Source organism: Mycobacterium europaeum, assembly GCF_002102155.1.
Lineage (GTDB): Bacteria > Actinomycetota > Actinomycetes > Mycobacteriales > Mycobacteriaceae > Mycobacterium > Mycobacterium europaeum.
Genome location: NZ_LQOU01000026.1, coordinates 1 through 56,450, shown reverse-complemented (window position 1 = coordinate 56,450; position 56,450 = coordinate 1). Strand labels below are relative to the sequence as shown.

Genomic DNA, 56,450 nt, shown 5'->3' with positions numbered 1-56,450 from the left:
GGGGAGACCTTGATCACGACGGGCGTGTGCGAAGACGAAGCGGTAGCCACCCGACCATCATTTCACCCGTCAGGAGGGCCGGATCTCGGCGCGGGCCGAGGCGGCGGATTTGACTGCTGAGCTGTGCGAAGGCTACCGTCGGACGTTATGGATACCGCCGGACAGCCCGGGATGCTCGTAGTAATTGGTCGGCGCGTTGGTGCCTGACTAGCCTCTCGGCATTTGAAGCTATCCAGACCAACGCGCAACCCTCGTGCAGCAGATGAGCTGTCGGGGGTTTTTTGTTGCCCCCAGCGAGATTCCCAGAGTGAATAAGGAACAAGGACAGTGAGCGCACCCACCAGGCAGCACGGCACACAGCCACAGAGTGCCGCCGACGTCGCCTCCGACGCGACCAAGCCCGCCGGGAAGTCCTCCGCGGCCAAGCCGAAACGTGTTGGGCCCGAGAAACTTACCGGCGCCCAATCGGTGATCCGGTCGCTGGAGGAACTCGACGTCGAGGTGATCTTCGGCATCCCCGGCGGAGCCGTGTTGCCGGTCTACGACCCGCTGTTCGACTCGAAAAAGCTTCGCCACGTGCTGGTCCGCCACGAGCAGGGTGCCGGCCACGCCGCCAGCGGCTACGCCCACGCGACCGGCAAGGTCGGGGTGTGCATGGCGACGTCGGGGCCCGGCGCCACCAATCTGGTCACGCCGTTGGCCGACGCCCAGATGGACTCGGTTCCCGTCGTCGCGATCACCGGACAGGTCGGTCGCACGCTGATCGGCACCGACGCCTTCCAGGAGGCTGACATCTCCGGCATCACGATGCCGATCACCAAGCACAACTTCCTGGTTCGCTCGGGCGACGAGATTCCGCAGGTGCTCGCCGAGGCCTTCCACATCGCCGCCTCGGGGCGTCCCGGTGCGGTGCTCGTCGACATCCCCAAAGACGTGCTGCAGGGCCAGTGCACGTTCAACTGGCCGCCGCGCATGCACCTGCCCGGCTACAAGCCCACCACCAAACCGCACAACCGGCAGATCCGCGAGGCCGCCAGGCTGATCGCGGACGCGCGCAAACCGGTGCTCTACGTCGGCGGCGGCGTCATCCGCGGCGACGCGACCGAGTTACTGCACGAGCTGGCCGAGCTGACCGGCATCCCGGTGGTGACCACCCTGATGGCGCGCGGCGCGTTCCCCGACAGCCACCGCCAGCACCTGGGCATGCCCGGCATGCACGGCACCGTCGCCGCGGTGGCGGCGCTGCAGCGCAGCGACCTGCTGATCGCGCTGGGAACCCGCTTCGACGACCGGGTGACCGGGAAACTGGACACCTTCGCACCGGAGGCCAAGGTCATTCACGCCGACATCGACCCGGCCGAGATCGGCAAGAACCGCCACGCCGACGTGCCGATCGTCGGCGACGTCAAAGCCGTCATCACCGACCTGATCGCGATGCTGCGCCACTACGACGTTCCCGGCAATGTCGATATGACCGAATGGTGGAGCTACCTCGACGAGGTCCAGTCCACCTATCCGCTGAGCTATGACCCGCAGAGCGACGGCAGCCTGGGTCCCGAATACGTCATCGAGAAGTTGGGTCAGATCGCCGGCCCGGACGCGGTGTACGTCGCCGGCGTGGGTCAGCACCAGATGTGGGCGGCGCAGTTCGTCTCATACGAGAACCCGCGCACCTGGATCAACTCCGGCGGGCTGGGCACCATGGGATTCGCCATCCCGGCGGCCATGGGGGCCAAGATGGCTCGCCCGGAGGCGGAGGTGTGGGCCATCGACGGCGACGGCTGCTTCCAGATGACCAACCAGGAGCTGGCCACCTGCGCGATCGAAGGCGTGCCGATCAAGGTGGCGCTGATCAACAACGGCAACCTGGGCATGGTGCGCCAGTGGCAGACGCTGTTCTACGAGGAGCGGTACTCGCAGACGGACCTCGCCACGCATTCGCATCGCATCCCGGACTTCGTGAAGCTGGCGGAGGCGCTGGGGTGTGTCGGATTGCGTTGTGAGCGTGAGGAAGACGTCGAGGACGTGATCAAACAGGCGCGGGCGATCACCGACCGCCCGGTGGTGATCGACTTCATCGTCGGCGCGGACGCGCAGGTATGGCCGATGGTGGCCGCCGGCACCAGCAACGACGAGATTCAGGCCGCCCGCGGCATTCGCCCGCTGTTCGACGACGAGAGCGAAGGGCACGCCTGATGAACACCCACACGCTGTCGGTGCTGGTGGAGGACAAACCGGGTGTGCTCGCCCGCGTGGCGGCGCTGTTCTCCCGGCGCGGGTTCAACATCGAGTCGCTGGCCGTCGGTGCCACCGAGCAGAAGGACATGTCGCGGATGACCATCGTGGTCAGCGCCGAGGAGACCCCGCTCGAGCAGATCACCAAGCAGCTCAACAAGCTGATCAACGTCATCAAGATCGTCGAGCTGGACGACGGGGCCGCGGTGTCCCGGGAGTTGGCGCTGATCAAGGTGCGCGCAGACGCCGGTAGCCGCAGCCAGGTCATCGAAGCGGTGAACCTGTTCCGCGCCAAGGTGATTGACGTTTCACCCGAGGCGCTCACGATCGAGGCGACGGGTGACCGCGGCAAGATCGAGGCGCTGCTGCGGGTGCTGGAGCCCTTCGGCATCCGCGAGATCGTCCAGTCCGGCGTGGTGTCGTTGTCCCGCGGTCCGCGCGGCATCACCACGGCCAAGTAACACACAAGGAGAGATTCAACAGTGGCACTAGAAATGTTCTACGACGACGACGCAGACCTGACGATCATCCAGGGCCGCAAGGTCGGCGTGATCGGTTACGGCAGCCAGGGTCACGCGCACTCGCTGAGCCTGCGCGACTCGGGTGTGCAGGTGCGCGTCGGTCTGAAGGAGGGTTCGAAGTCCCGGGCCAAGGTCGAAGAGCAGGGTCTGGAGGTCGACACCCCCGCCGAGGTGGCCAAGTGGGCCGACGTGATCATGTTGCTGGCGCCCGACACCGCGCAGGCGGACATCTTCGCCAGCGACATCGAGCCCAACCTCAAGCCCGGCGACGCACTGTTCTTCGGGCACGGGCTCAACATCCATTTCGGCCTGATCAAGCCGCCGGCCGATGTCACCGTCGCGATGGTCGCCCCGAAGGGGCCCGGCCACCTGGTGCGCCGCCAGTTCGTCGACGGCAAGGGTGTGCCCTGCCTGATCGCTGTGGACCAGGACCCGACCGGCAAGGGTGAGGCGCTGGCGCTGTCCTACGCCAAGGCCATCGGAGGCACCCGCGCCGGCGTCATCAAGACCACCTTCAAGGACGAGACCGAGACCGACCTGTTCGGTGAGCAGGCCGTGTTGTGCGGCGGCACAGAGGAATTGGTGAAGGCCGGTTTCGACGTGATGGTGGAGGCCGGCTACCCGCCGGAGATGGCGTACTTCGAGGTGCTGCACGAACTCAAGCTGATCGTCGACCTGATGTACGAGGGCGGCATCGCCCGGATGAACTACTCGGTGTCCGACACCGCGGAGTTCGGCGGGTATCTGTCGGGACCGCGCGTGATCGACGCCGGCACCAAAGAGCGGATGCGGGAGATCCTGCGCGACATCCAGAACGGCGAATTCGTCAAGAAGCTGGTCGCCAACGTCGAGGGCGGCAACAAGCAGCTGGAGCAACTGCGCAAGGAGAACGCCGAGCACCCCATCGAGGTGACCGGCAAGAAGCTGCGTGACCTGATGAGCTGGGTCGACCGGCCGATCACCGAGACGGCGTAAGTTTCTGGCGCCGAACGTGCACTGAGGGCGAATTTTTCGCGATTTTGTCGCCGTGAGTGCACGTTCGGCGGTTAGGGTCCTGCGAGGCGGCCGGCCGTGACGACCACCCGCCGGGCCAGGTGATCCAGGGCTTTGCCGGTCGCCTCGTCGAACTTGTGGATGTTGTCGTGGGTGGAGACCAGGCTCACCCCGTACGGATTGCCGTCGACGAACTTGCACGGGTCGGTGTATCCCGGCGGCACGATGATGCCGCCGAAATGCATCAGCGTGATGTAGAGCGACAGCAGCGTGGTCTCCTGGCCGCCGTGCAGGGTGTTGGACGACGTGAACGCCGCGTACACCTTGTCCGCGAGCTTGCCCTCGGCCCACAGCCCGCCCAGCGAGTCGAGGAAGGCGCGCAGTTGCGCGGCGGGGGAGCCGAAGCGAGTCGGTGAACCGAAGATCACCGCGTCGGCCCAGACGATGTCCTCACCCGAGGCCGCCGGAAGGTCCTTGGTCGCTTCGTAATTCGCCGTCCACGCCGGGTTCTGGGCGAACGATTCCGGGTCGCGGGTTTCGGCGACGTGCCGCAGGCGGACCTGCGCGCCCGCGGACTCGGCCGCGGCGGCGACGCGTCGCGCCATCGCGGTGCCATGGCCGGTGGCCGAGTAGTAGATGATCGCGAGTTTGGTCACGAGCGCATCGTAGGGCCGCGACGGACCCCGCCCCAAGCACGCGTCGGCGCAGGTTACGGCAGTGGCGAGCCCGTCAATGCCCGCCAAAGCCAGCCGATAGGCTGGCCGGGTGAATCTGCCTGTTGTATTGATCGCCGACAAACTCGCCCAATCGACCGTCGCCGCCCTGGGAGACCAGGTCGAGGTGCGCTGGGTAGACGGGCCCGACCGGGAGAAGCTGCTGGCCGCGGTGCCGGAAGCCGACGCGCTGCTGGTCCGCTCGGCCACCACGGTCGACGCCGAGGTGCTGGCGGCCGCCCCCAAGCTGAAGATCGTCGCCCGTGCCGGGGTCGGGCTGGACAACGTCGACGTGGCGGCCGCGACCGAGCGCGGCGTCCTGGTGGTCAACGCCCCGACCTCCAACATTCACAGCGCCGCCGAGCACGCGCTGGCGCTGCTCCTGGCCGCCGCCCGGCAGATCCCGGCCGCCGATGCCTCGCTGCGCGAGCACACCTGGAAGCGGTCGTCGTTCAATGGCACCGAGGTTTTCGGCAAGACGGTCGGCGTGGTGGGGCTGGGCCGGATCGGGCAGTTGGTCGCGCAGCGGCTGACGGCCTTCGGCACCCATCTCGTCGCCTACGACCCCTACGTCTCGCCGGCCCGGGCCGCGCAGCTGGGCATCGAACTGCTGTCCCTCGACGACCTGCTCGCCCGCGCCGACTTCATCTCGGTGCACCTGCCGAAGACGCCTGAGACGGCGGGCCTGATCGGCAAAGAGGCGCTGGCGAAGACCAAACCGGGTGTCATCATCGTCAATGCCGCCCGCGGCGGCCTGATCGACGAGGCCGCGTTGGCCGAAGCGGTCAGCAGCGGACACGTCCGCGCGGCCGGCATCGACGTCTTCGCGAAGGAGCCGTGCACCGACAGCCCCCTGTTCGAGCTGCCGCAGGTGGTGGCCACACCGCATCTGGGTGCTTCCACCGCCGAGGCGCAGGACCGGGCAGGCACCGACGTCGCGGAGAGCGTGAAACTCGCTCTGGCGGGCGAATTCGTTCCCGACGCGGTCAACGTCGGCGGCGGTGTGGTCAACGAAGAGGTGGCGCCCTGGCTGGACCTGGTGCGCAAGCTCGGGGTGCTGGCCGCGTCGCTATCCGACGGTCCGCCGGTCTCGGTGTCGGTGCAGGTGCGCGGCGAGCTGGCCTCCGAAGACGTTGAGGTGCTGAAGCTTTCGGCCCTGCGCGGGCTGTTCTCGGCGGTGGTCGAGGGCCCGGTCACTTTCGTCAACGCGCCCGCGCTGGCCGAAGAGCGCGGCGTCACCGCCGAGCTCACCACGGCCTCGGAGAGCCCGAACCACCGCAGCGTCGTCGACGTGCGCGCCGTCACCTCCGACGGCGCCGCCGTCAACGTGGCCGGCACGCTGTCCGGCCCGCAGCTGGCGGAGAAGATCGTGCAGATCAACGGCCGCAACTTCGATCTGCGGGCCCAGGGCACCAACCTGGTGATCAACTACGTCGATGCCCCCGGGGCGCTGGGCAAGATCGGCACCCTGCTCGGTTCGGCGGGCGTGAACATCCATGCCGCCCAGCTCTCCGAGGACGCCGAGGGTCCCGGAGCGACCATCCTGCTGCGGCTGGATCAGGACGTGCCGCGTGAGGTCCGCTCGGCGATCGGTGCCGCGGTGGGCGCCAACAAGCTCGAGGTGGTCGATCTGTCGTGAAACTGGCGGTTATCGGCGGCGACGGTATCGGGCCGGAAGTGACGGCCGAGGCGCTCAAGGTCCTCGATGCGGTGCTGCCCGGCGTGGAGAAGACGGATTACGACCTGGGCGCGCGGCGTTTTCACGCCAGCGGTGAGCTGCTGCCGGAATCGGTGCTCGTCGAACTGCGCCAGCACGACGCCATCCTGCTCGGGGCGATCGGCGACCCGTCGGTGCCCAGCGGCGTGCTCGAGCGGGGTCTGTTGCTGCGCCTGCGTTTTGAGCTGGATCATCACGTCAACCTGCGGCCGGGCCGGCTGTATCCCGGCGTGAGCAGCCCGTTGGCGGGCAACCCGCACATCGATTTCGTGGTGGTCCGCGAGGGCACCGAAGGCCCGTACACCGGTACCGGCGGCGCGATCCGCACCGGGACGTCTCACGAGGTGGCGACCGAGGTGAGCCTGAACACCGCCTTCGGCGTGCGCCGCGTGGTGGCCGACGCCTTCGAGCGCGCCCAGCGCCGGCGCAAACACCTGACGCTGGTGCACAAGACCAACGTGCTGACCTTCGCCGGGAAGTTGTGGTCGCGGATCGTGGCCGAGGTCGGGGCGGACTACCCCGATGTCGAGGTGGCGTACCAACACGTCGACGCCGCCACCATCTTCATGGTCACCGACCCCGGACGCTTCGACGTGATCGTCACCGACAACCTGTTCGGCGACATCATCACCGACTTGGCGGCGGCGGTGTGCGGCGGAATTGGCTTGGCCGCCAGCGGAAACATCGATGCCACGCGGACCAACCCGTCGATGTTCGAGCCGGTGCACGGCAGCGCGCCCGACATCGCCGGTCAGGGCATCGCCGATCCGACCGCGGCGATCATGTCGGTGGCGCTGCTGCTCGCCCATCTCGGCGAGGACGACGCCGCTAGTCGGGTGGACCGGGCCGTCGAGGCCTATCTGGCGACTCGTGGGAACGAACGGCTCGCCACCAGCGCAGTCGGCGAAAGGATTGCCGCCGGGCTGTAGTTGCTGCCCTGGTTTCTAAGCCCGGCGGCAGCAGCCGCGCCGGCACCAGCGGTACCGCGACCGCCGGGAACAGCCCACACAGTATCCACGCGTTCGGATATTTCGCGGCGGTGATCAAGGCACCGAACACCGGCGGCGCGGCGGCCGCCAACGCCCGCTGGGTGGTGTTCTGAATGCCCAGCGCCCGCCCGCTCCAGAAGGGGCCGGCGTATTCGGTGATGGCCGTGGCCTCCAAACCGTTGTCGAGCACGGCGATCACCGAGATCGCGACCATCAGGGGCGCCTGGTAACTCGAATTCAGAAAGTCGGCCCAGGCCAGGAGGAAAAGGGTGAGGGCGGCCGCCGCCGCGATGATCCGGACCGGTCGCATTCGAGAGCCGACGCGGTCGGACCAGCGGCCCACCAGGACCCGGCCGATCGCGCCGAGCAACTGTGACAGGGTGACCAGGCTACCGGCCGCCGCCACCGACCAGTGCAGGTTCCTGATCAGCCACACCAGCATGAAGGTGACGGTCACCGTCTGCGGAACCATCAACAGCCCGGCCACCGTGTGAATTCGCCACAGTGCCAACGACCCTCGGTAGGGGCTGGCGAGTTCGGTGTCGCTGGCCGTCTCCCGCGGCTTGCGGGGCGGGTCGATGACGCCGACCGCACTCGCCACCGCTCCCAACGCGCACGCCATGGCCGCGAATTTCAGCCCCGCGCTCGGCCCGTGTTCGGCCAGCTCGGGAATCACCAGCGCTCCCAGGGCTATTCCGAGGGGCTGCGCGGTTTGGCGGACACCCATGGCCAGGCCACGTTGCTGCGGGGGGAACCACGCCGACACCAGCCGCCCACCGGCGGTGTTGCAGCTGGCCGCGGCCATGCCCCCGAGAAACAAATAGACGGCCATCAGCATCATCGAATGCGTCGATGCCGCGGCGTATGCCGCCACCGCGGTGAGCGCCAAACCCGCTGCCATGACTTCCCGCTCGCCCACCCGGTCCAGCACGTACCCCCACGCCACCAGCGTGACCACCATGCCCCAGCTGGGCATCGAGGACAACAGACCGGCTTCCGCGAGCGGGATCCCGCGCGCCGCCTGGAGCGAGGGGATCAGGAACGCGACGCCGTTGATGAACAGGAAGGAACTGGCCGTGGCGACCAGCGATACCACCACGATGGACCAGCGCGCGCCCGCACCCAGCTCACGCGCGGTGGCCGGCCCCGTGTGCATTCCTCATGCTCGCACACGCACCGGAAACCGCTGGTAATCCTCGCGCCGCCCTTCCCGTTGCGATGACCGGCCACGGGGGCAGGGCGCCCATCACAAGGTTCGTCGTGACGGCCCGCCGCGCCCGGCCAACGCCGCGATCGCGACCCTCACTAGGCTCAACGAAATGCGCCTTGGTCGAATCGCCAGCCCGGACGGTGTCGCCTTCGTCAGCATCGAGGGCGAACTCGCCGATCCCGCCGCGATGGTCGCCCGCGAGATCGCCGAGCATCCCTTCGGCACGCCGAACTTCACCGGCCGGTCGTGGCCGCTGGCCGATGTGCGGCTGCTGGCTCCGATACTGGCGAGCAAGGTGGTCTGCGTCGGCAAGAACTACACCGATCACATCGCGGAAATGGCCGAACTCACCGGCCCGGCGGCGCCGGATCCGATCATCTTCCTCAAGCCCAACACGGCCATCGTCGGCCCGAACGTGCCGATTCGGCTGCCCGCCAACGCATCACCGGTGCATTTCGAGGGGGAGCTGGCCGCGGTCATCGGGCGGCCCTGCAAGGACGTCACCGCCGCGGAGGCCGCCGGCAGCATCCTCGGTTACACCATCGGCAACGACGTGTCCGCCCGCGACCAACAGAAGTCCGACGGTCAATGGACCCGCGCCAAAGGGCACGACACCTTCTGCCCGGTGGGGCCGTGGATCGTCACCGACGTCGACCCGGCGGATCTCGAGATACGAACCGAGGTCAACGGCGAAGTGAAGCAACACAGCCGGACCTCGCTGATGATCCACGACGTCGGCGCCATCGTCGAATGGATCTCGGCCGTGATGACCCTGCTCCCCGGCGACCTCATCCTCACCGGAACGCCCGCAGGAGTCGGCCCGATCGAGCATGGCGACACCGTCTCCATCACCATCGAAGGGATCGGAACCCTCACCAATCCCGTGGTCCGTAAGGGAAAGCCGTGACCGCCGCCACGAAGGTCCGGGTCAGGTTCTGCCCGTCTCCCACGGGCACCCCGCACGTCGGCATGGTCCGCACCGCGCTGTTCAACTGGGCCTACGCCCGGCACACCGGCGGCACCTTCGTCTTCCGCATCGAGGACACCGACGCCGAACGCGACAGCGAGGAAAGCTATCTGGCCCTGCTCGACGCGCTGCGCTGGCTCGGCCTCGACTGGGACGAAGGCCCCGAAGTGGGCGGACCCTACGGCCCCTACCGGCAATCGCAGCGCAAGGAGATCTACCGCGACGTGGTGGCCAAGCTGCTCGAAGCGGGCGAGGCCTACTATGCGTTCTCGACCCCGGAAGAGGTTGAGGCGCGCCACATCGCGGCGGGCCGCAATCCCAAACTGGGGTACGACAACTTCGACCGGCATTTGACCGATGCCCAGCGCGCCGCGTTCCTGGCCGAGGGGCGCAAGCCGGTGGTGCGGCTGCGGATGCCCGACGAGGACCTCGCCTGGGACGACCTGGTGCGCGGAACCACGACCTTCGCCGCGGGCAGCGTGCCGGACTTCGCGCTGACCCGCGCCAACGGAGATCCGTTGTACACCTTGGTCAACCCGTGCGACGACGCGCTGATGAAGATCACCCACGTGCTGCGCGGCGAGGACCTGCTGCCCTCGACGCCGCGCCAGCTCGCGCTGTACCGGTCGCTGATCCGGATCGGCATCGCCGAGCGCGTCCCGGAGTTCGCCCATCTGCCAACGGTATTGGGGGAGGGCACCAAGAAGCTCTCCAAGCGCGACCCGCAGTCGAATCTGTTCGCCCACCGCGACCGGGGGTTCATCCCCGAAGGGTTGCTCAATTATCTGGCGCTGCTGGGTTGGGCCATCGCCGACGACCACGATCTGTTCAGCCTCGACGAGATGGTGGCCGCCTTCGACGTCGTCGACGTCAACTCCAACCCGGCGCGGTTCGACCAGAAGAAGGCCGACGCGCTCAACGCCGAGCACATCCGAATGTTGGAGCCGGCGGACTTCGCGGGCCGGCTGCGCGACTACTTCGACGCCCACGGCCGTCGGCTCGGGTTGGATGACGCCGCGTTCGCCACCGCCGCCGACCTGGTGCAGACCCGCATCGTCGTGCTCGCCGACGCGTGGGACCTGCTGAAGTTCCTCAACGACGACGAATACGCCATCGACCCCAAGGCCGCCGCCAAGGAACTCGGCGCGGACGCGGCCGCGGTACTCGACGCCGCGCTGGCCGCGCTCGAGGGCGCGACGGACTGGACCACGGCCCAGATCGAGTCCGCGCTCAAGGCGGCGCTCATCGAAAAGTTGGGCCTCAAACCACGCAAGGCGTTCGGTCCGATCAGGGTTGCCGCCACGGGAACGACAATCAGCCCGCCGTTGTTCGAATCACTGGAGTTGCTGGGCCGTGACCGCAGCCTGCTGCGGTTGCGCGCCGCGCGGGAATCGGTCGGCGGATAGGCGAGGACCTCGCGTGCGGATTGTGTGCCGAGTCTTTGGTAGTCTGCACTGCGGCTCACAAAGCCGACAACGGCTGGCAGCGGCGGTCTTCCGGGCAGCGTGATATGGCTCCGGATGAGCGTTGACCAGCGGTTTTAGGCAGCCGATGGGGTATGGTGTAATTGGCAACACAGCTGATTCTGGTTCAGCCATTCTAGGTTCGAGTCCTGGTACCCCAGCAAAACCGCACCACCTCAAGCGATTAGGTGGGCTTTCGAGTGTGAGCTATGCTGGCACTCCGGATCGTGTCTGGCCCCGTCGTCTAGCGGCCTAGGACGCCGCCCTCTCACGGCGGTAGCGTGGGTTCGAATCCCATCGGGGCTACAAACAACTACTGACCGGTCCCCAGCACGGCTGGTGCCGTCGACCCGCCCACCGGCATGGCCGGCAATCCGAGTTTGCGATGGTCCCACGAGCGGGCGCGCCGGGCGACGATGCGCACGCAGACGCGCTTGTTCATCATCTGCTCGACGAAGGGCTTCATCTCGTCGCTGTACGGGCCGGTGTAGCGCTCGAACACGCTGACGCCCACCCGGTGCGAGACGTCGGGATCGTCGATGATCTCCGCGACGCCTTCGAACGACACTCCGCGCAACGTGTCGTAGGTGTCGCCGTCCTCGATCAGGAAGCTCACCCGCGGGTCACGTTTGAGGTTGACCGCCTTCTGCGACTTCGCCTTGGTCTCCAGCCAGATCTCGCCGTCCACGACGGCGTACCACATCGCGGTCAGATGCGGCTGGCCGTCGGGGCCGACGGTGGCCAGCGTGCCGGTCCGGCTCTTCACGACGAAGTCGGCGATCTCGTCCTCGGACATGACGATGCTCGCGCGCTGATTGGTTCCCATGGCGGTCAGTCTGTCAGGCCGCGTCAGGTCGGCTGTGCACCGGTGGCGTTCAGTGTGCGCCGATGGCTTCGAGTGTGCGTGTGCGGCGGGGTTTTGGCGATGTCACCGCCGTAGTTGCACTCGCGACGCCATCGATGCACACTCGGCGGCCCTAGAGCCGGCGGGTGAGCGCTTCGGCCGCGGAAATGAGATCCGCGGCCCAGCGCGCGCCCGGACGCCTGCCGATCCGGTCGACGGGTCCCGACACCGAGATCGCGGCGACGACGGCACCGCGGCCGTCGCGCACGGGAACCGACACGCTCGCCACCCCGGGCTCTCGCTCGGCCACGCTTTGCGCCCAGCCGCGGCGCCGCACTTCCGCCAGGGTGCGCTCGGTGAACTTCGCCGACGGCAGCACCGCCTTTTGCGTGGCAGCGTCACTGTGAGCCAGCAGCACCTTGGCGCCCGAGCCCGCAGTCATCGGCAGGCGCGCCCCGACCGGGACCGTATCGCGAAGGCCGGCAGCGGGTTCCAGGGCCGCCACACAAACCCGTGTGGTGCCCTCGCGGCGGTACAGCTGCACGCTCTCCCCAGTGGTCTCGCGAAGCAGGGGGAGTACCCCCGCGCTGGCGGCCAGCAGCGGGTCGTTGACGTGGGCCGCGAGCTCGGTCACGGCCGGACCGAGTCGCCAGCGCCCCTCGTCGTCACGAGCCACCAGGCGATGTACTTCGAGCGCGGCGGCCAACCGATACGCGGTGGCCCTGGGCAATCCGGTCCGTTCGCACAGTTCGGCCAACCCGCAGGGGGATTGGGCGATCGTGTGCAGGATGCCCACGGCTTTGTCGAGAACGCCGATGCCGCTATGCTGTCTCACAAAGAGATACTAGCGTCTCGCATTCTGAGATCACAGCCCATGGTCGATCGGCGAGCCGCGCGTGAGGCGAATCGAGGCGAATTTCAGATGGGATCCGGCAAGCCGCGCACCCTGGCCGAAAAGGTGTGGGACGACCACGTTGTGGACAGCGGGGGCGGTGACGCTCCCGACCTGATCTATATCGACCTGCATCTGGTGCACGAGGTCACCAGCCCGCAGGCTTTCGACGGACTGCGCCTGGCCGGCCGACCGGTGCGACGGCCCGATCTGACGCTGGCCACCGAGGACCACAACGTGCCCACCATCGACATCGACAAGCCGATCGCCGACCCGGTGTCGCGCACCCAGGTCGAGACGTTGCGCCGGAACTGTGCCGAATTCGGTGTTCGGCTCTACCCGATGGGCGACATCGAGCAGGGCATCGTGCATGTCGTCGGGCCGCAATTGGGCCTCACCCAACCGGGAATGACGATCGTCTGTGGTGATAGTCACACGTCGACGCACGGCGCGTTCGGCGCACTGGCGATGGGCATCGGCACCTCGGAGGTCGAGCATGTGCTGGCCACCCAGACGTTGCCGCTGCGGCCATTCCAGACGATGGCCGTCAATGTCGACGGGGACCTGCCCGCCGGCGTGACGGCCAAGGACGTCATTCTCGCGTTGATCGCCAAGATCGGCACCGGCGGCGGGCAGGGGCACGTCATCGAATACCGCGGCAGCGCCATCGAATCGCTGTCGATGGAAGGCCGGATGACGATCTGCAACATGAGCATCGAGGCCGGCGCCCGGGCGGGCATGGTGGCCCCGGACGCGACCACGTACGAATTCCTGCGCGACAAGCCGCACGCGCCGCAGGGTGCGCTGTGGGACGCGGCCATGCGCTATTGGGAACAGCTGCACACCGACCCCGGCGCCGTCTTCGATACCGAGGTCCACCTCGACGCCGCATCGTTGAGCCCGTTCGTGACGTGGGGAACCAATCCCGGGCAGGGCGTGCCGCTGGCCGCGGCCGTACCCGACCCGGAGCTGATGACCGGCGACGCCGAGCGACAGGCCGCCGAGAAAGCGTTGGCTTACATGGACCTTCGGCCGGGCACTCCGATGCGCGACATCGCGGTCGACACCGTGTTCGTGGGCTCGTGTACCAACGGTCGTATCGAAGACCTGCGGGTGGTCGCCGACGTGCTGCGCGGCCGCAAGCTGGCCCCCGGCCTGCGGATGCTCGTGGTGCCGGGGTCCATGCGGGTGCGCGCTCAGGCCGAAGCCGAAGGGCTGGGCGAGGTTTTCACCGCCGCGGGCGCCGAATGGCGGCAGGCGGGCTGCTCGATGTGCCTGGGGATGAATCCGGACCAGCTGGCGCCGGGGGAACGGTGCGCGGCGACCTCCAACCGCAACTTCGAAGGGCGCCAGGGGAAAGGCGGCCGCACGCATTTGGTGTCTCCGGCCGTCGCCGCCGCGACCGCAGTTCGCGGCACATTGTCCTCACCGGCCGATTTGAACTGACGTAATCAAGAAGAACGGATGACCATGGAAGCATTTCACACCCACACCGGTATCGGGGTGCCGTTGCGGCGGTCCAATGTCGACACCGATCAGATCATTCCCGCGGTGTATTTGAAGCGGGTCACCCGAACCGGTTTCGAGGACGGGCTGTTCGCCAGCTGGCGCTCGGATCCCTCATTCATCCTCAACCTCAGCCCCTTTGACCGGGGGTCGGTCCTGGTCGCCGGGCCTGATTTCGGCACCGGCTCGTCGCGTGAGCACGCCGTGTGGGCGCTCATGGACTACGGATTCCGGGTGGTCATCTCGTCTCGATTCGGTGACATCTTCCGGGGCAACGCGGGCAAGGCGGGGCTCCTGGCGGCAGAAGTCTCCCAAGACGGCGTGGAACTGCTTTGGAAGCTCATCGAGCAGAGCCCGGGACTGGAAATCACTGCCAATCTTCAAGATCGAAATATCACCGCGGGAACGACGGTGTTGCCGTTCAAGATTGACGACCACACGGCCTGGCGGCTCCTTGAAGGACTCGACGATATAGCCCTTACGCTGCGGAAACTCGAAAAAATCGAGTCTTACGAGGCCGCCTATCCGCAGTGGAAACCGCGCACTCTGCCCGCCTCCTGAACGGTCGAGAAGGCCGGAATTTCTTCTCGCTCACCTAACTAAACCGGGCCGATTTTCGAGTGCCGCCACCGGTCAAGGGGGGCAACCGGATTGCGAAACCGCCGATTGTCCGACCCTGAAATTGCGCGTGGCTCTTGGAAATTTGCTGGGTGAGGGTTTACCGTGTGCTCAGTCGGTTCAAATCGAGGACCAACTAGCGTCGGAGGGATTGGATGAATAAGGCAGAGCTCATTGATGTGCTCACACAGAAATTGAACACCGATCGTCGGCAGGCGACCGCCGCCGTCGAGAACGTCGTCGACACCATTGTGCGTGCGGTGCACAAGGGCGACAGCGTCACCATCACGGGGTTCGGTGTGTTCGAGCAGCGGCGCCGCGCGGCCCGGGTGGCCCGCAACCCGCGTACCGGCGAGACGGTGAAGGTGAAGCCGACCTCCGTCCCGGCGTTCCGGCCCGGTGCTCAATTCAAAGCGGTTGTGTCTGGCGCACAGCGTCTCCCGTCGGAAGGACCTGCAGTGAAGCGTGGTGTAGTGGCAACCGGCGCGGCCAAGAAGACCGCGGCGAAGAAGGCTCCAGCCAAGAAGGCCGCAGCGAAGAAGGCTGCGCCCGCCAAGAAGGCCCCGGCCAAGAAGGCCGTGACCAAGGCTCCGGCCAAGAAGGCGGCGACGAAGGCCCCGGCCAAGAAGGCCGTGACCAAGGCCCCGGCCAAGAAGGCCGCGACCAAGGCTCCGGTGAAGAAGGTCGCGGCGAAGAAGGTCGCTACCAAGGCTCCCGCCAAGAAGGCCGCGGCAAAGAGGCCGGCCAGCAAGGCTCCGGCCAAGAAGGCCACCGCGCGGCGCGGTCGCCGTTAAGGCAGCAGCCCAACTCTAGACGCGAATACCCTTCGGGTGGCAGCGATGCACCCGAAGGGTATTTGCGTGTTATGCGCGCACGTTGGCGGCCAGCGCGCCGCCGATGTGGTCGGCCGCCACCAGTCGGCCGCCCGACAGTGAAAGCACCCAGGCGCTGCCCTTGTGGTTGCGCGACTTGTCGGGGCTCACCCCGTCCCGTGCGCACCACCAGGCGATCAGGTCCGGGATCACCTTGCCCTGCGTGCAAATGACCGGTGTCCCTTGCTGCTCGGCGATGGCCAGCATCCGGTGGCGGGCGCGTTTGGGGCTCTTGGCGTAGGCCTCCTCGGTGAGGGCGGGCTCATTGTGCACGGGGACGCCCAATTCCGCGGCGAGCGGCTCCACCGTCTGATGGCAACGCAGGCGATCGGCCGCGTACACGTCGGTGGCGCCGAAGGCCAGCAGCTGCGGAACCAGCGCCTCGGCTTGCGCACGTCCCCGCTTGTCCAGCGGCCGCTGCGTGTCGTCGCCTTTGAATCGCGATTTCCGGCCGGCGGTGCCGTGCCGGACCACCAGCACGGTATGCGTGTCAGCGGGATGTTTCATGAAGTGGCGCAGCATTTTTCGATCATGCGAATAGGTGAGCATGTTCAGTGCTTCCGGCACCGGCACCCACACCAATTGGTCGACCTCGTTGCCGGGGGTGAAGTCGCCGCCGGTGCTGCGCGCCGCCCAGTAGTAGACCTTCTTGACGCCGGCCTCGATCGGGTAGCTCACCATGTCCAGCCGCCTGCCCAGCAGCGCGTGCTGGCCCGTCTCCTCGCACACCTCGCGGACCGCGGCGACGGGCGCCGTCTCGCCGGGGTCGACTTTCCCCTTGGGCAGTGACCAGTCGTCGTAGCGGGGGCGATGGATCACCGCGACCTCCAGGCCGGGGTTGGACGAATCGGTCGGCCGCCACAGGACCGCCCCGGCGGCATACACGATGCGGCTTCCCGGACGCCGAGCGGTGGACGAGCTCTTGGTCGGCAACTCAACTCCTGCAGGTCAATTCGGTCGGGTCGCGCGCATGGTGCGGTGCGGCCGGAAACAACCGTAAATCACCACACAGGGGGTTACGGAGTGCGGTGCCGCTCCATCAACGACACTTGGTGGTCGCGCACGCTGTGGCCGTCCTGCGGCGACGCGGTCCATTGCCCGTCGGCTCCCAGCTCCCAGCAGCGGGTGGACGGGTCCAGTGCGGACTCGAACAAGTCGTCCAGGTATGAGGTCAGCCTCGGGTCCTTCACCTGAGCGAGCGCCTCGACGCGCCGGTCGAGGTTGCGGTGCATCATGTCCGCGCTGCCGATCCAGAACTCGTTGATGCGGTTGAAATGCATGATGCGGGAATGCTCCAGGAAGCGGCCGAGGATGGACCGGACCGTGATGTTCTCCGAGAACCCTTCCGCGCCGGGGCGCAGCGCGCAGATCCCGCGCACCACCACCTCGACTCGCACATCCGCCCGCGACGCGCGATACAGCGCGTCGATCACCTGCTCGTCGACGAGGGCGTTCATCTTCAGGCGGATCCGGCCGCCGCCGTGCTCGCGGTGGGCGGCGATCTCACGGTCGACGCGTTCGATGATGCCGGTGCGAATTCCGTGCGGGGCCACCAGAAGGTTGCGGTAGGAGACCTTGCGCGAATAGCCGGTGAGTGAATTGAACAAATCGGTCAGATCCGCGCCGATCTCGGGAGAGGCCGTCAGCAGGCCGACATCTTCGTACAGCCGTGCCGTCTTTCCGTTGTAATTGCCGGTTCCGATGTGGCAATAGCGGCGGATCGCCGAACCCTCGCGCCGGACCACCAGGCAGGTCTTGCAGTGCGTCTTGAGCCCGACATAGCCGTAGACGACGTGCACGCCCGCCTGTTCCAGCTCGCGCGCCCAGCGGATGTTGGCCTGCTCGTCGAAGCGCGCCTTGATTTCTACGAGCGCCACCACCTGCTTGCCGGCCTCGGCGGCGTTGATGAGCGCCCGAACGATGGGCGAGTCACCGGATGTGCGGTACAGCGTCTGCTTGATGGCCAGCACATTGGGGTCGGCGGCGGCCTGCTCGATGAATCGCTGGACGCTGGTGGAGAACGACTCGTACGGATGATGCAGCAGCACATCGCCTTCGCGCAGCGTGGCGAAGATGCTCCGGGGCGTCTCGCGGTCGACGAATGCCGGGCTGGTGGCCGGAACGAACGCCGGGTCCTTGAGCGCCGGCCGGTCGAGGCTGTAGATCTGCCACAGTGACGACAGATCGAGAAGGCCGGGCACCTCGATGACGTCACCCGGGTTCACGTCGAGCTCGCGCAGCAGCAGTTCGAGCATGCTCTCGGTCATGTCGTCGGCGACCTCGAGTCGCACCGGCGATCCGAACCGCCTGCGCGCCAACTCCCGTTCCAGCGCTTGCAGCAGGTCCTCGTCGCGGTCCTCTTCGACCTCGTAGTCCGCATTGCGGGTGATGCGGAAGGCGTGGTGCTGAACGATCTCCATGCCCGGGAACAGCACCGGCAAAAAGGCCGCGATCAGCTCTTCCATTGGCAGGTAGCGGATTATGGGATGCCCGTCGGCGTCGTCGGCGTTCTCGCGCACCGCCAGTTCGACGAAGCGGTCCACGTTGTTGGGCACCTTCACCCGCGCGAAGTGCTGGCTGCCGTCCTCGGGCTGACGGACCATGACCGCCAGGTTCAGGCTCAGCCCACTGACGAAGGGGAACGGGTGCGCGGGGTCGACTGCGAGCGGCGTGAGCACGGGAAAGACCTGTTCGTGGAAATAGGTCGACAGCTCGTCGCGCTCACCCTGGTCCAAATCTGCCCACGTGACTATATGTATGCCTTCCCCGGCGAGCGCCGGGCGCACCGAATCGAGGAACACCCGCGCGTGCCGGGTGGCGATTCGCTGAGTCTGCTCGCCGATGACCGCCAGTTGCTCGCGCGGCGTCAGCCCGTCGGCTGAACGCACCGACAGTCCCATCTCGTCACGGCGCTTGAGGCCGGCGACGCGCACCATGTAGAACTCGTCGAGGTTGGAGGCGAAGATCGCCAGAAACTTGGCTCGCTCCAACAGCGGCAACGAGGTGTCCGCGGCCAGCGCCAGCACGCGGGCGTTGAAGTCCAGCCAGCTCAGCTCCCGGTTGAGGTAGCGGTCCTCCGGAAGGTCGGGGATCGCTGACGGCGTCGCGGCGGGCGGCGCGGTCACGGCCGAGTCGCCGTGATGCCAGAAGTTCTCGTCGGGGCGCGCCTCAGCTTCGGTTTCAGTCACCCTGCGATCATTGCTCATCACGCGCCCCTGCTGCTAGCGCTCGACGGACATCCGTTCGCCGTTGGGGCGACGTTCACCCCGACGACAGGTGTACCGCGTCGCGGTCGGGGTCACTGATGCGCGAGCGCCCGGACGGTCGCCGCCCCCACCCCGAGCCGGCGGGCGGCGGCGAGGTCGTCGGGGGTGTCGACGTCACAGCGCAGGCCCGGCCACGCGCCGGTCAGTTCGATCGCGCCCGAACGTCGGTGCCGCGCCGACGAATCGGCTCCGAATTGCGGATCGAGTGGCGCGCCGAAGGCGAACAGCGCGGCGGTCCCCGTCGCCAGCCGGTCCGCGACGAAGCTGCGCCGGTGATGCCGCGCGGCGGCGATCGCCTCGGCCAGCTCCTGCGTCTGCAGTGCCGGTAAATCACCTTGCAGCACAACGACATTCGGGAAAGACTGGGCAACCGTCCGCTCCGCGGTGGCGATGGCGTTGTTCAGCGGGTCACCGTGGCCCTCGGGCGTCGGGTCGGCCAGCACATCCGCCCCCAGCTCGGTCGCCGCCGCGGCCGCGGCCTCGTCGGGCGTGATCACGGTGATCGAACCGAGCGAGCTGACGCGTCCCGCGGCGGTCAGGGTGTCGATCAACATGGCCAGCACCACGCTCTCCCGCGTGCGCGCCGAGAACACCGGGGCCAGCCTGGTCTTGGCCGCCGCCAACCGTTTCACGGCGATGATCAGGGCGATGTCTTTTGCCGTGCCGTCGGCCCGTGTGCCGCTCATGACATGCCATCCTGCCAGCGAGCGTCCGCGCCGGACGCGCTAGCTCGCGTGACGGCCGGTCCGTGGCTGATCTAGGGTGTAGCGGCTGCAACACGCTGGAGACGACACACGGGGGTGGTGGATGGCCGGCACACCTGCCAGTTCTACGGGCGCCGTCGCGGTCATGGGTGCCGGGGCGTGGGGCACCGCACTGGCCAAGGTGCTCGTGGAGGCCGGCGGAGCGGAGGCGGCGGTCACGCTGTGGGCCCGCCGATCCGACGTCGCCGACCGGATCAACGCCACCCGATCCAACCCCGACTATCTGCCCGGCACCGTGCTGCCGGCGGGCGTCCGCGCCACCACCGAGGCGGCGGAGGCGCTCGACGGCGCGTCGACGGTGCTGTTGGCCGTGCCCGCGCAGACGATGCGCGCCAACCTCGAGGGGTGGGCGCCGGTGCTGCGCGAGGGCGCCACCCTGGTCAGCCTGGCCAAGGGCATCGAGCTGGGCACCCTGATGCGGATGAGCCAGGTCATCGTTTCGGTGACGGGCGTCGACCCGGCGCAGGTCGCGGTGATCTCGGGGCCCAACCTGGCCAGCGAGATCGCCGAATGTCAGCCCGCCGCCACCGTGGTCGCGTGCAACGACTCCGGCCGCGCCGTCGCCCTGCAGCGCATGCTGAACACCGGGTATTTCCGCCCGTACACCAACAGCGATGTCGTCGGCACCGAGATCGGCGGGGCGTGCAAGAACGTCATCGCGCTCGCCTGTGGCATGGCGGCCGGCGTCGGCCTCGGGGAAAACACCGCGGCGGCCATCATCACCCGAGGTCTGGCGGAGATCATGCGGCTGGGCATCGCGCTCGGCGCCAAGGGTGCCACGCTGGCCGGGCTGGCGGGGGTGGGCGACCTGGTCGCGACGTGCACCTCGCCGTATTCGCGCAACCGGTCGTTCGGCGAGCGCCTGGGCCGCGGCGGAACGATGGAGTCGGCCATGCAGGCCCGGGAGGGACACGTCGTCGAGGGCGTGACCTCGTGCGAGTCGGTGCTGGCGCTCGCCTCGAGTTACGACGTCGAGATGCCGCTGACCGACGCCGTGCACCGGGTCTGCCACAAAGGATTGTCGGTGGACGAGGCGATGGCCCTGCTACTGGGGCGCAGGACCAAGCCCGAGTGACTCCGCGCGGTCACCGAAACCCCAGCTGGCGGCCCGCCACCCGGCCCGAGCCGGCCGCAACCGGTAGCCTCTTTAAGTTGTGAGTGCCAGCGGAAGCCGCGTGCGCGTCGCCGTCGTATTCGGCGGGCGCAGCAACGAGCACGCCATCTCGTGTGTGTCCGCGGGCAGCATCCTGCGCAACCTCGACCCCCAGCGGTTCGAGGTGGTCGCGATCGGCATCACCCCGGAAGGGTCCTGGGTGCTCACCGACGGTGACCCGGCCGCGCTGGCCATCAGCGACCGGCGGCTGCCTGAGGTCACCGCGCAGTCGGGTACCGAACTGGCGCTGCCGGCGGACCCCCGCCGCAGCGGCCAGCTGGTCTCCCTGACGCCCGGGGCCGGCGAGGTGCTGGCGTCCGTCGACGTGGTGTTCCCCGTGTTGCACGGTCCGTACGGGGAAGACGGCACGATCCAGGGTCTGCTGGAGCTGGCCGGGGTGCCCTATGTCGGGGCCGGCGTGCTGGCCAGCGCGGCGGGCATGGACAAGGAGTTCACCAAGAAGCTGTTCGTCGCCGAAGGGTTGCCGGTCGGCGCGTACGCGGTGCTGCGCCCGTCACGGTCGGCCCTGCGACCCGAGGAGTGCGAGCGGCTGGGCCTGCCGGTGTTCGTCAAACCCGCCCGCGGTGGATCGTCGATCGGTGTCACCAGGGTGACGGACTGGGAGGACCTGCCCGCGGCGGTCGCAGTGGCCCGCCGGCACGACCCGAAGGTGATCGTGGAGGCGGCCATCACCGGCCGGGAGGTCGAGTGCGGCGTCCTCGAAATGCCCGACGGGACGGTGGAAGCCAGCACGTTGGGCGAGATCCGGGTGGCCGGCGTGCGGGGACGCGAGGACTCGTTCTACGACTTCGCCACCAAATATCTCGATGACGCAGCGGAATTGGACGTTCCGGCCAAGGTGGACGACGACGTCGCCGACACCATCCGGCAGCTGGCGATCCGGGCGTTCAAGGCCATCGACTGCCAGGGCCTGGCCCGGGTCGACTTTTTCCTCACCGACGAGGGGCCGGTGCTCAACGAGATCAACACGATGCCCGGGTTCACCACGATCTCGATGTACCCGCGGATGTGGGCGGCCAGCGGCGTCGACTATCCCACCCTGCTGGCGACCATGGTGGAAACGGCGCTGGCCCGCGGGGTGGGCCTGCGCTAGTGGCGATCGCGAGCGCGGCGTAGCCGGGCGAAGCGGGTCGCCACCCTAGAGTTAGTGGCGATCGCGAGCGCGGCGTAGCCGGGCGAAGCGGGTCGCCACCATAGTTAACCGGCCGGCGCCGGGTTGATGGGGACCGCCGCGATGGTGCGGTCGATCACTTCGGACAGTTGCTGGATGGGTGTGGGACCCGATCCCGACGGCAGCGTGAGCGCCACGTACACCGGCCGGTCCACCGTGTACCAGGTGGATCTGCCCGCGTCTCCGGCGGACTGCTGTTGGGGGCGCACGGCGAACCACTGCACCCGGTCGACGACCTGAATCGGAGATCCCACCACGAACTCGCCGGGGCGGTCGAGCCCGCAGCGCAACACCACGGGCTCGCTGTCGGGCCCGGCCCGCCACGCGGCGGCACCCCGGGGTGCCGGTTGCACGACGGGCGCGCGTTGATAGTCGCCGAGCCGCTGCGGCAGCGCCCCGGCCAGCGCCCGGCACGCCGGGCTGTCGGCCTGCGGTGCCGGGGCGGCGGGTATGGCCACCGGTTGCGGCGGTGCCGCTCGGTTCGCCGCTATCACCAGGATCACGCCGATCGCCACGACGGCCAGGGCGACCGCGGCGATGATCACCGCGGGCGGCGGCCCCCCGTCGCCACGGGGGCCGGTCTCGGCGTCGGTCGTCACCGCCCGCGCACCTCCTATCTCTGGCACGACATCACCGGCCTCTACACTGGCGCGGGCCGCTCGCGCGGGCAGTAACCCAACTTACCGCAGGTCGGCGACCGAGATGGAGGCCCGCACAGGGCGAGGACGCGCCGAAGGAGGTGGCGTGGGCGACGAGGAAACAAACCCCACCCTGCAACAGCTGGGCGAGTTCACCGTCATCGATCGCCTGGTGCGCGGCCGCCGCCAGCCGGCCGAGGTGGCGGTCGGCCCGGGCGACGACGCGGCCGTGGTGCACGCCCGGGATCGGCGCGTCGCGGTGTCGACCGACATGCTGGTGCAGGGCCGGCATTTTCGGCTGGACTGGTCCACCCCGCACGACGTCGGCCGCAAGGCCATCGCCCAAAACGCCGCGGACATCGAGGCGATGGGCGCCCGGCCCACGGCCTTCGTGGTCGCCTTCGGGGCGCCCGGTGACACGTCGGCGGCCGACGCCGACGCGCTGGTCGCCGGGATGTGGGACGAGGCGCAGCGCATCGGCGCGGGCATCGCCGGCGGCGACCTGGTCAGCTGCCCGCAGTGGGTGATCTCGGTGACGGCGCTCGGTGACCTGGACGGCCGCGCCCCGGTGCTGCGGTCCGGGGCGCAGGCCGGCTCGGTGATCGCGGTCGCCGGTGAGCTGGGCCGCTCGGCCGCCGGTTTCTCGTTGTTGGACAAGGGGATCGAGGGCTTCGACACATTGCGCCGCCGGCATCTGGTGCCGCAACCGCCCTACGGGCAGGGCGTGGCGGCGGCGGCCGGGGGAGCGCAGGCGATGATCGACGTGTCCGACGGCCTGGTCGCCGACCTGCGGCACGTCGCCGAGGCGTCGGGGGTGGCGATGGATCTGTCGACGGCGGCGCTGGGTGCGGACCACGACGCACTGACGGCCGCGGCCGCCGCCGTGCGGGCCGACCCGTGGTCGTGGGTGCTGGGCGGCGGCGAAGACCATGCCCTGGTGGCGTGTTTCGCCGGCCCCGCGCCCGCCGGATGGCGAATCATCGGCCGGGTTCTGGAGGGGAAGGCCGGAGTGCTCGTCGACGGGCAGGAGTGGACCGGGTACGCGGGCTGGCAGTCCTATGACGACTAGGGTGATCGATGCCAGGGGAGGAGCCCGATGACGGCGAGGCCGTTGACCGAACTCGTAGAGCCGGGCTGGGCGGCCGCGCTGCAGCCGGTGGCCGAGCGGGTCGCCGAGATGGGTCAGTTCCTGCGGGCCGAGATCGCGGCCGGGCGCAGGTACCTGCCGGCGGGCCCGAACGTGTTGCGGGCGTTCACCTTTCCGTTCGACAACGTCCGGGTGCTGATCGTCGGTCAGGACCCGTACCCGACGCCGGGACACGCTGTGGGGCTGAGCTTTTCGGTGGCCCCTGATGTGCGTCCGCTGCCGCGCAGCCTGGCCAACATCTTCGACGAATATGCCGCCGACCTCGGCCATCCGCTGCCCTCGTGCGGCGACCTGACGCCGTGGGCTGAGCGTGGGGTGATGCTGCTGAACAGGGTGCTCACCGTGCGGCCGAGCAATCCCGCCTCGCATCGGGGCAAGGGCTGGGAGGCGGTGACCGAGTGCGCGATCCGCGCGCTGGCGGCGCGCTCGCAGCCCATGGTGGCGATCCTGTGGGGCCGCGACGCGTCGACCCTCAAACCGATTCTGGCCGAGGGCAATTGCGTGGCGATCGAGTCGCCGCACCCGTCGCCGCTGTCGGCGTCTCGGGGGTTCTTCGGGTCGCGTCCATTCAGCCGCGCCAACGAACTCTTGACGGGCATGGGCGCCGACCCGATCGATTGGCGGCTGTCATGACCGAGACGACGGCGTTGCGGGCGCATCGCAGGGGCGGCCCCGGCCGTGGTCCGGGACTGAGGGCAAGGGGAGGGCCGGCGCCGGTGCCCGTCCCGGCGGCCGGCGAGGTCCTGGTGGCCGTCCACGCCGCCGCCATCACCTTCGACGAGTTGACCTGGGACGAAACCTGGACCCGCCTGAGCCGGACACCGGTGATCCCGTCACACGAAGTGTCGGGCGTCGTCTCCGAGGTGGCCGCGGGCGTGGCGGATTTCGCGTCCGGCGACGAGGTGTACGGGCTGATCGGCTTCGACCGCGACGGCGCGGCGGCCGAATTCGTCTGCGTGCCCGCGACGGACCTGGCCGCCAAGCCGGCGACGGTGTCGCACACCGTCGCCGCCGCGCTGCCGCTGGCCGGCCTGACCGCGCTCCAAGCACTGGTGGACCACGCCGGCGTGCGGCCGGGCGAAGCCGTGCTGGTCCACGGCGGGGCGGGCGGCGTGGGTGCGTTGACGGTACAGCTGGCCGCGATGCTGGGTGCGCACGTCACCGCGACCGTGCGTAGTGACGTCGGCGACCTCGTCCGCGGATGGGGGGCCGTCCGGGTGATCGACGTCCGCACCGAGGAATTGGCCGACGCGGCCTACGACGTCGTGATCGACACCGTCGGCGGGGAGACGCTGGACCGGTCGTTTCGCCTGCTCCGCCGCGGTGGCCGGCTGATCACGCTGTCGGCGCCGCCGCCGGCGGGCAGCGCCGACGAATGCGGCTTCACGGCAACGTTTTTCATCGTCACCCCGAACCGCGAACAGCTGGCCGAGCTGGCCCGGCTGGTCGATGGTGACCGGTTGCATGTCGAGATCGTCGAGACCTTCCCCCTCGAGCGGGGCCGCGAGGCGTTCGAAAGCGGCGGGCGTCCGGGGCGGCGCCCCGGCAAGACGGTGATCGTCGTCAGGGACTAGGTCCCCTGCTCCCGGCCTCGCGCTTGCGACGTAATCCCTTGTGTCACTTTAGCTTCAGTGGTAACAATGAGGGCTTTGTTGTCGGTGGGTGTTTCTAGAGTTTAGGGCATGGGTGCGAGTAGTCGTGAGGAGATCGTCGAGGTTATCGACGCGCTCGACGGCGACGCGGACCGCCTGTGCGACTTGTCCTTCGACGTGCTCACCACCCCGGAGCGGTTGCGCACCTTGGAGCGGGTGGAAAGCGTGGCCCGCCGCCTGCGCACACCCCAGCACGCGTTGATCAACCAGCTCGACGCGCAGGCCAGCGCCGAAGAGCTGGGCGGTTCGCTGCGTGCGGGGCTGGCCGACCGGTTGCGCACCACCAAGGCCGAGGCCGGCCGGCGCATCGCCGAAGCCCGCGACCTCGGGGAACGCCGGGCGCTGACCGGTGAGCCGTTGCCGCCGCAGCTGAGCGCGACCGCGGCCGGGCAGCGCGCCGGGCTGATCGGCGACGGGCACATCAAGGTGATCCGCGACTTTTTGGCCCACCTGCCGCTCGAGGTGGACGCGTTGACCCGCCAGGCCGCCGAGGCCGACCTGGCCGGAAAGGCCGGCGGGTATCGGCCCGACGAATTGGCCAAATACGCCCAGCGGGTCCTGGACTGGCTGCACCCCGACGGGGAATGCAGCGACGCCGAACGCTCCCGCAAACGCGGAATCACTCTGGGCAGCCAAGATTTCGACGGCATGTCCCGCATCGGTGGCCTGGTCACCCCGGAGTTGCGGGCCGCGATCGAGGCGATGTTGGCCAAGCTGGCCGCGCCGGGGGTGTGCAACCCCGACGACGAGACCCCGGTGGTCGACGAGACGCCCGATGAGGACGGGGTGCGTCGCGACACCCGCAGCCCGGCTCAGCGCAACCACGACGCGTTGCTGGCCGGGCTTCGCGGTTTGCTTGCCTCCGGCGAACTGGGCCAGCACAACGGCTTGCCCGTGTCGATCGTGGTGACCACCACGCTGACCGACTTGGAGGCTGCCGCCGGTAAGGCGCTGACCGCCGGCGGCACCCTGGTGCCCATGTCCGATGTGATCCGCTGGGCCAGCCACGCCCACCATTATTTGGCGATCTTCGACAACGGCCGGTCGCTGGCGCTGTATCACACCAGACGCCTGGCCTCACCCGCCCAGCGAATCATGCTGTACGCGAAGGATCGTGGGTGCACCAAGCCGGGGTGTGACGCCCCGGCCTACCACAGCCAGGTACACCACGTCCGCGGCTGGCAGGCCACCCGGCGCACCGACATCGACGACCTCACCCTGGCCTGCGGACCCGACAACCGGCTCGCCGAAAAAGGCTGGACCACCCGCACCAACGCCCGCGGCGAAACCGAATGGATCCCCCCACCCCACCTCGACCGCGGCCAACCCCGCACCAACAACTACCACCACCCCGAACGATTCCTCCGCGATACCGACGACGACCCCGTTTGACGTCCGGCTCGATGCCCCGATGGCGGCGACCCGCTTCGCCCGGCCAAGGCCGCGCTCACGATCGCCGCTGGCGGCCCTGAGAGCATGAGGCTATGTACGACTTGGAAGAAACCGTCCGGCAGCGGCACTCCAGCCGGCTGTTCCTGCCCGACCCGGTACCGCGCCATCTGGTGGAGGAATCGCTGGAGCTGGCCATCCGGGCGCCGTCGAATTCGAACGTGCAGCCGTGGCACATGGTGTTCGTCTCCGGCGCGGCCCGGGACCGGCTGGTCGCCGCGATGTTGGAAAAGGCCCGCGCCGAACCGCCGAACGTCCCGGAATTGCCCGCCGCGTTCGCCCATTTCCGCAGCGACACCGGCGCGCAGGTCTACGGCTCGATGGGCATCGCCCGCCACGACAGCGCGGCGCGGCGCACCGCCGTGCTGCGCAATTGGGAGTTCTTCCGCGCGCCGCTGGGCGGCATCGTCTGCATGCATCGCGAGCTCGGCTACGCCGACAGCATGGGCGTCGGCATGTTCCTGCAGACGTTGCTGCTGGCCTTGACCGCGCGCGGGCTGGGCACCTGCGTGCAGGTGGCGATCGCCGGCTATCCCGACGTCGTGCGCGAGCAGCTGAACATCCCACCCGAACTGAACATCCTGTGCGGCTTGGCCATCGGGTACGCCGACCCCGAATTTCCCGCCAACAACCTGCGCATCGGGCGCGACGCGGTGGACCGGCACGTCGTGTTCCTCGACGAGTGAGCGCCGCTTTCGCCGACCTGGGGTCTATGCACGTAAACGGGCTGGAAAACGTACCTAGGCCCCACACTCGGGCGCGTGCTGCCTCAAGAACCCTCGAAATTGACGTCCTTGGTGACGGACTTCCACTCCTCGATCGACGACGAGAGCGCGGCGATCTTGTCGCGCATGGCCTTGAGCACGTCACGGCCCAGCAGCAGCCGCAGCGGGGGCTCGTCGAGCGCGGTCACCATCAGCACCGCGGCGGCGACCTTCTTCGGGTCACCGGGGAGGTGGTCGGCGAACTGCTTGATCAGATCCTTGCGCGCCGCCACGTCGACGTAATCGGCTATCGGAGTGCCGGTTTCCTTCATCGACCGCGTCGCCCAGTCGGTGCGGAAGGCGCCCGGTTCGATGGCGGTCACCTTGATGCCCAACGGCCGCACCTCGGTGGCGAGCGCCTCGGTGACCGCCTCCAGCGCGAACTTGGTCGACGAGTAATACGCGTTGGGCGGATTGGCGACCAGGCCGGTCATCGACGACATGTTGATGATGTGCCCCGATCCGCGGGCGCGCATGGCCGGCAGCACCGCCTTGATCATGTTGACCGCGCCGAAGTAGTTGACCTCGAACAGCTTCCGGACCTCGGCGTCCTCGCCTTCCTCCACGGCGGACAGGTAGCCGTGACCGGCGTTGTTGACCAGGACGTCGACGCCGCCGAACGCCGCCTCGGCCGCCGACACCGCCGCCGCGATCTGCTCGGGGTCGGTGACGTCGAGCGCGACGGCCAGGGCGCGGTCGCCGAACTCGTCGACCAAGTCGCGCACCGCGTCGGCCCGCCGCGCGGTCACCACCGCGTCGTGGCCCGCTTCCAGTGCCGCGCGGGCGATTTCACGGCCGAAGCCGGTGGAGCATCCGGTGATCAGCCAGCGCGCCATCTCAGGCCGCCCCTTCGGGCAGCCGCCGCAGATACGCGGCGCGGCGCTCGGCGAGTTGGTCGGCCCGGGCCCCCGGGTCCACCCGCGGCAGGTGCGGCACCTCGGCGTCGAGCCGGTCCAGCTTGACCACCCGCCCGCGCGCGCCGAGGTCTTCGCGCGGGCCGGCCTCGCCGAATTCCGCCATCCGCAGCGTCAGGATGCCCTCGCGCAGCCCGTCGGAGTCGATCCAGTTGGCCACGCCCGGATCGGTCGGGGAGATCACGTAGGTGTAGCCGCCGTCCTCGTTGGCCACCGATTGCGCCTTGTTGAGACTGCCGGTGCGGTCGAGGATGTCCAGCGTGGTGCCCCAGATGTTGCTCAGCGGCACCGTGAAGTATTCGGCGCCACCGTCGTTGAGGTCCACCACGAACACCTCGTCGGGGGCGAGGTCGAAGCGGCCCATGACGTAGACCTGGTTGCGCATGGCGCCGACCTTGTCGGCCGACCAGGCCAGGTTGAAGTGGTTGGCCGGCATCTTGTACACGCCGTGACTGAGCTTGCCGGTGAAGTTGGCGAAGTAATCCATCATCGCGGCGGTGGCCTCGGCCTGCTCGTCGAGCGTGCGCGCGGGCGTCACCGGCGGCCCGCCGAGCCGTTGTACCTCAAGGTGATTGGGGTCGTCGCGGCCCCAGTCCAGCAGCACGTCGCGGATGTAGAACTCGTGCGCCGCGGGGGAGGTCCGCACGTGGTTGGGCCGGCCGCCGGCGGGGTCGGCGTCCACCGTGATGGTGAAGCTGCCGTCGGCGTCGACCCGCATGGTGCGGCCGTTGAGCACGTCGACGGTGCCCATGTGCGCATCCCACAGCGTGAAGTAGTTCTCCGTCATCCGGTGCTCGCCCACGCGGCCGCGGATCTCGTAGCGCTCGTCGCCGGAGATCGGGATCACCCGGTACACACTGTCGGGATTGTCGATGCCCCAGCGTGATCCGGGGATGCGCCGGCCGTCGACGGGGTGCGCCAGCCGGGTGATGCAGCTGACCTTGGGCCGCAGCTTGTCCTGGTTGGACGACCAGATCGCCGCCGAGAACATCACCTCGGCGAACGCGTCGTCGAACCGCTCCCGCATCGCCTCCGACGCCTTGGCCCGGCCCAGCCAGGTCTGCGCCACCGTCCGATAGGCGGCCCTGACCGTGGGGTGCTCGATCAGGTCGAGGGCGGCCAGTTCCTGTTCGTGCTGGGATTTCGTCGCGACGGGGTCTTCAGGCATGCGCTGCTCCTCGGCCACCGGCTCAGAACTTCAGATGCCGGCTGACGTCGCCGACCTGGTCGACGAACATGGTGCGGGTGTCGAACCGCCAGGCGCCGTCCACCCGTGCAAAGGTGTCCTTGTAGTGGCCGGTCACGATCACCTGCAGCGGCAGCTCGGGGGTGGCCTGTGTGACGCAGTAGTAGGACGTGCTGCGGGCGGTCCCTGCCGCCTCGTCGATGTAGAGCTGCACGTTGGTCGTGTTGTGCCTGGTCTTCGGGGTGCCGTCGGAGTAGATGCGCGTGGCCATCTCGTACATCTCGCGCACCCGGGCGGACCCGGCGAACACCGTCTCCGGTGGACCGTTCTCCACTCCGCAGATGCGGCCGTGCTCGAAGAGCGCGGCCACGCCGTCCAGGTCACCGCCGTCGAGAAGCTCGGCGTAGGTGTAGATCAGATTGGTGATTTCTTGCGCGCTGTCACTCATGTGGAACCACCTGTCGAGCCATCTCCTCCGCGTCCGCGAACAATGGTGGCAGAACCGGTCCAATTTACATAGAACCGACCATTACTCTTGATCGCCGTGACGTTACCTTGGACCCCGAGCCGGCTCGGCGACCTGACCGGCAAACGAATCATCGTGACTGGAGCGACCAACGGCGTCGGGCTGGGCACCGCCCGCGCGTTGGCTAAAGCCGGCGCGCACGTGATCCTGGCGGTGCGCAACACCGGGTTGGGCGAGCAACGCGCGGCCGAGATGGGCGGGTCGACCGAAGTCGCCAGGGTCGACCTGGCCGATCAGTCCTCGGTGCGGGCGTTCGCCTCGGCGATCGCCGACGACATCGACATCCTGATCAACAACGCCGGCGCCCTGACCGAGCGCCGGACCGAAACGGTGGACGGATTCGAGAAGACGCTGGGCACCAACCTGCTCGGCCCGTTCGCGCTGACCAATCTGCTGCTGCCCAAGGTGCGGGCACAGATCATCAACGTCGGTTCGGACGCGCACCGGTCGGCGACGCTGCACCTCGACGACCTGCACCTGCGCCGGCACAAGTGGACCCGGCTGGGCGCGTACGCGCAATCGAAGCTCGCGGTCATGCTGTGGGGCTTGGAGCTGGACCGCAGGCTGCGGGAGGCCCGGTCACCGGTGGAGACCCAGCTCACCCATCCGGGCTGGGTGGCCTCGAACCTGTCGCAGCTCGGCGACTCGCCGGTGATGTCGGTGGCCCACAGAGTGGTCAAGGTGGTGGCCGACCGGTTGGCCAACGACATCGACGAGGGCGCGGCGCCCACGCTGTACTGCATCAGCGAACCGCTGCCGCCGGGCAGCTACGTCGGGGTCACCGGCAGGTTCGGCCTGCGCGGCGGGCCGGTGCTGATCGGCCGCTCGCCGGTCGCCTGCGACTACGACGCGGCCGCCCGCCTGGTGGCCTTCGCCGAACAAGAGACTGGCACGAAGCTGGAGGTATAGCCATGGGTGAGCTCGACAACAAGGTCGCCGTCATCACCGGTGCCGCGCGCGGCCAGGGCCGCAGTCACGCGGTGGCCTTCGCCGAACAGGGCGCCGACATCATCGCGGTCGACATCTGCACCGATATCGACGCGATTCCCTACCCGCTGGGGACCAAATCGGATCTCGACGAGACCGCGCGGCTGGTCGAAGCCGCGGGGGGCAAGGTGGTGCGCGTGGTCGCCGACGTCCGCGACCTGCCGCAATTGGAGGCCGCGGTGCAAGGCGGCATCGACGACCTCGGCGAGGTGGACATCGTCGTCGCCAACGCCGGGGTGGTGGCGATCGGTGACCCGGAAGCGCATTCCGAGCCGGTGTTCAACACGATCGTCGACACCAACCTCAAGGGGGTGTGGCACACGTTGTTGGCGACGGTGCCGTCGATCATCCGCAAGGGCCAGGGCGGGTCGATCGTGCTGGTCAGCTCCTCGCAGGGGCTGACGGGCCGGGGCGGCGACGGCAGTGCGGCGATGTTCGCCTACGCCGCGTCCAAGCACGGGGTGGTGGGGTTGATGCGCTCAGCGGCCAATGCCTATGCGCCACATAAGATCCGGGTCAACTCGGTGCATCCGAGCGGCGTCATGACGCCGATGATCCTCAACGATTTCGTCGTCAACCGGATGCTGGAGAACCCGAACCCGGCTGTCTCCCAGATGCTGCTGCCCGACGTGCCGCTGGTCGAGGCGCAAGACGTGACGGAAGCGGTGCTGTGGCTGGTCGGTCCCCGCGCCCGCTACGTGACGGGCGTGTCCATACCCGTGGACGCCGGGCACATCGTGATGTAGCTGCGGGCTAGCCCCGGACGACCTTGCCGGCCTTGATGCAGGAGGTGCAGACGTTGAGGCGCTGCTTGTTGCCGCCCGGGCGGGTGACAACGTGCACGGTCTGGACGTTGGGGTCCCACCGGCGGCTGGTGCGGCGGTGGGAGTGCGACACCGACTTGCCGAAGCCGGGGCCTTTCCCGCAGATCTCGCACACAGCGGCCATTGTTCAAGCTCCTCAAATCTCGGGGGTCCGGCTCGGCGGTCTCACACGTGGCCGGGACTGCCCGGGTTGACCCGGGCCCAATCAGGATACCGACTGTCGCGGCAACCACCAAAACGATCAGCACCGTTGTCGCCGCGCCTGGCTAGGCTCAATGGACCGGGCCGCCCCGCCGGCGGGTGGTGGTCATGGGCAGTCGTCGCCCGAGCCGCCGAGTTACGCTGGCGCCCACCGGGGGCTGGGTCCCGGGAGGCACCGAGGAGGTGGGTAATACTGCGACCGTCGGAGCGTCTACTGGACGCGGTCACTCTGCGGGACTGGGCGCACACCGCGGTCAGCGATCTCATCACCCACATCGACGAGATCAACCGGCTCAACGTCTTCCCGGTTGCCGATTCCGACACCGGCGCGAACATGCTGTTCACCATGCGTTCGGCGCTGGCCGAGGCCAGCGCCGGCGTCGGTGCCGAGGGCGGGTCGGCGTGCGTCGCCAAGGCCGCCGCGGCGATGTCGGCCGGCGCCCTGAACGGCGCCCGCGGCAACTCCGGCGTGATCTTGTCCCAGATCCTGCGCGGCATCGCCGACGTCACCGCGGCCGCGGCCGCCGATTCCGGCGGTGAGCTGCCCCGGATCGACGCCGCCCTCCTCGGGGCGTCGCTGCGCCGCGGGGTGGACCTGGTCATCACGTCGATGGGCGGGCAGGAGATCCCCGGGACCATCGTCTCGGTGCTGCGCGCCGCCGCCGACGCCGTCGCGGAGTGCGCCCAGGCCGGGGACGGCCTCGGCTCGGCGATCATCGCCGCCGGCGACGCGGCGGTGGTGGCGCTGGAGAAGACGCCCGAGCAGCTCGACGTGCTGGCCGACGCCGGCGCCGTGGACGCGGGCGGGCGCGGCCTGCTGGTGCTGCTGGACGCCCTGCGCACCACCGTCACCGGCCAGGCGCCCGCCCGCACCGTGTACGAGCTGTCACCGCGCGCGCCGGAACCGCAGGCCGTCGCGGAACGCCCCGCGCCGCAATTCGAGGTGATGTACCGGCTGGAGGGCTGCGAGCATGCCGCGGCCGACACGCTGCGGGACCGGCTCGGGGAGCTGGGCGACTCCGTGGGTATCGCGGCCGCGCAGTCGTCGGCGCGGCGCGCGTACTCGGTGCATGTACACACCGACGATGCCGGCGCCGCGGTCGAGGCGGGGCTGGCGGTGGGCCGGCTGAGCCGCATCGTGATCTCGGCGTTGAGCTCCGGAACCACCGGGCTGCCGGCCGGTGGTTGGACGCGGGAACGCGCGGTGCTGGCCGTCGTGGACGGCGAGGGTGCCGCCGAGCTGTTCGGCGGGGAAGGCGCCTGCGTGCTGCAGTGCGATCCGGCCGCGGGAGACCCGGTCAGCTACATCAGCGCGCACCAGCTGATGCGGGCGGTGGTCGACACCGGTGCCGCGCAGGTGATGGTGCTGCCCAACGGCTACGTGCCGGCCGAGGAACTGGTGGCCGGGTGCACGGCGGCCATCGGCTGGGGTATCGATGTGGTCCCGATCCCGACGGGATCGATGGTGCAGGGGCTGGCCGCGCTGGCCGTGCACGAAAACGGCCGGCAGGCGGTCGACGACGGCTACACCATGGCGCGCGCCGCCGGCGCGGCCCGGCACGGTTCGGTGCGCATCGCGACCGAGAGCGCGTTGACCTGGGCCGGGCGCTGCCAGCCGGGCGACGGCCTGGGTATCGCGGGGGACGAGGTGCTGATCGTGGCGGCCGACGCGACCGCGGCGGCGATCGGCCTGCTCGATCTGCTGCTGGCCTCCGGCGGCGACCTGGTGACGGTGCTGGTGGGCGCCGCCATCGAAACGGACGAAGCGGCGGCGGCCCTGGGCGACAGCCTCGAAGAGCACATGCACGACCACCACCCGGGTACCGAGCTGGTCACCTACCGCACCGGCCATCGCGGTGACGCGCTGTTGATCGGGGTCGAGTAGCCGTGGCCACCCTGCGCGACCGGCTGGATTTCGTGGTGGGCGCCAAGGCCGCCGATCAGCTCGACGAGGAGTTGGGCATCCACACCGTCGACGACCTGCTGCGCCACTATCCGCGCAGCTACACCGAGGGCGCGACCCGCTGGGACTCCGACGACCAGCGCCCGCCGGCCGGTGAGCACATCACGATCGTCGACACGATCACCGAAACCAAGACCTGGCCGATGAAGAAGACCCCGAAGAGGGATTGCCACCGCATCACCCTTGGCTCCGGCCGCAACAAGGTGACCGCGACCTTCTTCAACGCCAATTACCTGAAGAAGGACCTGACCAAGGGCACCAAGGTGATGCTGTCCGGCGAGGTTGGCTTCTTCAAGAACGTCATGCAGCTGACGCATCCGGCATTCCTCATCCTCGACTCCCCGGACGGCAAGAGTCGCGGCACGAGTTCGCTGAAGAACATCGCCATCGCCTCGCAGGCCACCACCGGCGAGCTGCAGATGGAGGCATTCGAGCGGGCCTTCTTTCCCATCTACCCGGCGACCACGAAGGTGCAGAGCTGGGACATCTTCCGGTGCGTGCGCCTGGTGCTCGACGTCCTGGATCCGGTGGACGACCCGTTACCCGACGACCTGCGCGGCCGCTACCACCTGGTCTCCGAGGATCGGGCGTTGCGCGACATCCATCTGGCAGAGGACGAGACGGCACGCATGCGGGCCCGGGAGCGCCTGACCTTCGACGAGGCCGTCGGGTTGCAGTGGGCGCTGGTGGCCCGGCGGCACAGCGAGCTGTCGGAATCCGGGCCGCCGGCACCGCCGCGCTCCGACGGTCTGTGCGCGGAATTGTTGGGCAGGTTGCCGTTCGAGCTGACCGCGGGACAACGCGACGTGCTCGACGTGTTCGCCGAGGAGCTGTCGGCGACCCGGCCGATGAACCGCCTGCTGCAGGGCGAGGTCGGCTCGGGAAAGACCATCGTCGCGGTGCTGGCGATGCTGCAACTGGTGGACGCCGGGTACCAGTGTGCGCTGCTGGCGCCCACGGAAGTCCTTGCCGCCCAACATCTGCGGTCGATCACCGACGTGCTGGGCCCGTTGGCGATGGCGGGCCAGCTGGGTGGCGCGGATAACGCCACGCGCGTCGCGCTGCTCACCGGTTCGATGACGGCGGCGCAGAAGAAGCAGGTCCGTGACGAGGTGGCGAGCGGTCAGGCCGGGATCGTCGTCGGCACCCATGCGCTGTTGCAGGACGCGGTGGAATTCCACAACCTGGGCATGGTGGTGGTCGACGAGCAGCACCGGTTCGGCGTCGAACAACGAGACCAGTTGCGGGCCAAGGCCCGTCCCGGTGTCACGCCGCACCTGCTGGTGATGACGGCCACGCCGATACCGCGCACGGTGGCGCTGACCGTCTACGGCGATCTGGAAACCTCGACGCTGCGCGAGCTTCCGCGCGGACGCCAGCCCATCACCAGCAGCGTCATCTTCGTCAAGGACAAGCCGGCGTGGCTCGAGCGGGCCTGGCGGCGCATCACCGAAGAGGTCGCCGCCGGCCGCCAGGCCTACGTGGTGGCGCCCCGGATCGACGAGACCGACGATTCGGACAAGCAGGAGCAGAACACCAAACCGTCGGAAACCGCCGAGGGACTGTACAAACGGTTGCGGTCGGGTGAGTTGTCCGGCCTGCGGCTCGGGCTGATGCACGGGCGGTTGTCCGCCGACGAGAAGGACGCCGCGATGGCGGCGTTTCGGGCCGGTGAGGTCGATGTGCTGGTGTGCACGACCGTCATCGAGGTGGGCGTGGACGTGCCCAACGCCACGGTCATGCTGGTGATGGATGCCGATCGCTTCGGCATCAGCCAACTCCATCAGCTGCGCGGCCGCATCGGCCGCGGCAGCCATCCCAGCCTGTGCCTGCTCGCCAGCTGGGTGTCGCCGGGGTCGCCGGCGGGCAAGCGCCTGTCCGCCGTGGCCGCCACCTTGGACGGGTTCGCCCTCGCCGACCTGGATCTCAAGGAGCGCCGCGAGGGAGACGTGCTGGGCCGCAACCAGTCCGGCCGCGCCATCAACCTGCGGCTGCTGTCGTTGGCCGATCACCGCGACGTCGTCGAGGCCGCGCGCGACTTCTGCGTCCGAGCGTACGCCGACGACCCGGCAAGTCCCGAATTGGCTTTGCTGGCAGCGCCTTTCGTCACCACCGACCGCATCGAATACCTGGACAAGTCGTGAACCGCAAGGTGCTGCTGTGGTTGTGCGCGGTCGCGGGCCTGGCACTGGTGGTGGCATACCAGACGGTCGGGTCCTCGGCGGCCAGGCACGCGAACGAATACGCGGCGCGCGCCGACGTCCCGACGGTGCAGCCGGGCACCGATGTGCTCGCGGGTATCGCGGTGCTGCCGCTGCGGGCGCACCGGTATGACTACCGCAGGGCCGCGTTCGGCGACGCGTGGACCGACGACAACGACGCACCGATGGGGCACAACGGCTGCGACACCCGCGACGACATCCTCAACCGCGACCTCGTCGACAAGACGTATGTGTCGACCAAGCGATGCCCGGACGCGGTGGCCACCGGCACGCTGCATGATCCGTACACGAACAAGACCATCGCGTTCCAGCGAGGCGCCAGGGTCGGCGAGGCCGTGCAGATCGACCACATCGTCCCGCTCGCCTACGCCTGGGACATGGGCGCCTACGCCTGGCCGGCCGACGAGCGGCTGCGGTTCGCCAACGATCCGGCCAACCTGCTGGCCGTCGACGGGCAGGCCAACCAGGACAAGGGCGACGCGGCCCCGGCCCAATGGATGCCGCCGAACGCCGCGTTCGCCTGCCAATACGCCATGCAGTTCATTGCCGTGCTGCGCGGCTACGCGCTACCGGTGGACCAGCCGTCGACCGGGGTGTTGCGTCGGGCGGCGGCCACCTGCCCGGCGGGCTGACTCAGACGCCCTCGAAGGTGTTGGGGTCCGGGCGCAGCCTGGTGCCGTCGTCGAGCCCGTTGATCGCGTCCATGTGCTCGGCGGCCAACTCGAAGTCGAACACGTCGAGGTTCCCGGCGATGTGCTCGGGCTCGGCCGACCGGAAGACCACCGCGTTGCCCAGCTGCAGGTTCCACCGCAGCAGCACCTGCGCCGGCGTCTTGCCGTATTCGCCGGCGACCGAGGTCACCGTCGGGTTGTCCGTCAGCTTGCCCAGCGCCAACGGCGTGTAGGACTGGGTGACGACGTTGTGCTCGGCGTCGGCCTTGCGGATCTCGGCCTGGTTGAGCAGCGGGTGCAGCTCGACCTGGTTGACCACCGGCGTGACGAACGTCAGGTCGATGATGTCGGTGAGATGCACCTCGGTGAAGTTCGAGACGCCGATCGAACGTGCCAGCCCCTCCCCGCGGCACTGGATCAGCCCGCCGAACGAATTGACGTATTCACCCCGTGACGGCACGGGCCAGTGGACCAGGTACAGGTCCAGGTAATCCAGGCCGAGGCGCTCGAGGCTTTCCTTGCAGGCCTCCATGGATCGCTGGAACCCGTGGTCGGCGCTGGCCAGTTTGGTGGTGACGAACAGTTCGGCGCGCGGGATCCCCGAGGCCGCGATCGCGCGGCCGACGGCCGCTTCGTTGCCGTAGGCGGCGGCCGTGTCGATCAGCCGGCAGCCCATCTCCAGCGCCGCCGAGACCGCGCGCTCGGTCTCGTCCTCCGACAGGTCCGCGACGCCCAGGCCAAGGACCGGCATCGTGTTTTCGTCATTAAGCGCAATAGAGGGCACGGCAGCGCCCGACTCGCCAGCCAATGTCATTCACCTGCCTGTGAAATTGAAGGATCGTGGACCCGACCGGACGCCGCCATCGAGCGAGGAGATCGACATTGCACCGGCGCCGAGTTCGAGGCGCTGAGTTCAAAATTGGACACGTCGAAGCTGCTCGCAATCCGTTAGGCGGTTCCGCTTGGGGATCACGATATTACCGGGCTGGAAAATACCACCTCATCGGCGTGGCGGCGGGGCGCGGTGATTATCGGCCCTGGTCTGCATTTGGCGAATTCCTCACCACGTAGAGTTGGTCACACCGCACACCGGAACCGGTAACCGCCCCGTCGGTGACCGGCACGAGCCGCACCTGCTCGGCGGCCGCCGGGGCCCGAAAGACGTTCATTCGAGGGAGTGCCCATGACCAAGAGCGTGCCCGCGCCAGACCTTCACCTCGGGGTGAAACACGCGCCCATGCGCTTGGCCACTCGCATGCAGGGCGCCGTATCCACCATCGGTGTCAAGGTCATTCCGTGGATCCCGACGCCCGCCAAGCGTGCGCTGTTCGGGGGCCGCTCGGTGACCATCGACGGCAACACGCTGGATCCCACGCTTCAGCTGATGCTCTCCGGTCTGCGCGCCGTCGGAATCGACGGCCTGGTCGTCGACGACGACCCCGTTGCCTCGCGCGCTCAGATGCGCCAGCTGTCGCTGGAACTTCCCGGCCCACAGATCCACGTCGACGTCGAGGACCTGTCGCTGCCCGGGCCGGCCGGCGACATCCCGGCGCGGCACTATCGCCCCGCCAACGGCGCGTCCGCGCCGCTGCTGGTCTTCTATCACGGCGGTGGGTGGTCGATCGGCGACTTGGATTCCTACGACGCCCTGTGCCGGTTGACGTGCCGCGATGCCGGCATCCACGTGTTGTCGATCGACTACCGCCTGGCCCCCGAGCATCCGGCCCCGGCCGCGGTCGAGGACGCCTACGCCGCCTTCCGGTGGGCGCACGACCACGCCGGCGAGCTCGGCGCCGCTCCCGGCCGGGTCGCGGTCGGCGGTGACAGTGCGGGCGGCAACCTGGCCGCCGTCGTCTGCCAGCTGGCGCGCGACGAGGGCGCGCCCGCCCCGGTGCTGCAGTGGCTGATCTACCCGCGCACGGATTTCACCACGCAGACCCGGTCGCTGAGCCTGTTCGCGCGCGGGTTCCTGCTGACCAAGCGGGACATCGATTGGTTCGAGTCGCAATACCTGCGGCGTTCGAGTGTCGACCGGTCGGATCCGCGGGTATCGCCGCTGCTGGCCGAGTCGCTGGCCGGGCTCGCCCCGGCGCTGATCGCGGTCGCCGGTTTCGATCCGCTGCGCGACGAGGGTGAGAGCTACGCGGCGGCCCTGCAGTCCGCCGGCACCCCGGTCGATCTGCGGTGCATGGGGTCGCTGACGCACGGCTTCGCCAATCTGTTCAAGCTTGGCGGTGGCAGCGCCGCCGCCGCCACCGAGCTCATTTCGGCGCTGCGTGCCCACCTGAGCCGAGTCTGACCTGTCGCGCGGTCGGCGCCGGTAACCTAGAGGCGCTTAACCGACGAATGACCACCCGAGCACCGAAGGAATCACGCAGACTGTGGCCGACAAACCCAAACGCCCCCCGCGCTTTGACATGAAGGCCGCCGACGGCAAATCCGGCCGGCTCATCCAGATCGGTGGGACCGCCCTCGTCGTCATCTTCCTGGTCGCCGTCGTCTCCTACATCGTGGTCACGCACCACAAGAAGACGGCTGCGATCGGCGCGGGCGACACGGTGCGCGTGACGTCGAGCAAACTGGTCACCCAGCCCGGTACCAGCAACCCCAAGGCCGTGGTCACGTTCTACGAGGACTTCCTGTGCCCGGCGTGCGGCAACTTCGAGCGCACCTTCGGTCCGACGGTGTCCAGGCTGATCGACGTCGGCGCCATCGCGGCGGATTACTCGATGGTGTCGATCCTCGACAACGCCAGGAACCAGAACTACTCGTCGCGGGCGGGCGCCGCGGCCCTGTGCGTGGCCGACGAGTCCCTCGACGCGTTCCGCCGGTTCCACACCGCGCTGTTCACCACCGACCTGCAGCCCAGCGAGCGCGGGAGTAGCTTTCCGGACAACGCCCGCTTGATCGAGATCGCCCGGGAGTCCGGTGTCGTCGGCAAGGTGCCCGACTGCATCAACAGCGGCAAGTACATCGCCAAGGTCACCGCCGAGGCGTCGGCCGCGAAGATCAACGCGACGCCGACCATCAAGATCAACGGCGACGACTACGATCCGTCCACACCCGACGCCCTGGTGGCCAAGATCAAGAGCATCGTCGGCGACGTGCCGGGCATCGACGGCGCCGTGGCCCCTGCGGCCGCATGACCACCCCGGTGTCAGCCCAAACCGATGACCTGACACCGCAATCGCGTTCCGAAGCGCCCGCCCCGGCGCCCAGCGCGTGGTGGGTGCTGATCGCCGGCGTGATCGGCCTGGCCGCCTCCGCGGCGCTGACAGTGGAGAAGATCGATCTTCTGCTCAACCCGGCGTACGTGCCGTCGTGCAATTTCAACCCGATCCTGTCGTGCGGTTCGGTGATGGTCACCCCGCAGGCGTCGCTGCTGGGATTCCCCAACCCGTTGCTCGGTCTGGTGGCGTTCACCGTGGTGGTCGTCACCGGGCTGCTGGCGGTGACCAAACTGGCGTTGCCGCAATGGTATTGGACCGGGCTGGCGATCGGCCTGCTGATCGGTGCGGCGTTCGTGCACTGGTTGATCTATCAGAGCCTGTACCGCATCGGCGCGTTGTGCCCGTACTGCATGGTCGTCTGGGCGGCCACCATCACCCTGCTGGTGGTCGTCGCGTCGATCGCGTGCCGTCCGGCGCTGCAACGCCGCGGACACGGTGTGGCGTGGGCGCTGTACGAATGGCGCTGGTCGGTCACCGCGCTGTGGTTCACCGCGGTGTTCCTGCTGATCATGGCGCGGTTCTGGGACTATTGGTCGACGCTGCTGTAAGTGTTGGCACGTGACCCGGATCATCGGCGGCGCGGCGGGTGGCCGGCGGATCGCCGTCCCGCCGCGGGGGACCAGACCCACCACCGATCGAGTGCGCGAGTCGCTGTTCAACATCCTGACCGCGCGGCATGACCTGACCGGCGCCGCGGTGCTGGACCTCTACGCCGGTTCGGGCGCACTGGGATTGGAGGCGCTCTCACGCGGGGCCGCCTCGGCGTTGTTCGTCGAATCGGATCAGCGCAGCGCCTCGGTGATCGCCCGCAACATCGACGCCCTGGGTTTGAACGGTGCGGCAGTGCGCCGTGGCGCGGTCGCAACCGTATTGGCCGGCGGCGCGGCGAGGCCGGTCGACCTCGTCCTGGCCGACCCGCCCTACGACGTCGAGGCCGCCGAGGTCGAAGGCATGCTCGCCGCCCTGGTCACACACGGTTGGGCGGACGCCGGGACCGTGGTCGTGGTGGAGCGGGCGGCGACCGGTGCGCCGTTGACCTGGCCGGCCGGCTGGTCGGTATGGCCGCCGCGCGTGTACGGCGACACCCGGCTGGAGATGGCCGAACGACTCTGAGGCGGGCGTGTAGCGTCTTGCGTCATGAGTGGCGCGGTATGCCCCGGGTCGTTTGATCCAGTGACGTTGGGCCACATCGACGTCTTCGAGCGGGCGTCGGCCCAGTTCGACGAGGTTGTGGTGGCGATCCTGACCAACCCCGCCAAGGAGGGCATGTTCGATCTCGACGAGCGGATCGCGATGATTACCGAGTCGACGACACACCTGCCGAACCTGCGCGTTCAGGCCGGGCAGGGTCTGGTGGTGGACTTCGTCAGGTCGCAGGGGATGACCGCCATCGTGAAGGGGCTGCGCACCGGCACCGACTTCGAGTACGAGCTGCAGATGGCGCAGATGAACAAGCACATCGCCGGTGTCGACACGTTTTTCGTCGCGACGACACCGCGGTACTCGTTCGTGTCGTCGTCGTTGGCCAAAGAGGTCGCGACGTTCGGTGGCGACGTGTCGCAGCTACTGCCCGAACCCGTCAACCGCCGGCTGCGCGAGAAGCTCGCCGGTCGGTCGTAAAGCCCAGCACCGCAACACGTTCCAGCGACTACGGTTTGTCGTCGTCATCGTCGTCGTGGTGGAGGAGTTTCTCGGGGTGGTGGTAGGTGTTGGTGCGGGGTTGGCCGTTGTCTTGGTGGGGTGGGGGGATCCATTCGGTGTCGCCTTTGGTGTTTTTGCGGGTGGTCTAGCCGTGGGGGTTGAGCATGCGGTGGTGGGGTCCGCAGGCGAAGGTGAGGTTGTCGATGTCGGTGCGTCGGCATTGGGTCCAGTCGGTGACGTGGTGGACTTCGGCGAGGTAGCCGGGCACGGTGCAGCCCGGTGCGGTGCAGCCGCGGTCCTTGGCGTAGAGCATGATTCGTTGGCCGCGGGTGGCCAGGCGTTTGGTGTGATACAGGGCTAGCGGTGTGGCGTTGTCGAAGACCGCCTGGGGGTACCTCCCGCTTGCGGGGGAGTAGTGGTGCGCGTGGCGGGCCAGCCGGATCACGTCGCTGATGGGGAGCCGGGTGGCGCCACCCGTGCGGCCGGTGCCGGCGGCGGTCTGCAGCTCAGCCAAGGTGGTGGTGATGATGATGGAGACGGGTAAGCCGTTGTGTTGGCCCAGGTCTCCGGAGGCCAGTAATCCGCGTAGGCCGGCGAGCAGGCCGTCGTGCTGGCGTTGGGCGGTGGTGCGGGCGTCGTGGTCGATGGCGTCTTGGCTGGGGGCGCCGTCCACACAGGGGGTGTCGTCGAGGGGGTTGCACATGCCGGGGGCGGCGAGTTTGGCCAGCACCGCCTCCATGGTGGCGCGGGCTTCGGGGGTGAGCAGGCCGCGCAGCTCGGAGATGCCGTCGGGGCCTTGCTTGCCCAGTGTGAGGCCGCGCCGGCGGGCGCGGTCGTCGTCGGTGTAGGTGCCGTCGGGGTTGAGGCAGTCGGCGACGTGGTCGGCGAGTGCGGCCAGTTGTTCGGGACGGTAGTGCGTTCCGTGGGCGGCCAGGTCGGCCTCGACGGTCTCGCGGGTGGCGGCATCGACCCAGCCGGGTAGGTGGTGAAAGAACCGGCGGATCACGGCGACCTGGCCGGTGCCCAGTGTCCCGGCGCGTTGGGCGGCGGCGGTGGCCGGCAGGAGCGGCGTCAACGGTTCGCCGGTCAATCCGTGCCGCGGGCCCAAATCCGCCGCTTCTCTAACCCGCCGGGAGGCTTCGGCGCGGCTGATCAGCGTGGCCTCGGCGATCGCGTGGGACAGCGTGCCGCCGAGCTCTTCTGGCGTGGCTTGGCGGGAAAGGTGGTTGATCAGCGGATGCTCGATGGCGGCGATGCGGCGGCGCACCCGCTCGCAGCGTTCCAACCACTCCAAGCATTGTTGGGTGTTCGACGCGTCGAACGACAACGCGCAGGCTCGGTCCAAGTCGGCATCCAGCGCGTCGAACACCGCGACGGCCTCGGCATCACCACTTGGACTCATGACCCCAAGCTAGCCAGCCCCACCGACAAAAACCGGCCCCAGACCGCCATAGATGCACACTCGCGCAAAAGATTTCACCCGCGCTAGTGGCATGCGTGCTCGTGCCCCCCGTCGGGGGAGCCGCCCATCATCCGCGCCATCGGAATTCCGCCCGTCGCGACGAACCGCGCGACCAAGACGGCGGCGACGACGAGGAAGGCGATGTTGAGCCAGGTCGTGTAGTTCCACGAAATCGCCGCTTCCATGACCGTGGCATTGCGCTGCTTGGGGATGAGACTCGTTGCGCCGAAGATCAATTCGACCAGATATCCCGCGGTCACCATGGCAGCGTAGAAGGTGCCCAGCAGCGTCAGCATCATCTTGGTGCCGTAGTACTTGCGGTAGATGTTCAGGATCGGCAGGATCAGCAGGTCGGCGTAGATGAACGCGATGACCCCGCCGAAACTGATGCCCCCGTTCCACAGCACCGCCGCCAGCGGAACATTGCCGATCGAGCAGACGAACGACACGATGGCGACGATCGGTCCCACCAGGGGCCCCCAGATCGCCGACCAGCCGGGGTGATCGGCCAAAAAGAAAGCCTGCCAGAATGTTTCGGGCACCCAGGCCGCGATGGCCCCCGCGATCAGCAAGCCCAGCACGAGGTCGCGCAGGATGGCCAACCACTCCATCGCGAACACGTGGGCCACGGAGGTGAAGCCCTCGGGGGAAAGCAGCCGCCGGGCGAACGAGCCCTGCTTTTTGATGGACATGTCCATGGCGGCATGGCCTTCCATCGAGCCGGCGATCCCGCGGTCCGCCTGCTCGCGGGCCGCGTCGATGAGCCGCGAGCGCACGAACAACCGGAACAAGACGGCGAGCACCACGATCATCAGCGGGCCGCCGACGAACTCCGCGGCGGTGAACTGCCAACCCATCAGCAGGGCCAGGATGATGCCCAGTTCCACCACCAGGTTGGTGGAACCGATCTCGAATGCCATGGCGGCGATGAAGCTGGCGCCCTTGCGGAACAGCGACCGGGCCAACGCCACGGCGGCGTACGAACACGACGACGATGCCGCACCGAGTCCGGCGGCCAGCGCCAGGGTGCGTGGCCGGTCGTCGCCGAGCAGCGCCACGATGGTCGAACGCCGCACCACCGCCTGCACCACCGCCGACAACGCAAATCCCAGGACCAGCGCCCACAGGATTTCCCATGTCATCAACCCCGCCACCGTCAACGCGTGTCCGACCGCCGCTAGCACGAGTGCTCGACCCCCTTCGGTTGGCTTCGACCCAACATATACCCCATAGGGGTATACGTCAACCGTGGCAAAGTGTCCTGGCCAGGGCGGAGAGCCGCCCTGGTCCCTAGAATGGCCGCAACAGGCGCAACCAGTGAATGTCCGACACACCGGCCTTGCCACCGCTGTCACAGAGGCAACACCAGGCACACTGGTAACAACACGTTTGCAGAAGCCAGGAGGATATGGCCGTGTACCGAGTCTTTGAAGCGCTCGACGAGTTGAGCGCCATCGTTGAAGAAGCACGCGGCGTTCCGATGACGGCCGGCTGCGTGGTGCCACGAGGTGACGTGCTGGAACTGATCGACGACATCAAGGATGCGATCCCCGGCGAGTTGGACGACGCCCAGGACGTGCTCGACGCGCGTGACTCGATGCTGCAGGACGCGAAATCGCACGCCGACTCCATGGTCTCCTCGGCGACCACCGAGTCGGAGTCGATGCTCAACCACGCCCGCGCGGAGGCGGATCGGCTGTTGTCCGACGCAAAAGCGCAGGCCGACCGCATGGTGAGCGAGGCGCGCCAGCACAGCGAGCGGATGGTCGGCGAGGCGCGCGAGGAGGCGATGCGCATCGCCACGGCAGCGAAGCGGGAGTACGAGGCCAGCGTCGGCCGCGCCCAGGCCGAGGCCGACCGGCTGCTCGAGAACGGCAACATCTCCTACGAGAAGGCCGTGCAAGAGGGCATCAAGGAACAGCAGCGCCTGGTCTCGCAGAACAGCGTGGTCGAGGCGGCGAACGCCGAGGCCACCCGCCTGATCGACTCGGCGCACGCCGAGGCCGACCGGCTGCGCGGCGAATGCGACATCTACGTCGACAACAAGCTGGCCGAGTTCGAGGAATTCCTCAACGGCACGCTGCGCTCGGTGGGCCGCGGTCGTCATCAGCTCCGGACGGCGGCCGGCACGCACGACTACGCGGTGCGCTAACGCGGCAGCGGGGCGGCCGCGCCCTGGAATTGTGCGGTTCGCGCCGTAGGATTTGTCCTATGACGCGGCAGCACAGCAGCACCTCCCAGCGCCGCCTGAGCTCGCCGTTGACGATCGACATCACCCGGCTCGGGCGTCGCCCCGGCGCGATGGTGACCCTGCGGAAGACCGTACCCAGCCCCTCGCGCATCGGGCTGGACATGATCGCGATCGAGGCCGGCGCCCCGTTGGAGCTGGACCTGCAAGTTCAGTCGGTCTCCGAGGGCGTACTGGTGACGGGCACCGTTGACGCGCCCAGCGTCGGCGAATGCTCACGCTGCCTGACCCCCGTCCACGGTCACGTGCGGGTCCAGCTGACCGAACTGTTCGCCTACCCCGACAGCACGACGGAGGCGACCACCGAGGAAGACGAGGTCGGGCACATCGTCGACGACGCGTTCGACCTCGAGCAGTCGATCGTCGACGCGGTGGTACTCGAGCTGCCGTTCTCGCCCGTGTGCACCCCCGACTGCCCGGGGCTGTGCCCCGAATGCGGCGTTTCCCTCGCCGCCGAGCCCGGGCACCACCACGACCGCATCGACCCGCGCTGGGCGAAACTTACCGGGATGTTCCCCGAACCCGACGCGCCGCGGGACGAGCAGTGACGTCGCGACAGGACCTGCTCGACGCGCTGGGCGTCGAGCTGCCCGAGGAGCTGCTCTCGCTGGCCTTGACGCACCGCAGCTACGCCTACGAGCACGGCGGGCTGCCGACCAACGAACGCCTGGAATTCCTCGGCGACGCCGTGCTGGGCCTGACCATCACCGACGAGCTCTACCACCGGCACCCCGACCGCTCGGAAGGGGACCTGGCCAAGCTACGGGCCAGCGTCGTCAACACCCAGGCGCTGGCCGACGTCGCGCGCAAGCTGTGCTCGGACGGCCTGGGCGCGCACCTGTTTCTCGGGCGCGGGGAGGCCAACACCGGCGGCGCCGACAAGTCGAGCATTCTGGCCGACGGCATGGAATCGCTGCTGGGCGCCATCTACCTGCAGCACGGGATCGACACCGCCCGCGAGGTGATCCTGCGGTTGTTCGGCCCGTTGCTCGACGCCGCGCCCACGCTGGGCGCCGGGCTCGACTGGAAGACCAGCCTGCAGGAGCTGACCGCGGCCCGGGGCATGGGCGCGCCCTCCTACGTCGTCACCTCCACCGGCCCCGACCACGACAAGGAGTTCACCGCCGTCGTCGTCGTGATGGACACCGAATACGGGTCCGGGGTGGGCCGATCCAAGAAGGAAGCCGAGCAGAAGGCCGCGGCGGCGACCTGGAAGACGCTGGAAGCGCTCGACACGGCGGGGAAAACGCCGGCCTAGATGCGCGAATAGATGCCCGAACTACCCGAAGTCGAGGTGGTCCGCCGCGGCTTGCAGGCCCGCGTCGTGGGCAAGACGATCACGGCCGTGCGGGTGCACCACCCGCGCGCGGTGCGCCGGCACGAGGCCGGGCCCGGCGACCTCACCGCCCGGCTGCTCGGCGCCCGGATCACCGGCACCGACCGGCGCGGCAAGTACCTGTGGCTGCTGCTCGATACCGAACCCGCGCCCTCGGAATCGGACACGGCCCTGGTCGTGCACCTCGGGATGAGCGGACAGATGCTGCTGGGGGAGGTGCCGCGCGCCGACCACGTGCGCATCTCCGCGCTGCTCGACGACGGGACCGTGCTGAGCTTCGCCGATCAGCGCACCTTCGGCGGCTGGATGCTCGCGGATCTGGTGGGCGTGGACGGCAGCGTGGTGCCTGCTCCCGTCGCCCACCTCGCGCGCGACCCGCTGGACCCGCTCTTCGACCGCGAAGCCGTGGTGAACGTCTTGCGGCGCAAGCATTCCGAGATCAAGCGCCAGCTCCTCGACCAGACCGTGGTCTCGGGCATCGGCAACATCTACGCCGACGAGGCGCTGTGGCGGGCCAAGGTCAACGGCGCCCGGATCGCCGCGACGCTGAGCCGCGGCCGGCTGGGCGCCATCCTGGACGCCGCCGCCGACGTGATGCGCGACGCGCTCGCGCAGGGCGGGACGTCGTTCGACTCGCTCTACATCAACGTCAACGGCGAATCGGGCTACTTCGACCGGTCGCTGGACGCCTACGGCCGCGAAGGCCTGAACTGCCGGCGCTGCGGCGCGGTGATGCGCCGGGAGAAGTTCATGAACCGGTCGTCGTTTTACTGCCCGAAATGCCAGCCCCGCCCGCGGCTTTGAGCGTGCGGTCAGGTCGCGCGGGGAGGCCCGCAACGTTTCGGGGAAAGGTGAGGTTATCCTCACCTAGCATCGTTATCCTGGGTGGCATGGTGAACCTTCGGCGTCGGGACTACTAATGCGGGATTCAGTTCGGGTGTCGGGTCCGCCGACCGTGCTGGCTCAGCTCACGCCGGGCCAGCGGGCAACCATCGTGGGCGTGGCGCCGGCGGCGCCGCCCGTGGTGGCGGGCCGGCTGCGGCAACTGGGATTCCGGCCGGCCTCCCACGTCGAGGTGATTCGCCGCGCCCCGATGGGAGACCCGACCATCTACCGGGTTCAGGACACCGAACTGTGCTTGCGCCGGCGCGAGGCCCGCCTGATCGAAGTCGACACGGAAAGCGGCTCATGACGTCCTGCCACGAGGAGGGCGGCACCGCGCTCGCGGTCGCGGGCATGGCGCGCGTCGCGCTGGTCGGCAGCCCCAACGCGGGCAAGACCTCCGTCTTCAACCACCTGACCGGGCTGCGCGCCAAGACCGGCAACTACCCGGGCGTCACCGTCGGCCGCAGCGTGGGCGTCACCAAGGTGGACGACGTCGAGATCGCCGTCGAGGACCTGCCCGGCACCTACAGCCTGCAGCCGATCAGCCCGGACGAACAGGTTGTGGCCGACCTGCTGGCCGGCAACATGGCCGACGCCGATCGGCCCGACGCGATCGTGTTGGTGGCCGACGCCACCACGCTGCACCGCTCGATCACTCTCGTGGCCCAGGTGCTGCGGCTCGACGTGCCGTGCCTGTTGGCGCTGACCATGACCGACGAATTGACCGCGCGCGGCGGCGCCGTCGATATCGACGCCTTGTCGACGGCGCTGGGCATCCCGGTGATCCCCGTGATCGCGCACCGCGGCGCGGGGATCGACACCCTGCGCGCCCGACTGGCGTCCTTCGACCGGTGGCAACGGCCCCCCATCCTGCCCCCGCACCACGACGACGCCGTCGACGCCTGGGGCAAGTCGGTGCTACGCGCCGCCGGATACGTTGCGCCGCAACCGGATCGGCGCACCCGAGGAATCGACGCGATCGTGCTCCATCCGCTCTGGGGCACCGTCATCTTCTTCGGGGTGATGTTCTGCTTCTTCCAGGTCGTCTTCACCCTTGCCGCGCCACTGCAGGACCGGGTGAGCCAGGGGCTGGGCTGGCTCGGCGCGCTGGTCAGCGACCACGTCGGCAACTACGTGGTGCGCGGCCTGCTCGGCCAGGGACTCATCGGCGGTGTGGGAACGGTGCTGCAGTTCATCCCGCAGATCGTGTTGCTGTTCCTGTTGATCGCTTTGCTGGAGAATGTCGGCTACATGGCCCGCGCCGCGTTCTTGATGGACCGGGTGATGGCCGCGACGGGGTTGGAGGGGCGTGCGTTCGTCGCGATGCTTTCCTCTTTCGCGTGCGCGATCCCGGGGATCATGGCCACCCGGACGCTGCCGTCGTCGCGCGACCGGATCGCGACCATCATCACGGCGCCGTTGATGACATGCTCGGCGCGGCTGCCGGTGTTCACCCTGCTGGTGGGGCTGCTGGTGTCGCCGCAGACCCTGTGGTGGGGCCTGAGCGCGCAGGGCGTCGCGATGTTCCTGCTGTATGTGTGCGGCGGCACCTCGGCGCTGATCGCGGCCTCGCTGTTCAAGTCGACGATCCTGCGCAGCGATCTGCTTCCGTTCACGATGGAGCTTCCGCCGTACCGCTTCCCGTCGGCCAAGAACGTGCTCATCACGATGTGGGATTCGGCGAAGGTGTTCCTGCGCAAGGCCGGAACCATCATCCTGGGCACGTCCGTGGTGCTGTGGGTGCTGCTCAACCTGCCCGCCCGGCAGGCGGAGACCGCACAGATGTCGCCGACGCAGACCACCGCCTACGTGATGGACCACAGCTACGCCGCCGACATCGGCAAGGCGATCGGACCGGTGTTCAAACCGCTGGGGTTCGATTGGCACATCAACGTCGCGCTGCTCGGATCGTTCTCGGCGCGTGAAGTTTTCGTGTCGACCCTGGGGCAGGTTTCGGCGGCGACGAACCCCGAGGATCCGCATGAGGCGCTGGTCTCCATGACCGACGACGACGGCCACAAGGTGTTCACCTCGTCGACCGTCATCGCGCTGATGGCGTACTTCATCTTCGCGCTGCAATGCATGTCCACGGTCGCGGTGATGCGCCGCGAAACCAACTCGTGGCGGTGGCCCGCCTTCGCCTGGTGCTACATGTTCGTCCTGGCCTGGACGATGGCCTTTGCCGCCCGGTCGATCGCGATAGCCGCGGGCGCATGATCCCGATCCACGCCACGGCCACCGCGGATCCTCAGCAGCTGCGCTGGGTGGTTCCACCCGACCGGCTGCCGGCGCGCGGCGCCGTTCGGCAGGCCCCGGGCAGGCTGGGCGCTCTGCTGGACGGCGGGACGATCGCCGAGGTTCTGGTGGGCGCCGGCGACATCCTGATCACAACCGGCGCGGGTCACAGCTGGCGCGAGTTGGGAGACGACGTTCGCGAGGCGCTCAGCGAAGCGCTGGTGGACCCGCAGGAGTGGGTGGTCGACGAATCGTCGGCCCCGGGCCTGGAAAGCGTTGCCGCGGAACTGCTCGCAGGCCCCGTCGGCGCGCTCGCCGCCTCGCACGGCGGGTCGATCGAGCTGGTCTCGGTGGCCGGCCGCACCGTGACGGTGCGAATGATGGGCGCCTGCGACGGGTGTCCGGCCGCGTCGTCCACGTTGCGCGACGTATTCGAGCGCGAACTGCGGGCGCGGGCCGGTGATGACGTGCTGGTGTTGTCCGAAAGCGGTTCGCCCGCAATCTCATTCGGCAAGAAGCTGCTGTCGTTGATAGTCCGCTGAGGGCGCGACGGGCGCCTCGGTCGTCGAGTGTGCGTTCGGGGCTTCGGGTGTGCGTTCAGGGCGGCGACACACCGGGCGGCATCACCCAGGACGCACACTCGATTCAGGGCTCAGGGGCAATCAATCGAAGATGTCCCGCCGCGAAACCCCCGCGGGCAGGGCGGGGTCGACAAACCATTCGCGAGGGAAGAGCAGGCCGAACGCCTGGGGCGGCAGTCGGAGCAGGGCTGCGTACATGCGCGCGCCCATGCTGGATTCGCCGATCTGCGAGCGGTGGGCGGCGAACGCGTCCCGCTTCTGGCGGGCGAACCCGAAGACGTCGATGCGGTGGGTGATGCTCGCCCGGGGCGCGTACGCGCTGCGGGCGACGTCCGGCTCGTAGGGCGCCGGCAGCCGCAACATGCGGGCGAGATGGCCGACGCGGACCAGCAATTCGCGCGGCATGGTGGCCTCCAGCACCCGCGGTGTGCCCGCGAGTTCGGCGCCCCGCTTGCCGACGTGGTGCACCTGGACGTGATCGCGGTGGCCGTAGCCGCCGTTGGGCTGGTAGCTGAGCAGCAGGTCCGCGTGCTCCTCGCCGAGTATCGCCGCAAGTTGCTGCGCCGCCTCCTCGACGTTCGCCCGCCCGAAACGGACCCGTCCCGGCGGGTCCGGGTAGAACAGCGGGCCGTAGCCGCTGTCGGCGTAGCCCAGGCACTCGACCCGGTGCGCTCCTAAAATGCCTGCGCTGCGGCGCAATTCGCCCAGCCGGAAGTCGCTCTCGCCGTTGTGCACCCGCCCGTCGGTCGCGGTGACGACGACCACGCGATGCCCGCGCGCCGCCGCACGCGCGAGTGTGCCTCCGGTGAGGATCACCTCGTCGTCCGGGTGGGCGTGGAAGGCGACCACGGTGGCCATGACCGCAGTATGCCCGCGGTGCGGGGCGCGCCGCCCGGTAAAAAGTAGGGCATGACCGAACTATGGGTGGAACGCACGGGATCGCGCCGTTACACCGGGCACAGCTCGCGCGGTGCGCAGGTGCTCGTCGGCTCCGAGGACGTCGAGGGCGTGTTCACCCCCGGCGAGCTGCTCAAGATCGCGCTCGCCGCGTGCAGTGGGATGTCCAGCGACCGGCCGCTGGCCCGCCGCCTCGGGGACGACTACCACGCGGTGGTGCGGGTCTCCGGGGACGCCGACCGTGACAACGAGGTCTATCCGCGGCTGGAAGAGACGCTCGAGCTCGACCTGTCCGGGCTGTCGCCGGAGGAGAAGGAGCGCGTGCTGACCGTCGTGGACCGGGCCATCGACCTGGCCTGCACCGTCGGGCGCACGCTGAAGGCCGGCACCCGGATCGATGTCAAGGTGGCCGATGTCGGATCCTGACGTCAGGCTCACCGCCTGGGTGCGCGGGCAGGTCCAGGGCGTGGGCTTTCGCTGGTGGACCCGCTCCCGGGCGCTCGAGCTGGGCCTCACCGGATATGCGGCCAACCAGGCGGACGGCCGCGTGCTGGTGGTCGCCCAGGGGCCGCGCGGAGCCGGCGAGAAGCTGCTGGCGCTGCTGGAGGGCGCCGAGGCGTGGCCGCCCAGGCCGGGCCGCGTCGACAAGGTGGTCGCCGATTGGTCGCAGCCGCAGGAGCGGTTCGACGGTTTCGTCGAGCGCTGACGCATTCCGGCCCGCTTCCCCCGCCGTGACTGATGTGACCACTGTGACCCGTGCGTCGGGGTGTGTCCGGCGCCGACATTTCGGCCGCGGCGACACCCCGCGGTGAGGGTGGCAGGGGCGATTTGAGCGGTAGTCTGGCTCGCCGTGTACCTCAAGAGTCTGACGCTGAAGGGCTTCAAGTCCTTCGCATCGCCGACGACTCTGCGTTTCGAGCCGGGCATCACCGCGGTCGTCGGGCCCAACGGTTCGGGGAAATCCAACGTCGTCGACGCCCTGGCCTGGGTCATGGGGGAGCAGGGGGCAAAGACCCTGCGCGGCGGCAAGATGGAAGACGTCATCTTCGCCGGCACCTCGTCGCGGGCCCCGCTGGGCCGCGCCGAGGTCACCGTCACCATCGACAACTCCGACAACGCGCTGCCCATCGAATACTCCGAGGTGTCCATCACCCGCCGCATGTTCCGCGACGGCGCCAGCGAGTACGAGATCAACGGCGCCAGTTGCCGTTTGATGGACGTGCAAGAGCTGCTGAGCGACTCCGGGATCGGCCGGGAGATGCACGTCATCGTCGGGCAGGGCAAGCTCGACGAGATCCTGCAGTCGCGCCCCGAAGACCGTCGCGCCTTCATCGAAGAGGCCGCCGGTGTGCTCAAGCACCGCAAGCGCAAGGAAAAGGCCCTCCGCAAACTCGACGCGATGTCGGCGAACCTCGCCCGGCTCACCGACCTGACCACCGAGCTGCGCCGCCAGCTCAAGCCGCTGGGCCGCCAGGCCGAGGTGGCCCGCCGCGCCCAGACCATCCAGGCGGATCTGCGCGACGCCCGCCTGCGGCTGGCCGCCGACGACCTGGTCAATCGGCAGGTCGAACGGGACGCCATCTTCGAAGCCGAGGCCGCCATCCGCCGCGAGCACGACGAGGCCGCCGCCCGGCTGGCGGTGGCGTCGGAGGAGCTCACCGCGCACGAGGCGGCCGTCGCCGAACTCACGGCCCGGGCGGAATCGGTCCAGCACACCTGGTTCGGGCTGTCCGCGCTGGCCGAACGGGTGGCGGCCACCGTGCGCATCGCCAGCGAACGCGCGCAGCACCTCGACACCGAACCGGCGCCGCCCAGCGACACCGACCCCAGAAAGCCTGAAGAGCTGGAGGCCGAGGCCGAGCGGGTTGCGGTCGCCGAGCAGCAATTACTGGGCGAACTGGCCGGGGCGCGCACCCGCCTGGAAGCCGCCCGCGCCGAACTGGGCGAGCGCGAGCGCGAGGCCGCTGAGGCCGATCGGGCCCACCTGGCCGCGGTGCGGGCCGAGGCGGACCGGCGCGAGGGCCTGGCGCGGCTGGCCGGTCAGGTGGAGACCATGCGGGCGCGCGTGGAATCGATCGACGACAGTGTCGCGCGGCTGTCCGAACGCATCGAACAGGCCGCCGCCCGCGCGCAACAGTCCAAGGCCGAATTCGAAACCGTGCAGGGTCGCGTCGGCGAGCTCGACCAGGGCGAGGTGGGCCTCGACGAGCACCACGAGCGGACGGTGGCCGCGTTGCGGCTGGCCGACGAACGCGTCGCCGAACTGCAGGCCGCCGAACGCGACGCCGAACGCCGGGTGGCGTCGCTGCGGGCCCGAATCGACGCGCTCTCGGTCGGTCTGGAGCGCAAGGACGGCGCGGCCTGGCTCACCGAAAACCATGCGGGCGCGGGCCTTTTCGGGCCGATCGCCAATCTGGTCAAGGTTCGCTCCGGGTATGAGGCGGCGCTGGCCGCGGTGCTGGGTTCGGCGGCCGACGCGCTGGCCGCCGAGAGCTTCGGCGCGGCCCGGTCCGCGGTCGCCGCGCTCAAACAGGCCGACGGCGGGCGGGCGGCGCTGGTGCTCGGCGACTGGCCCGCCGATCAGACCGCGTCGCGGGATGCGCTACCCGGCAGCGCGCTGTGGGCGCTGGACTTGATCGACGCGCCCGCGCGGCTGCGGGGCGCCATCACGGCGATGCTCTCGGGCGTCGCGGTGGTCGACGACCTGGACCGGGCGCTCGAGCTGGTGGCGGCCCGGCCGCGGCTGCGCGCGGTCACCCGCGACGGCGATCTGGTGGGCGCCGGCTGGGTGAGCGGCGGCTCCGACCGCAAGCTGTCCACGCTGGAGGTGACGTCGGAAATCGACAAGGCGGGCAACGAGCTGGTCGCCGCGGAATCGCAGGTCGCCCAGCTGACCGCGGCGCTGTCCGGGGCCCTGACCGAACAGGCCGCCCGCCAGGACTCCGCCGAGCAGGCGCTGGCCGCGCTCAACGAATCCGACACCGCGATCTCGGCGATGTACGAGCAGCTGGGCCGGCTCGGGCAGGAAGCCCGCACCACCGAAGACGAGTGGAACAGGTTGCTGCGGCAGCGCGAGGAGCTCGAAGCGGGCCGCACGCAGACGGTCGAAGAAGTCACGGCGCTGGAGACCCGGCTGCGCAACGCGCAAGAGACTCAGCACGTGCATGCCGAAGAGCCCAACCACGCGGAGGTCCGCCAGCGGATCGCCGCCGCCGCCGAGGTTGCCCGCAGCGCCGAGGTGGAGGCCCGGCTGGCGGTGCGGACGGCCGAGGAGCGGGCCAACGCCGTGCGCGGGCGCGCGGATTCCCTGCGCCGCGCCGCGGCCGCGGAGCGCGAGGCGCGGCTGCGGGCCCAGCAGGCGCGTGAGGCGCGACTGCGCGCGGCCGCCGTCGCCGCGGCGGTGGCCGACGCCGGACGGCTGCTGGCGCAGCGGCTGGACCGGGTGGTCGGGGCGGCGTCGAAGATCCGCGACGCCCTGGCGGCCGACCGCCAGCAGCGCGCGGCGGCGATGGCGGCGGTGCGCGACGAGGTGACGGCGTTGAGCGCCCGGGTGGCCACCCTGACCGACTCGCTGCACCGGGACGAGGTGGCCAACGCGCAGGCGGCGATGCGCATCGAACAGCTCGAGCAGATGGTGCTGGAGCAGTTCGGCATGGCGCCCGCCGACCTGATCGCCGAGTACGGGCCCGACGTGGCATTGCCGCCCACCGAGCTCGAGATGGCCGAGTTCGAGCAGGCCCGCGAACGCGGCGAGCAGGTCGTCGCGCCCGCACCGATGCCGTATGACCGCGCCACCCAGGAGCGCCGGGCCAAACGCGCCGAACGCGAGCTGGCCGAGCTGGGCCGGGTCAATCCGCTGGCGCTGGAGGAGTTCGCCGCGCTGGAGGAGCGCTACAACTTCCTGTCCACCCAGCTCGAGGACGTCAAAGCGGCCCGCAAGGACCTGCTCGACGTCGTCGCCGACGTCGACGCCCGCATCCTGCAGGTGTTCAGCGATGCGTTCGTCGACGTGGAACGCGAATTCCAGGAAGTCTTCACCGTGCTGTTCCCCGGCGGCGAGGGCCGGCTGCGGCTCACCGATCCCGACGACATGCTCACGACCGGCATCGAGGTGGAGGCGCGGCCGCCCGGCAAGAAGGTCACCCGGCTGTCGCTGCTGTCCGGCGGCGAGAAGGCGTTGACCGCGGTGGCGATGCTGGTGGCCATCTTCCGCGCCCGCCCGTCGCCGTTCTACATCATGGACGAGGTGGAGGCCGCGCTCGACGACACCAACCTGCGCCGGTTGATCAGCCTGTTCGAGCTGCTGCGGGCCAGATCGCAGCTGATCATCATCACCCACCAGAAGCCGACGATGGAGGTCGCCGACGCGCTCTACGGCGTGACGATGCAGGGCGACGGCATCACCGCGGTCATCTCACAGCGGATGCGCGGACAGCAGGTGGAGCAGCTGGTCTCGCAGTCGTAGACCCGCGCCGGGGGATCGCTGTCCCGCTTGAAACAATGTCAGCGTGTCACAAGGTCTTTGGATCGCCGTCGCGGTCATAGCCGTCCTGGTTCTCGTCGCCGCGCTGGTCCTGGGCCTGATGCGATACCGCCGCCGGCGGATCAGCTTCACGACCAAGCCGGAGCCCGGCGCGATCGACCGGTCGGGCGGCTACACGGCGTCGTCCGGCATCACCTTCACCCAGACCGCGCCGGCCGACCGGCTGGACACCACGGGTCTGCCCGCGGTGGGCGACGACGCCACCATCCCGCGCGACGCGTCGCGGCGCACCATCTCCGAGGTCGAGCTCCCCGAACCGGGGGCGGCCCCGGGGACCGCGGCCCCGCCGCCGGCAGCCCGGGGGGCGCGGGCGGCCCCGGAGATCGAGGCCAT

General features: G+C 69.0%; 53 protein-coding genes, 2 tRNA genes and 2 pseudogenes (1 of these 57 running past the window's edge). 40 read left to right on the top strand and 17 right to left on the bottom strand.

The window, feature by feature from the left end; genetic code table 11:
* Positions 1-17, bottom strand: the 5' portion of a protein-coding gene (locus tag AWC03_RS13595; protein WP_085241037.1) for a PH domain-containing protein. Its footprint begins 340 nt before the window's first position; the window shows 17 of its 357 coding nt (coding positions 1-17); its start codon is at positions 15-17; the stop codon falls past the left edge of the window.
* Between the two features lie 310 nt (positions 18-327).
* Between AWC03_RS13595 and AWC03_RS13590 the strand changes: the two genes are divergently transcribed.
* Genes AWC03_RS13590 through ilvC form a run of 3 tightly spaced genes read left to right on the top strand, consistent with a single transcriptional unit; the run spans position 328 to position 3,731 of the window.
* Positions 328-2,196, top strand: a complete 1,869-nt coding sequence (locus AWC03_RS13590) for an acetolactate synthase large subunit (protein WP_085241035.1) — start codon at positions 328-330, stop codon at positions 2,194-2,196.
* Positions 2,196-2,696 (top strand): acetolactate synthase small subunit, encoded by a 501-nt coding sequence (gene ilvN, locus AWC03_RS13585; protein ID WP_085241033.1) that lies wholly within the window; start codon positions 2,196-2,198, stop codon positions 2,694-2,696. The genes AWC03_RS13590 and ilvN overlap by 1 nt, the downstream gene beginning before the upstream one ends.
* 33 nt (positions 2,697-2,729) lie before the next feature.
* Positions 2,730-3,731, top strand: coding sequence for a ketol-acid reductoisomerase (ilvC, locus tag AWC03_RS13580; protein WP_085241031.1), 1,002 nt, complete (start codon positions 2,730-2,732; stop codon positions 3,729-3,731).
* Between the two features lie 71 nt (positions 3,732-3,802).
* Here ilvC and wrbA read toward each other — a convergent pair whose 3' ends face one another.
* The gene (wrbA, locus tag AWC03_RS13575; RefSeq protein WP_085241029.1) at positions 3,803-4,405 is read right to left on the bottom strand and encodes an NAD(P)H:quinone oxidoreductase; all 603 of its coding nucleotides are present in this window, start codon (positions 4,403-4,405) and stop codon (positions 3,803-3,805) included.
* Between the two features lie 109 nt (positions 4,406-4,514).
* Between wrbA and serA the strand changes: the two genes are divergently transcribed.
* The gene (serA, locus tag AWC03_RS13570; protein WP_085241027.1) at positions 4,515-6,101 is read left to right on the top strand and encodes a phosphoglycerate dehydrogenase; all 1,587 of its coding nucleotides are present in this window, start codon (positions 4,515-4,517) and stop codon (positions 6,099-6,101) included.
* Complete coding sequence (locus AWC03_RS13565) at positions 6,098-7,108, top strand: 3-isopropylmalate dehydrogenase (RefSeq protein WP_085241025.1); 1,011 nt, start codon at positions 6,098-6,100, stop codon at positions 7,106-7,108. The genes serA and AWC03_RS13565 overlap by 4 nt, the downstream gene beginning before the upstream one ends.
* On the opposite strand, the gene AWC03_RS13560 is transcribed toward AWC03_RS13565, so the two are convergent.
* On the bottom strand, positions 7,008-8,324 hold the full coding sequence (locus AWC03_RS13560; RefSeq protein ID WP_085241023.1) for an MFS transporter: 1,317 nt from the start codon (positions 8,322-8,324) through the stop codon (positions 7,008-7,010). The genes AWC03_RS13565 and AWC03_RS13560 overlap by 101 nt on opposite strands.
* 163 nt (positions 8,325-8,487) lie before the next feature.
* On the opposite strand from AWC03_RS13560, the gene AWC03_RS13555 reads away from it, so the two are divergent.
* The 4 genes from AWC03_RS13555 (at position 8,488) to AWC03_RS13540 (ending at position 11,114) form a co-directional block, all read left to right on the top strand.
* Entirely contained in the window at positions 8,488-9,285 is a 798-nt protein-coding gene (locus AWC03_RS13555) for a fumarylacetoacetate hydrolase family protein (protein ID WP_085241021.1), read from the top strand.
* Entirely contained in the window at positions 9,282-10,751 is a 1,470-nt protein-coding gene (gltX, locus tag AWC03_RS13550) for a glutamate--tRNA ligase (protein ID WP_085241019.1), read from the top strand. Before AWC03_RS13555 ends, gltX begins: the two co-directional genes overlap by 4 nt.
* A 146-nt stretch (positions 10,752-10,897) precedes the next feature.
* Positions 10,898-10,969: transfer RNA gene (locus AWC03_RS13545), tRNA-Gln, on the top strand.
* A gap of 72 nt (positions 10,970-11,041) precedes the next feature.
* Positions 11,042-11,114 (top strand) — tRNA-Glu (locus tag AWC03_RS13540).
* A gap of 7 nt (positions 11,115-11,121) precedes the next feature.
* On the opposite strand, the gene AWC03_RS13535 is transcribed toward AWC03_RS13540, so the two are convergent.
* Entirely contained in the window at positions 11,122-11,634 is a 513-nt protein-coding gene (locus tag AWC03_RS13535; RefSeq protein WP_085241018.1) for a pyridoxamine 5'-phosphate oxidase family protein, read from the bottom strand.
* Between the two features lie 151 nt (positions 11,635-11,785).
* The gene (locus AWC03_RS13530; protein ID WP_085241016.1) at positions 11,786-12,487 is read right to left on the bottom strand and encodes an IclR family transcriptional regulator; all 702 of its coding nucleotides are present in this window, start codon (positions 12,485-12,487) and stop codon (positions 11,786-11,788) included.
* Between the two features lie 87 nt (positions 12,488-12,574).
* On the opposite strand from AWC03_RS13530, the gene leuC reads away from it, so the two are divergent.
* The 3 genes from leuC (at position 12,575) to AWC03_RS13515 (ending at position 15,462) form a co-directional block, all read left to right on the top strand.
* On the top strand, positions 12,575-13,990 hold the full coding sequence (leuC, locus tag AWC03_RS13525; protein ID WP_085241014.1) for a 3-isopropylmalate dehydratase large subunit: 1,416 nt from the start codon (positions 12,575-12,577) through the stop codon (positions 13,988-13,990).
* Between the two features lie 24 nt (positions 13,991-14,014).
* On the top strand, positions 14,015-14,611 hold the full coding sequence (gene leuD, locus AWC03_RS13520; RefSeq protein ID WP_085241178.1) for a 3-isopropylmalate dehydratase small subunit: 597 nt from the start codon (positions 14,015-14,017) through the stop codon (positions 14,609-14,611).
* A gap of 212 nt (positions 14,612-14,823) precedes the next feature.
* Positions 14,824-15,462: an HU family DNA-binding protein gene (locus AWC03_RS13515; protein WP_085241013.1), complete on the top strand. Its 639-nt coding sequence runs from the start codon at positions 14,824-14,826 to the stop codon at positions 15,460-15,462.
* Between the two features lie 69 nt (positions 15,463-15,531).
* Here AWC03_RS13515 and mutT1 read toward each other — a convergent pair whose 3' ends face one another.
* From mutT1 to cofC, 3 genes are all read right to left on the bottom strand, one after another.
* A complete protein-coding gene (gene mutT1, locus AWC03_RS13510; RefSeq protein WP_085241011.1) occupies positions 15,532-16,473 on the bottom strand; it encodes an 8-oxo-(d)GTP phosphatase MutT1 in 942 nt (313 codons plus the stop codon).
* A gap of 83 nt (positions 16,474-16,556) precedes the next feature.
* Positions 16,557-18,749, bottom strand: coding sequence for an RNA degradosome polyphosphate kinase (locus AWC03_RS13505; protein WP_085241009.1), 2,193 nt, complete (start codon positions 18,747-18,749; stop codon positions 16,557-16,559).
* 89 nt (positions 18,750-18,838) lie between these two features.
* Positions 18,839-19,492 (bottom strand): 2-phospho-L-lactate guanylyltransferase, encoded by a 654-nt coding sequence (gene cofC / locus AWC03_RS13500; protein WP_085241007.1) that lies wholly within the window; start codon positions 19,490-19,492, stop codon positions 18,839-18,841.
* A 121-nt stretch (positions 19,493-19,613) separates the two neighbouring features.
* On the opposite strand from cofC, the gene AWC03_RS13495 reads away from it, so the two are divergent.
* Positions 19,614-20,645, top strand: a complete 1,032-nt coding sequence (locus tag AWC03_RS13495; protein WP_085241006.1) for an NAD(P)H-dependent glycerol-3-phosphate dehydrogenase — start codon at positions 19,614-19,616, stop codon at positions 20,643-20,645.
* A gap of 79 nt (positions 20,646-20,724) precedes the next feature.
* A complete protein-coding gene (locus AWC03_RS13490) occupies positions 20,725-21,837 on the top strand; it encodes a D-alanine--D-alanine ligase family protein (RefSeq protein ID WP_085241005.1) in 1,113 nt (370 codons plus the stop codon).
* A gap of 104 nt (positions 21,838-21,941) precedes the next feature.
* On the opposite strand, the gene AWC03_RS13485 is transcribed toward AWC03_RS13490, so the two are convergent.
* The gene (locus tag AWC03_RS13485) at positions 21,942-22,514 is read right to left on the bottom strand and encodes a DUF3515 domain-containing protein (RefSeq protein WP_085241003.1); all 573 of its coding nucleotides are present in this window, start codon (positions 22,512-22,514) and stop codon (positions 21,942-21,944) included.
* Between the two features lie 103 nt (positions 22,515-22,617).
* Here AWC03_RS13485 and AWC03_RS13480 point away from each other — a divergent pair, with 103 nt between their 5' ends.
* The 5 genes from AWC03_RS13480 (at position 22,618) to AWC03_RS13460 (ending at position 27,487) form a co-directional block, all read left to right on the top strand.
* The gene (locus AWC03_RS13480; RefSeq protein ID WP_085241002.1) at positions 22,618-23,622 is read left to right on the top strand and encodes a thiamine-phosphate kinase; all 1,005 of its coding nucleotides are present in this window, start codon (positions 22,618-22,620) and stop codon (positions 23,620-23,622) included.
* 27 nt (positions 23,623-23,649) lie between these two features.
* Entirely contained in the window at positions 23,650-24,333 is a 684-nt protein-coding gene (locus AWC03_RS13475) for a uracil-DNA glycosylase (RefSeq protein WP_085241000.1), read from the top strand.
* On the top strand, positions 24,330-25,274 hold the full coding sequence (locus AWC03_RS13470; protein ID WP_085240999.1) for an NADP-dependent oxidoreductase: 945 nt from the start codon (positions 24,330-24,332) through the stop codon (positions 25,272-25,274). Before AWC03_RS13475 ends, AWC03_RS13470 begins: the two co-directional genes overlap by 4 nt.
* Before the next feature lie 108 nt (positions 25,275-25,382).
* The gene (locus AWC03_RS13465) at positions 25,383-26,744 is read left to right on the top strand and encodes an HNH endonuclease signature motif containing protein (protein ID WP_085240997.1); all 1,362 of its coding nucleotides are present in this window, start codon (positions 25,383-25,385) and stop codon (positions 26,742-26,744) included.
* A gap of 92 nt (positions 26,745-26,836) precedes the next feature.
* A complete protein-coding gene (locus tag AWC03_RS13460; RefSeq protein WP_085240996.1) occupies positions 26,837-27,487 on the top strand; it encodes a nitroreductase in 651 nt (216 codons plus the stop codon).
* 83 nt (positions 27,488-27,570) lie between these two features.
* On the opposite strand, the gene AWC03_RS13455 is transcribed toward AWC03_RS13460, so the two are convergent.
* The 3 genes from AWC03_RS13455 to AWC03_RS13445 are packed head-to-tail and all read right to left on the bottom strand — an operon-like array spanning position 27,571 to position 30,113.
* Positions 27,571-28,401, bottom strand: coding sequence for an oxidoreductase (locus tag AWC03_RS13455; protein WP_085240994.1), 831 nt, complete (start codon positions 28,399-28,401; stop codon positions 27,571-27,573).
* Between the two features lies 1 nt (position 28,402).
* The gene (locus AWC03_RS13450; RefSeq protein ID WP_085241176.1) at positions 28,403-29,647 is read right to left on the bottom strand and encodes a hypothetical protein; all 1,245 of its coding nucleotides are present in this window, start codon (positions 29,645-29,647) and stop codon (positions 28,403-28,405) included.
* A 22-nt stretch (positions 29,648-29,669) separates the two neighbouring features.
* Complete coding sequence (locus tag AWC03_RS13445) at positions 29,670-30,113, bottom strand: nuclear transport factor 2 family protein (RefSeq protein WP_085240993.1); 444 nt, start codon at positions 30,111-30,113, stop codon at positions 29,670-29,672.
* Positions 30,114-30,209: 96 nt separating this feature from the next.
* Between AWC03_RS13445 and AWC03_RS13440 the strand changes: the two genes are divergently transcribed.
* Complete coding sequence (locus AWC03_RS13440) at positions 30,210-31,100, top strand: SDR family NAD(P)-dependent oxidoreductase (RefSeq protein WP_085241174.1); 891 nt, start codon at positions 30,210-30,212, stop codon at positions 31,098-31,100.
* A 2-nt stretch (positions 31,101-31,102) separates the two neighbouring features.
* On the top strand, positions 31,103-31,924 hold the full coding sequence (locus tag AWC03_RS13435) for a mycofactocin-coupled SDR family oxidoreductase (protein ID WP_085240991.1): 822 nt from the start codon (positions 31,103-31,105) through the stop codon (positions 31,922-31,924).
* 7 nt (positions 31,925-31,931) lie between these two features.
* On the opposite strand, the gene rpmB is transcribed toward AWC03_RS13435, so the two are convergent.
* A complete protein-coding gene (rpmB, locus tag AWC03_RS13430; RefSeq protein WP_007775450.1) occupies positions 31,932-32,126 on the bottom strand; it encodes a 50S ribosomal protein L28 in 195 nt (64 codons plus the stop codon).
* Positions 32,127-32,396: 270 nt separating this feature from the next.
* On the opposite strand from rpmB, the gene AWC03_RS13425 reads away from it, so the two are divergent.
* The 3 genes from AWC03_RS13425 to AWC03_RS13415 are packed head-to-tail and all read left to right on the top strand — an operon-like array spanning position 32,397 to position 37,020.
* Positions 32,397-34,088, top strand: a complete 1,692-nt coding sequence (locus tag AWC03_RS13425; RefSeq protein ID WP_142278386.1) for a DAK2 domain-containing protein — start codon at positions 32,397-32,399, stop codon at positions 34,086-34,088.
* A gap of 2 nt (positions 34,089-34,090) precedes the next feature.
* Complete coding sequence (gene recG / locus AWC03_RS13420) at positions 34,091-36,310, top strand: ATP-dependent DNA helicase RecG (protein ID WP_085240990.1); 2,220 nt, start codon at positions 34,091-34,093, stop codon at positions 36,308-36,310.
* A complete protein-coding gene (locus tag AWC03_RS13415) occupies positions 36,307-37,020 on the top strand; it encodes an HNH endonuclease family protein (RefSeq protein ID WP_085240989.1) in 714 nt (237 codons plus the stop codon). The genes recG and AWC03_RS13415 overlap by 4 nt, the downstream gene beginning before the upstream one ends.
* 1 nt (position 37,021) lies before the next feature.
* On the opposite strand, the gene AWC03_RS13410 is transcribed toward AWC03_RS13415, so the two are convergent.
* The gene (locus AWC03_RS13410; RefSeq protein WP_167542805.1) at positions 37,022-37,867 is read right to left on the bottom strand and encodes an aldo/keto reductase; all 846 of its coding nucleotides are present in this window, start codon (positions 37,865-37,867) and stop codon (positions 37,022-37,024) included.
* A gap of 375 nt (positions 37,868-38,242) precedes the next feature.
* Here AWC03_RS13410 and AWC03_RS13405 point away from each other — a divergent pair, with 375 nt between their 5' ends.
* The 5 genes from AWC03_RS13405 (at position 38,243) to coaD (ending at position 41,909) form a co-directional block, all read left to right on the top strand.
* A complete protein-coding gene (locus AWC03_RS13405; RefSeq protein WP_085240986.1) occupies positions 38,243-39,358 on the top strand; it encodes an alpha/beta hydrolase in 1,116 nt (371 codons plus the stop codon).
* Between the two features lie 82 nt (positions 39,359-39,440).
* Positions 39,441-40,205 carry a DsbA family protein gene (locus AWC03_RS13400; protein ID WP_085240984.1) on the top strand — a complete coding sequence of 255 codons (765 nt, stop codon included), beginning with the start codon at positions 39,441-39,443 and terminating at the stop codon, positions 40,203-40,205.
* On the top strand, positions 40,202-40,837 hold the full coding sequence (locus tag AWC03_RS13395; protein ID WP_085240982.1) for a vitamin K epoxide reductase family protein: 636 nt from the start codon (positions 40,202-40,204) through the stop codon (positions 40,835-40,837). Before AWC03_RS13400 ends, AWC03_RS13395 begins: the two co-directional genes overlap by 4 nt.
* A 10-nt stretch (positions 40,838-40,847) precedes the next feature.
* Entirely contained in the window at positions 40,848-41,402 is a 555-nt protein-coding gene (gene rsmD, locus AWC03_RS13390; RefSeq protein WP_085240980.1) for a 16S rRNA (guanine(966)-N(2))-methyltransferase RsmD, read from the top strand.
* Positions 41,403-41,426: 24 nt separating this feature from the next.
* A complete protein-coding gene (gene coaD / locus AWC03_RS13385; RefSeq protein ID WP_085240978.1) occupies positions 41,427-41,909 on the top strand; it encodes a pantetheine-phosphate adenylyltransferase in 483 nt (160 codons plus the stop codon).
* Positions 41,910-41,937: 28 nt separating this feature from the next.
* Here the strand turns inward: coaD and AWC03_RS13380 are convergent.
* Positions 41,938-43,332: pseudogene (locus tag AWC03_RS13380) on the bottom strand (HNH endonuclease signature motif containing protein).
* An 83-nt stretch (positions 43,333-43,415) separates the two neighbouring features.
* A complete protein-coding gene (locus AWC03_RS13375; protein WP_085240976.1) occupies positions 43,416-44,576 on the bottom strand; it encodes a permease in 1,161 nt (386 codons plus the stop codon).
* 230 nt (positions 44,577-44,806) lie between these two features.
* Here AWC03_RS13375 and sepIVA point away from each other — a divergent pair, with 230 nt between their 5' ends.
* The 7 genes from sepIVA (at position 44,807) to AWC03_RS13340 (ending at position 50,638) form a co-directional block, all read left to right on the top strand.
* The gene (gene sepIVA, locus AWC03_RS13370) at positions 44,807-45,544 is read left to right on the top strand and encodes a cell division protein SepIVA (protein WP_068079496.1); all 738 of its coding nucleotides are present in this window, start codon (positions 44,807-44,809) and stop codon (positions 45,542-45,544) included.
* 59 nt (positions 45,545-45,603) lie between these two features.
* Positions 45,604-46,188 carry a YceD family protein gene (locus tag AWC03_RS13365; RefSeq protein WP_211279232.1) on the top strand — a complete coding sequence of 195 codons (585 nt, stop codon included), beginning with the start codon at positions 45,604-45,606 and terminating at the stop codon, positions 46,186-46,188.
* Complete coding sequence (gene rnc / locus AWC03_RS13360) at positions 46,185-46,898, top strand: ribonuclease III (protein WP_085240975.1); 714 nt, start codon at positions 46,185-46,187, stop codon at positions 46,896-46,898. The genes AWC03_RS13365 and rnc overlap by 4 nt, the downstream gene beginning before the upstream one ends.
* A gap of 12 nt (positions 46,899-46,910) precedes the next feature.
* Positions 46,911-47,780, top strand: coding sequence for a DNA-formamidopyrimidine glycosylase (mutM, locus tag AWC03_RS13355; RefSeq protein ID WP_085240973.1), 870 nt, complete (start codon positions 46,911-46,913; stop codon positions 47,778-47,780).
* A 115-nt stretch (positions 47,781-47,895) separates the two neighbouring features.
* Positions 47,896-48,168: a FeoA family protein gene (locus tag AWC03_RS13350; protein ID WP_244275424.1), complete on the top strand. Its 273-nt coding sequence runs from the start codon at positions 47,896-47,898 to the stop codon at positions 48,166-48,168.
* Positions 48,165-50,078: a ferrous iron transporter B gene (gene feoB / locus AWC03_RS13345; protein WP_085240971.1), complete on the top strand. Its 1,914-nt coding sequence runs from the start codon at positions 48,165-48,167 to the stop codon at positions 50,076-50,078. The genes AWC03_RS13350 and feoB overlap by 4 nt, the downstream gene beginning before the upstream one ends.
* The gene (locus AWC03_RS13340; RefSeq protein WP_085240969.1) at positions 50,075-50,638 is read left to right on the top strand and encodes a NifU family protein; all 564 of its coding nucleotides are present in this window, start codon (positions 50,075-50,077) and stop codon (positions 50,636-50,638) included. The genes feoB and AWC03_RS13340 overlap by 4 nt, the downstream gene beginning before the upstream one ends.
* 120 nt (positions 50,639-50,758) lie before the next feature.
* Here AWC03_RS13340 and AWC03_RS13335 read toward each other — a convergent pair whose 3' ends face one another.
* Entirely contained in the window at positions 50,759-51,535 is a 777-nt protein-coding gene (locus tag AWC03_RS13335) for a PIG-L deacetylase family protein (protein ID WP_085240967.1), read from the bottom strand.
* 51 nt (positions 51,536-51,586) lie between these two features.
* On the opposite strand from AWC03_RS13335, the gene AWC03_RS13330 reads away from it, so the two are divergent.
* From AWC03_RS13330 to AWC03_RS13315, 4 genes and pseudogenes are all read left to right on the top strand, one after another.
* On the top strand, positions 51,587-52,000 hold the full coding sequence (locus AWC03_RS13330; protein ID WP_085240965.1) for an OsmC family protein: 414 nt from the start codon (positions 51,587-51,589) through the stop codon (positions 51,998-52,000).
* A complete protein-coding gene (locus tag AWC03_RS13325; protein ID WP_085240963.1) occupies positions 51,987-52,280 on the top strand; it encodes an acylphosphatase in 294 nt (97 codons plus the stop codon). Before AWC03_RS13330 ends, AWC03_RS13325 begins: the two co-directional genes overlap by 14 nt.
* 144 nt (positions 52,281-52,424) lie before the next feature.
* Positions 52,425-56,039 (top strand): chromosome segregation protein SMC, encoded by a 3,615-nt coding sequence (gene smc / locus AWC03_RS13320; protein ID WP_085240961.1) that lies wholly within the window; start codon positions 52,425-52,427, stop codon positions 56,037-56,039.
* Positions 56,040-56,082: 43 nt separating this feature from the next.
* Positions 56,083-56,450, top strand: a pseudogene (locus AWC03_RS13315) (signal recognition particle-docking protein FtsY); the annotation flags it as partial.

Excerpts from the sequence above, each read along its gene's own strand:
- AWC03_RS13555 (WP_085241021.1), top strand. The coding sequence starts at position 8,488 with ATGCGCCTTGGTCGAATCGCCAGCCCGGACGGTGTCGCCTTCGTCAGC.
- AWC03_RS13475 (WP_085241000.1), top strand. The coding sequence starts at position 23,650 with ATGACGGCGAGGCCGTTGACCGAACTCGTAGAGCCGGGCTGGGCGGCC.
- AWC03_RS13395 (WP_085240982.1), top strand. The coding sequence starts at position 40,202 with ATGACCACCCCGGTGTCAGCCCAAACCGATGACCTGACACCGCAATCG.
- AWC03_RS13350 (WP_244275424.1), top strand. The coding sequence starts at position 47,896 with ATGCGGGATTCAGTTCGGGTGTCGGGTCCGCCGACCGTGCTGGCTCAG.
- ilvC (WP_085241031.1), top strand. The coding sequence starts at position 2,730 with ATGTTCTACGACGACGACGCAGACCTGACGATCATCCAGGGCCGCAAG.
- AWC03_RS13455 (WP_085240994.1), bottom strand. The coding sequence starts at position 28,401 with ATGGCGCGCTGGCTGATCACCGGATGCTCCACCGGCTTCGGCCGTGAA.
- AWC03_RS13450 (WP_085241176.1), bottom strand. The coding sequence starts at position 29,647 with ATGCCTGAAGACCCCGTCGCGACGAAATCCCAGCACGAACAGGAACTG.
- AWC03_RS13325 (WP_085240963.1), top strand. The coding sequence starts at position 51,987 with ATGTCGGATCCTGACGTCAGGCTCACCGCCTGGGTGCGCGGGCAGGTC.
- rpmB (WP_007775450.1), bottom strand. The coding sequence starts at position 32,126 with ATGGCCGCTGTGTGCGAGATCTGCGGGAAAGGCCCCGGCTTCGGCAAG.
- AWC03_RS13330 (WP_085240965.1), top strand. The coding sequence starts at position 51,587 with ATGACCGAACTATGGGTGGAACGCACGGGATCGCGCCGTTACACCGGG.
- AWC03_RS13470 (WP_085240999.1), top strand. The coding sequence starts at position 24,330 with ATGACCGAGACGACGGCGTTGCGGGCGCATCGCAGGGGCGGCCCCGGC.
- cofC (WP_085241007.1), bottom strand. The coding sequence starts at position 19,492 with ATGAGCGGCACACGGGCCGACGGCACGGCAAAAGACATCGCCCTGATC.
- AWC03_RS13365 (WP_211279232.1), top strand. The coding sequence starts at position 45,604 with ATGACGCGGCAGCACAGCAGCACCTCCCAGCGCCGCCTGAGCTCGCCG.
- AWC03_RS13460 (WP_085240996.1), top strand. The coding sequence starts at position 26,837 with ATGTACGACTTGGAAGAAACCGTCCGGCAGCGGCACTCCAGCCGGCTG.
- AWC03_RS13535 (WP_085241018.1), bottom strand. The coding sequence starts at position 11,634 with ATGGGAACCAATCAGCGCGCGAGCATCGTCATGTCCGAGGACGAGATC.
- AWC03_RS13405 (WP_085240986.1), top strand. The coding sequence starts at position 38,243 with ATGACCAAGAGCGTGCCCGCGCCAGACCTTCACCTCGGGGTGAAACAC.
- AWC03_RS13480 (WP_085241002.1), top strand. The coding sequence starts at position 22,618 with ATGGAGGCCCGCACAGGGCGAGGACGCGCCGAAGGAGGTGGCGTGGGC.
- AWC03_RS13335 (WP_085240967.1), bottom strand. The coding sequence starts at position 51,535 with ATGGCCACCGTGGTCGCCTTCCACGCCCACCCGGACGACGAGGTGATC.
- coaD (WP_085240978.1), top strand. The coding sequence starts at position 41,427 with ATGAGTGGCGCGGTATGCCCCGGGTCGTTTGATCCAGTGACGTTGGGC.
- feoB (WP_085240971.1), top strand. The coding sequence starts at position 48,165 with ATGACGTCCTGCCACGAGGAGGGCGGCACCGCGCTCGCGGTCGCGGGC.
- leuC (WP_085241014.1), top strand. The coding sequence starts at position 12,575 with ATGGGATCCGGCAAGCCGCGCACCCTGGCCGAAAAGGTGTGGGACGAC.
- leuD (WP_085241178.1), top strand. The coding sequence starts at position 14,015 with ATGGAAGCATTTCACACCCACACCGGTATCGGGGTGCCGTTGCGGCGG.
- AWC03_RS13560 (WP_085241023.1), bottom strand. The coding sequence starts at position 8,324 with ATGCACACGGGGCCGGCCACCGCGCGTGAGCTGGGTGCGGGCGCGCGC.
- AWC03_RS13495 (WP_085241006.1), top strand. The coding sequence starts at position 19,614 with ATGGCCGGCACACCTGCCAGTTCTACGGGCGCCGTCGCGGTCATGGGT.
- AWC03_RS13465 (WP_085240997.1), top strand. The coding sequence starts at position 25,383 with ATGGGTGCGAGTAGTCGTGAGGAGATCGTCGAGGTTATCGACGCGCTC.
- AWC03_RS13435 (WP_085240991.1), top strand. The coding sequence starts at position 31,103 with ATGGGTGAGCTCGACAACAAGGTCGCCGTCATCACCGGTGCCGCGCGC.
- AWC03_RS13340 (WP_085240969.1), top strand. The coding sequence starts at position 50,075 with ATGATCCCGATCCACGCCACGGCCACCGCGGATCCTCAGCAGCTGCGC.
- AWC03_RS13445 (WP_085240993.1), bottom strand. The coding sequence starts at position 30,113 with ATGAGTGACAGCGCGCAAGAAATCACCAATCTGATCTACACCTACGCC.
- AWC03_RS13515 (WP_085241013.1), top strand. The coding sequence starts at position 14,824 with ATGAATAAGGCAGAGCTCATTGATGTGCTCACACAGAAATTGAACACC.
- mutM (WP_085240973.1), top strand. The coding sequence starts at position 46,911 with ATGCCCGAACTACCCGAAGTCGAGGTGGTCCGCCGCGGCTTGCAGGCC.
- ilvN (WP_085241033.1), top strand. The coding sequence starts at position 2,196 with ATGAACACCCACACGCTGTCGGTGCTGGTGGAGGACAAACCGGGTGTG.